The organism is Burkholderia sp. AU30198 (assembly GCF_020419825.1).
In the GTDB taxonomy this organism is placed as follows: domain Bacteria; phylum Pseudomonadota; class Gammaproteobacteria; order Burkholderiales; family Burkholderiaceae; genus Burkholderia.
Window position 1 is genome coordinate 230687 of record NZ_JAIZSA010000005.1, and the last position, 57671, is coordinate 288357.

Annotated in this window: 52 protein-coding genes and 1 pseudogene (2 of these 53 running past the window's edge); 27 read left to right on the plus strand and 26 right to left on the minus strand. The window is 64.0% G+C overall.

Annotated features, from left to right (window positions below; genetic code table 11):
* The 4 genes in view from LGN19_RS14155 to LGN19_RS14170 are tightly spaced (at most 24 nt apart) and all read left to right on the plus strand, a layout consistent with a single transcriptional unit that may run on beyond the window.
* A protein-coding gene (locus tag LGN19_RS14155; protein WP_174962597.1) for a glycosyltransferase family 87 protein crosses the window boundary here: on the plus strand, window positions 1–95 show its 3' portion. 1147 nt of this gene lie to the left of the window's left edge; 95 of the gene's 1242 nt are visible here — the last part of the coding sequence; its start codon lies off the left edge, out of view; it ends in the stop codon at window positions 93–95.
* Window positions 92–1471, plus strand: a complete 1380-nt coding sequence (locus LGN19_RS14160) for a glycosyltransferase family 87 protein (RefSeq protein WP_226215338.1) — start codon at window positions 92–94, stop codon at window positions 1469–1471. Before LGN19_RS14155 ends, LGN19_RS14160 begins: the two co-directional genes overlap by 4 nt.
* A 24-nt stretch (window positions 1472–1495) precedes the next feature.
* Window positions 1496–2539, plus strand: a complete 1044-nt coding sequence (locus tag LGN19_RS14165; protein ID WP_226215339.1) for a glycosyltransferase family 2 protein — start codon at window positions 1496–1498, stop codon at window positions 2537–2539.
* A gap of 15 nt (window positions 2540–2554) precedes the next feature.
* A complete protein-coding gene (locus tag LGN19_RS14170) occupies window positions 2555–2938 on the plus strand; it encodes a GtrA family protein (RefSeq protein WP_226215341.1) in 384 nt (127 codons plus the stop codon).
* 263 nt (window positions 2939–3201) lie between these two features.
* Here LGN19_RS14170 and LGN19_RS14175 read toward each other — a convergent pair whose 3' ends face one another.
* Window positions 3202–4962 (minus strand): DKNYY domain-containing protein, encoded by a 1761-nt coding sequence (locus LGN19_RS14175; RefSeq protein ID WP_226215343.1) that lies wholly within the window; start codon window positions 4960–4962, stop codon window positions 3202–3204.
* A 198-nt stretch (window positions 4963–5160) separates the two neighbouring features.
* On the minus strand, window positions 5161–6036 hold the full coding sequence (locus LGN19_RS14180) for a LysR family transcriptional regulator (protein WP_226215344.1): 876 nt from the start codon (window positions 6034–6036) through the stop codon (window positions 5161–5163).
* A 164-nt stretch (window positions 6037–6200) separates the two neighbouring features.
* Here LGN19_RS14180 and LGN19_RS14185 point away from each other — a divergent pair, with 164 nt between their 5' ends.
* Both LGN19_RS14185 and LGN19_RS14190 read left to right on the plus strand, forming a co-directional pair.
* Window positions 6201–7145: a hypothetical protein gene (locus LGN19_RS14185; protein WP_226215346.1), complete on the plus strand. Its 945-nt coding sequence runs from the start codon at window positions 6201–6203 to the stop codon at window positions 7143–7145.
* Window positions 7146–7193: 48 nt separating this feature from the next.
* Window positions 7194–8897, plus strand: coding sequence for a hypothetical protein (locus LGN19_RS14190; RefSeq protein ID WP_226215347.1), 1704 nt, complete (start codon window positions 7194–7196; stop codon window positions 8895–8897).
* A 207-nt stretch (window positions 8898–9104) separates the two neighbouring features.
* Here LGN19_RS14190 and LGN19_RS14195 read toward each other — a convergent pair whose 3' ends face one another.
* Window positions 9105–9629, minus strand: a complete 525-nt coding sequence (locus LGN19_RS14195) for an N-acetyltransferase family protein (RefSeq protein WP_413227207.1) — start codon at window positions 9627–9629, stop codon at window positions 9105–9107.
* Window positions 9630–10130: 501 nt separating this feature from the next.
* Between LGN19_RS14195 and LGN19_RS14200 the strand changes: the two genes are divergently transcribed.
* The 3 genes from LGN19_RS14200 to LGN19_RS14210 all read left to right on the plus strand — a co-directional run bounded on the left by LGN19_RS14200 (window position 10131) and on the right by LGN19_RS14210 (window position 14404).
* Window positions 10131–11333 (plus strand): ATP-binding protein, encoded by a 1203-nt coding sequence (locus LGN19_RS14200; RefSeq protein WP_226215354.1) that lies wholly within the window; start codon window positions 10131–10133, stop codon window positions 11331–11333.
* 4 nt (window positions 11334–11337) lie between these two features.
* On the plus strand, window positions 11338–13041 hold the full coding sequence (locus LGN19_RS14205; RefSeq protein ID WP_226215356.1) for a cobaltochelatase CobT-related protein: 1704 nt from the start codon (window positions 11338–11340) through the stop codon (window positions 13039–13041).
* Window positions 13042–13300: 259 nt separating this feature from the next.
* Window positions 13301–14404 carry an alpha/beta fold hydrolase gene (locus LGN19_RS14210; protein WP_226215588.1) on the plus strand — a complete coding sequence of 368 codons (1104 nt, stop codon included), beginning with the start codon at window positions 13301–13303 and terminating at the stop codon, window positions 14402–14404.
* Between the two features lie 48 nt (window positions 14405–14452).
* On the opposite strand, the gene LGN19_RS14215 is transcribed toward LGN19_RS14210, so the two are convergent.
* From LGN19_RS14215 to LGN19_RS14230, 4 genes are all read right to left on the minus strand, one after another.
* The gene (locus LGN19_RS14215; RefSeq protein WP_226215358.1) at window positions 14453–16222 is read right to left on the minus strand and encodes a histidine kinase; all 1770 of its coding nucleotides are present in this window, start codon (window positions 16220–16222) and stop codon (window positions 14453–14455) included.
* A gap of 79 nt (window positions 16223–16301) precedes the next feature.
* Window positions 16302–17723: an HD domain-containing phosphohydrolase gene (locus LGN19_RS14220; RefSeq protein ID WP_226215359.1), complete on the minus strand. Its 1422-nt coding sequence runs from the start codon at window positions 17721–17723 to the stop codon at window positions 16302–16304.
* Between the two features lie 137 nt (window positions 17724–17860).
* The gene (locus tag LGN19_RS14225; RefSeq protein WP_226215361.1) at window positions 17861–18310 is read right to left on the minus strand and encodes a GNAT family N-acetyltransferase; all 450 of its coding nucleotides are present in this window, start codon (window positions 18308–18310) and stop codon (window positions 17861–17863) included.
* Window positions 18311–18419: 109 nt separating this feature from the next.
* On the minus strand, window positions 18420–18971 hold the full coding sequence (locus tag LGN19_RS14230; RefSeq protein ID WP_226215363.1) for a tetratricopeptide repeat protein: 552 nt from the start codon (window positions 18969–18971) through the stop codon (window positions 18420–18422).
* A gap of 317 nt (window positions 18972–19288) precedes the next feature.
* Between LGN19_RS14230 and LGN19_RS14235 the strand changes: the two genes are divergently transcribed.
* A complete protein-coding gene (locus tag LGN19_RS14235; RefSeq protein ID WP_226215365.1) occupies window positions 19289–20488 on the plus strand; it encodes a DUF6136 family protein in 1200 nt (399 codons plus the stop codon).
* An 11-nt stretch (window positions 20489–20499) separates the two neighbouring features.
* On the plus strand, window positions 20500–21123 hold the full coding sequence (locus LGN19_RS14240; RefSeq protein WP_226215367.1) for an ABC transporter ATP-binding protein: 624 nt from the start codon (window positions 20500–20502) through the stop codon (window positions 21121–21123).
* A 261-nt stretch (window positions 21124–21384) separates the two neighbouring features.
* Here the strand turns inward: LGN19_RS14240 and pntB are convergent, their stop codons facing one another.
* The 5 genes from pntB to LGN19_RS14265 form a co-directional block, all read right to left on the minus strand.
* Window positions 21385–22797, minus strand: coding sequence for a Re/Si-specific NAD(P)(+) transhydrogenase subunit beta (gene pntB, locus LGN19_RS14245; RefSeq protein ID WP_226215369.1), 1413 nt, complete (start codon window positions 22795–22797; stop codon window positions 21385–21387).
* 13 nt (window positions 22798–22810) lie between these two features.
* A complete protein-coding gene (locus LGN19_RS14250) occupies window positions 22811–24403 on the minus strand; it encodes a Re/Si-specific NAD(P)(+) transhydrogenase subunit alpha (RefSeq protein ID WP_175221127.1) in 1593 nt (530 codons plus the stop codon).
* Between the two features lie 366 nt (window positions 24404–24769).
* Window positions 24770–25246, minus strand: coding sequence for a GNAT family N-acetyltransferase (locus LGN19_RS14255; RefSeq protein ID WP_174962631.1), 477 nt, complete (start codon window positions 25244–25246; stop codon window positions 24770–24772).
* Between the two features lie 404 nt (window positions 25247–25650).
* Entirely contained in the window at window positions 25651–26454 is an 804-nt protein-coding gene (locus tag LGN19_RS14260; RefSeq protein ID WP_122949921.1) for a lipid II flippase Amj family protein, read from the minus strand.
* Window positions 26455–26571: 117 nt separating this feature from the next.
* A complete protein-coding gene (locus tag LGN19_RS14265; RefSeq protein ID WP_226215371.1) occupies window positions 26572–27471 on the minus strand; it encodes a LysR substrate-binding domain-containing protein in 900 nt (299 codons plus the stop codon).
* 166 nt (window positions 27472–27637) lie between these two features.
* On the opposite strand from LGN19_RS14265, the gene LGN19_RS14270 reads away from it, so the two are divergent.
* From LGN19_RS14270 to LGN19_RS14280, 3 genes are read left to right on the plus strand one after another with little or no spacing between them, the layout of a single operon-like run.
* A complete protein-coding gene (locus LGN19_RS14270) occupies window positions 27638–28180 on the plus strand; it encodes a sugar ABC transporter (RefSeq protein ID WP_226215372.1) in 543 nt (180 codons plus the stop codon).
* Window positions 28181–28187: 7 nt separating this feature from the next.
* Window positions 28188–28514 (plus strand): hypothetical protein, encoded by a 327-nt coding sequence (locus tag LGN19_RS14275; protein WP_226215374.1) that lies wholly within the window; start codon window positions 28188–28190, stop codon window positions 28512–28514.
* A gap of 18 nt (window positions 28515–28532) precedes the next feature.
* Complete coding sequence (locus tag LGN19_RS14280) at window positions 28533–29417, plus strand: MBL fold metallo-hydrolase (RefSeq protein WP_226215376.1); 885 nt, start codon at window positions 28533–28535, stop codon at window positions 29415–29417.
* 14 nt (window positions 29418–29431) lie between these two features.
* Here the strand turns inward: LGN19_RS14280 and LGN19_RS14285 are convergent, their stop codons facing one another.
* The 4 genes and pseudogenes from LGN19_RS14285 to LGN19_RS14300 all read right to left on the minus strand — a co-directional run bounded on the left by LGN19_RS14285 (window position 29432) and on the right by LGN19_RS14300 (window position 33473).
* Window positions 29432–30886 (minus strand): DUF2252 domain-containing protein, encoded by a 1455-nt coding sequence (locus LGN19_RS14285; RefSeq protein ID WP_226215377.1) that lies wholly within the window; start codon window positions 30884–30886, stop codon window positions 29432–29434.
* Between the two features lie 56 nt (window positions 30887–30942).
* Window positions 30943–31527, minus strand: coding sequence for an STAS domain-containing protein (locus LGN19_RS14290; RefSeq protein WP_319000649.1), 585 nt, complete (start codon window positions 31525–31527; stop codon window positions 30943–30945).
* Window positions 31504–32676: pseudogene (locus LGN19_RS14295) on the minus strand (SulP family inorganic anion transporter); the annotation flags it as partial. The gene LGN19_RS14290 and the pseudogene LGN19_RS14295, both read right to left, overlap by 24 nt.
* Window positions 32673–33473 (minus strand): potassium channel family protein, encoded by an 801-nt coding sequence (locus LGN19_RS14300; protein ID WP_122949928.1) that lies wholly within the window; start codon window positions 33471–33473, stop codon window positions 32673–32675. The gene LGN19_RS14300 and the pseudogene LGN19_RS14295, both read right to left, overlap by 4 nt.
* A gap of 562 nt (window positions 33474–34035) precedes the next feature.
* Between LGN19_RS14300 and LGN19_RS14305 the strand changes: the two genes are divergently transcribed.
* The 3 genes from LGN19_RS14305 to LGN19_RS14315 all read left to right on the plus strand — a co-directional run bounded on the left by LGN19_RS14305 (window position 34036) and on the right by LGN19_RS14315 (window position 36403).
* Window positions 34036–34782 (plus strand): SDR family oxidoreductase, encoded by a 747-nt coding sequence (locus tag LGN19_RS14305; protein ID WP_226215379.1) that lies wholly within the window; start codon window positions 34036–34038, stop codon window positions 34780–34782.
* Between the two features lie 153 nt (window positions 34783–34935).
* A complete protein-coding gene (locus LGN19_RS14310; protein WP_226215381.1) occupies window positions 34936–35790 on the plus strand; it encodes a DJ-1/PfpI family protein in 855 nt (284 codons plus the stop codon).
* A gap of 130 nt (window positions 35791–35920) precedes the next feature.
* Complete coding sequence (locus LGN19_RS14315) at window positions 35921–36403, plus strand: YybH family protein (protein WP_226215383.1); 483 nt, start codon at window positions 35921–35923, stop codon at window positions 36401–36403.
* Window positions 36404–36496: 93 nt separating this feature from the next.
* Here LGN19_RS14315 and LGN19_RS14320 read toward each other — a convergent pair whose 3' ends face one another.
* Window positions 36497–37444 (minus strand): GlxA family transcriptional regulator, encoded by a 948-nt coding sequence (locus LGN19_RS14320; RefSeq protein WP_122949931.1) that lies wholly within the window; start codon window positions 37442–37444, stop codon window positions 36497–36499.
* 259 nt (window positions 37445–37703) lie between these two features.
* On the opposite strand from LGN19_RS14320, the gene LGN19_RS14325 reads away from it, so the two are divergent.
* A complete protein-coding gene (locus LGN19_RS14325; RefSeq protein ID WP_226215385.1) occupies window positions 37704–38315 on the plus strand; it encodes a GNAT family N-acetyltransferase in 612 nt (203 codons plus the stop codon).
* A 41-nt stretch (window positions 38316–38356) separates the two neighbouring features.
* Here LGN19_RS14325 and LGN19_RS14330 read toward each other — a convergent pair whose 3' ends face one another.
* Window positions 38357–39340, minus strand: a complete 984-nt coding sequence (locus tag LGN19_RS14330; RefSeq protein WP_226215387.1) for an AraC family transcriptional regulator — start codon at window positions 39338–39340, stop codon at window positions 38357–38359.
* Window positions 39341–39549: 209 nt separating this feature from the next.
* Between LGN19_RS14330 and LGN19_RS14335 the strand changes: the two genes are divergently transcribed.
* Both LGN19_RS14335 and LGN19_RS14340 read left to right on the plus strand, forming a co-directional pair.
* Entirely contained in the window at window positions 39550–40386 is an 837-nt protein-coding gene (locus LGN19_RS14335; RefSeq protein ID WP_226215388.1) for an alpha/beta hydrolase, read from the plus strand.
* A gap of 351 nt (window positions 40387–40737) precedes the next feature.
* Window positions 40738–41223, plus strand: a complete 486-nt coding sequence (locus LGN19_RS14340) for a hypothetical protein (RefSeq protein WP_226215390.1) — start codon at window positions 40738–40740, stop codon at window positions 41221–41223.
* A 277-nt stretch (window positions 41224–41500) separates the two neighbouring features.
* Here LGN19_RS14340 and LGN19_RS14345 read toward each other — a convergent pair whose 3' ends face one another.
* The 3 genes from LGN19_RS14345 to LGN19_RS14355 form a co-directional block, all read right to left on the minus strand.
* Window positions 41501–42397: an alpha/beta hydrolase family protein gene (locus tag LGN19_RS14345; RefSeq protein WP_226215392.1), complete on the minus strand. Its 897-nt coding sequence runs from the start codon at window positions 42395–42397 to the stop codon at window positions 41501–41503.
* A gap of 419 nt (window positions 42398–42816) precedes the next feature.
* Window positions 42817–43257: a bleomycin resistance protein gene (locus LGN19_RS14350; RefSeq protein WP_226215393.1), complete on the minus strand. Its 441-nt coding sequence runs from the start codon at window positions 43255–43257 to the stop codon at window positions 42817–42819.
* 379 nt (window positions 43258–43636) lie between these two features.
* Complete coding sequence (locus LGN19_RS14355) at window positions 43637–43951, minus strand: hypothetical protein (RefSeq protein ID WP_226215395.1); 315 nt, start codon at window positions 43949–43951, stop codon at window positions 43637–43639.
* A 200-nt stretch (window positions 43952–44151) separates the two neighbouring features.
* Between LGN19_RS14355 and LGN19_RS14360 the strand changes: the two genes are divergently transcribed.
* A complete protein-coding gene (locus LGN19_RS14360) occupies window positions 44152–44367 on the plus strand; it encodes a hypothetical protein (RefSeq protein ID WP_226215397.1) in 216 nt (71 codons plus the stop codon).
* A 431-nt stretch (window positions 44368–44798) separates the two neighbouring features.
* Window positions 44799–45824 (plus strand): phosphate ABC transporter substrate-binding protein PstS, encoded by a 1026-nt coding sequence (gene pstS / locus LGN19_RS14365; RefSeq protein WP_175221105.1) that lies wholly within the window; start codon window positions 44799–44801, stop codon window positions 45822–45824.
* Between the two features lie 597 nt (window positions 45825–46421).
* Here the strand turns inward: pstS and LGN19_RS14370 are convergent.
* Window positions 46422–47021: a DJ-1/PfpI family protein gene (locus LGN19_RS14370; RefSeq protein ID WP_175221211.1), complete on the minus strand. Its 600-nt coding sequence runs from the start codon at window positions 47019–47021 to the stop codon at window positions 46422–46424.
* 676 nt (window positions 47022–47697) lie between these two features.
* Between LGN19_RS14370 and thrS the strand changes: the two genes are divergently transcribed.
* The 3 genes from thrS to LGN19_RS39940 all read left to right on the plus strand — a co-directional run bounded on the left by thrS (window position 47698) and on the right by LGN19_RS39940 (window position 49644).
* Window positions 47698–48933, plus strand: coding sequence for a threonine--tRNA ligase (gene thrS, locus LGN19_RS14375; protein WP_226215399.1), 1236 nt, complete (start codon window positions 47698–47700; stop codon window positions 48931–48933).
* Window positions 48934–49069: 136 nt separating this feature from the next.
* Window positions 49070–49366, plus strand: a complete 297-nt coding sequence (locus tag LGN19_RS39935) for an N-formylglutamate amidohydrolase (protein WP_226215406.1) — start codon at window positions 49070–49072, stop codon at window positions 49364–49366.
* An 8-nt stretch (window positions 49367–49374) separates the two neighbouring features.
* Window positions 49375–49644, plus strand: a complete 270-nt coding sequence (locus LGN19_RS39940) for a DapH/DapD/GlmU-related protein (RefSeq protein ID WP_413227208.1) — start codon at window positions 49375–49377, stop codon at window positions 49642–49644.
* 28 nt (window positions 49645–49672) lie between these two features.
* Here the strand turns inward: LGN19_RS39940 and LGN19_RS14390 are convergent, their stop codons facing one another.
* Window positions 49673–50704 (minus strand): AraC family transcriptional regulator, encoded by a 1032-nt coding sequence (locus LGN19_RS14390; protein ID WP_226215408.1) that lies wholly within the window; start codon window positions 50702–50704, stop codon window positions 49673–49675.
* 179 nt (window positions 50705–50883) lie between these two features.
* On the opposite strand from LGN19_RS14390, the gene fabF reads away from it, so the two are divergent.
* Entirely contained in the window at window positions 50884–52152 is a 1269-nt protein-coding gene (gene fabF / locus LGN19_RS14395; protein ID WP_174963600.1) for a beta-ketoacyl-ACP synthase II, read from the plus strand.
* Between the two features lie 155 nt (window positions 52153–52307).
* On the opposite strand, the gene LGN19_RS14400 is transcribed toward fabF, so the two are convergent.
* Window positions 52308–53777 carry a DEAD/DEAH box helicase gene (locus LGN19_RS14400; RefSeq protein ID WP_226215410.1) on the minus strand — a complete coding sequence of 490 codons (1470 nt, stop codon included), beginning with the start codon at window positions 53775–53777 and terminating at the stop codon, window positions 52308–52310.
* 390 nt (window positions 53778–54167) lie between these two features.
* Here LGN19_RS14400 and LGN19_RS14405 point away from each other — a divergent pair, with 390 nt between their 5' ends.
* Entirely contained in the window at window positions 54168–54902 is a 735-nt protein-coding gene (locus tag LGN19_RS14405) for an ABC transporter substrate-binding protein (RefSeq protein WP_226215412.1), read from the plus strand.
* Window positions 54903–55045: 143 nt separating this feature from the next.
* Here LGN19_RS14405 and LGN19_RS14410 read toward each other — a convergent pair whose 3' ends face one another.
* Window positions 55046–56551: a cytochrome c gene (locus LGN19_RS14410; RefSeq protein WP_226215414.1), complete on the minus strand. Its 1506-nt coding sequence runs from the start codon at window positions 56549–56551 to the stop codon at window positions 55046–55048.
* Between the two features lie 4 nt (window positions 56552–56555).
* Window positions 56556–57671: the 3' portion of a GMC family oxidoreductase gene (locus tag LGN19_RS14415; RefSeq protein WP_226215416.1), read on the minus strand. It continues 537 nt past the right edge of the window; 1116 of the gene's 1653 nt are visible here — the last part of the coding sequence; its start codon lies beyond the right edge, outside the window; the stop codon is at window positions 56556–56558.

Here is a 57671-nt window from a genome sequence, read left to right on the forward strand (position 1 = left end):
TGAAGCTGCCGCAGATCGGTCCGATCGTCCTGCTTGCCGTGCTGTTCGTCGTCGTTCGCCGCACGGCACAGCGCTCGCCGCGGAATGCACGATGAAAACGCCCCTTTCCGTTCGCCATGCCCATCCTGCGATGGATGTGCATCCGGAACTCCCGATCGCCGGCCCGCGCCGCTATCCGCACTGGCTCAATCGCGATCGCGTGCGCGCCTATGCCGCCGGCGTGTTGCTGACCGAACTGCTGTTCATCGGCATCTACATTGCCCGGGTGGCCTTCCAGCATGCCGCCGTGCTGGTCCCGCTGTCGCAGGATTTCTCCGCCATCTGGAGCGCGGCATGGCTCGCCGCGCACGGGCGTGCCGCCGACGTCTGGCATTTCGACGCGTTGTTTGCGATCCAGCAGATCGCCGTTCCGGGAATGACTCTCGAGGATGGCGTACTCCTGTGGCTCTATCCGCCCAGCATGCTGTTGCTGGTCTTGCCGTTGGGCTGGCTGCCCTACATGGCGGCGGTCGTGCTCTGGCTCGGGATCACGTACGTGCTGTTCGCCGCCGTCATTCATGCGACCGTGCAGCGCGGTACCGCGTGGCTGTGCGCGCTGGCCTTCCCTGCCGCCTTCGTGACCGTCATCGTCGGGCAAACCAGCCTGTTTACCGCCACGCTCGGCGGCCTCGGCCTGCTGCTTCTGAATCGCCGCCCCGTCTGGGCCGGGATCTGCTTCGGCATGCTGATGATGAAGCCGCAGATGGCCATCCTGCTCCCGCTCGCGCTGCTGTGCGCCGGCCAGTGGCGTGCGCTGGCCGCGTGGGCAGCAACGATTGCCGCCTGTGTCGCGCTCGCCACGCTCGCGTTCGGCACCGACTCGTGGATTGCATTCGCCCACGGGATGCACGAGGTCTACCAGGTCATCGGCGCCGGCCACGCGAAGCTCGCGCGGATGCCCACCGTGTTCGCACTCGCCGAGATGGCGGGCTGGCCCACCTACGTCGCCAGCGGGCTTCAGCTGCTGTCGGCATCGATCGCGGCCATCGCCGTCGTCTATGCCTGGCGCGGCGCGTGCTCGTATGCGCTGCGCGCCGCGACCCTCGCCTGCGCCTGCCTGCTCGTCAGCCCCTATCTGTACGACTACGACCTGACCTGGTACGGCATCGTGATCGCGTGGTATGCGCGCTATGCGTGGACGCACGGCTGGCGTCGCTTCGATCGCGAATGGCTGGTGCTGCTGTGGCTGATGCCGCTCGCGGGCCTCGCCGTCGTGCCGCATCTGTCGTTCCAGTTCATGCCGCTCGTCACGCTGGCGTCGCTCGGGCTGCTCGTCAGCCGGATCGCCCGCGAACGACACGACGTGCCGTCGATGCCGGACGCACACGACAACTCGACCGAAACCGCGTTCACGCATCCGGCCAGAACGCACCACCGCACGGCGTACGAACTGCGCCGCACCGGCAGACCGACCATCGGCGCCCATCGGTGAAGCGACATCACAAGGGGAATCATCATGCGGGAACCACTCTTCACACCGCTCGTATCGCTGGTCGTGCCGTTCTATAACGAAGGCGAAGCCGTCGAGCACTTTTTCGACGTCGTGATTCCGCTGATGACGTCGATCGACGCGATCCGTTTCGAGATCGTCTGCGTGAACGACGGCAGCCGCGACGACACGCTCGAGCGGCTGATCCGGATCAGCACCGGCGAGCGGCGCGTACGCGTGATCGATCTCACCCGCAACTTCGGCAAGGAAGCCGCGCTGACGGCCGGCCTCGACGAAGCCCTCGGCGACGCGGTGATCCCGCTCGACGCCGACCTGCAGGATCCGCCGAGCCTGATTCCCGTGATGATCGAACACTGGCGCGACGGCGCAGAAGTCGTCGCCGCGAAGCGCAGCAACCGCGCGTGCGATTCGTTCGCGAAGCGCACGGCGGCCGCGATCTACTATCGCGTGCACAACATGCTGTCGGACGTGAAACTGCCGGAGAACGTCGGCGATTTCAGGCTGATGGATCGCAAGGTCGTGAACGCGCTGCGCAACCTGCCCGAGCGGCATCGCTTCATGAAGGGGCTGTTCGCGTGGGTCGGCTACCGGACCGTGATCGTCGAGTACCAGCGCGACGCGCGCAGTGCCGGGCACTCGAAATTCTCCGGCTGGAAGCTGTGGAATTTCGCGCTGGAAGGCATCACCAGCTTCAGCACCGTGCCGCTGCGCAGCTGGACCTACATCGGTGTCGGCATCGCCGCGCTCGCATTCCTGTACGGCTCGTTCATCATCTTCCGCACGCTGCTGTTCGGCAATCCGGTGCTCGGCTACGCATCGCTGATCTCGGTCACGCTGTTCATCGGCGGTATCGAGCTCATCGGGATCGGTGTCGTCGGCGAATACATCGGGCGGATCTACGACGAGTCGAAGCAACGGCCCGTCTACCTGATCCGCCGCCGCTACCAGGCGCACAGCAAGGTGATCGAGCTCCCGGTCGCGCGCGATGCGCGCCGCCAGAACGCACGCCGGCGCGTGCAGCCGACCCGTGCGCGGCTCGGCGCACGCTGACGCGCACCCACGGCCATGATCGCCCTGCTTTATGCCGAGCGCACGCGGCTCGTGCGCTTCGGCGTGTCCGGGTTCTGCTCGACCGCGATCCACACGCTGGTCGCGGCGGCAATGTTCGCATGGTTCGACGCGACGCTGGTGACGGCGAACGCAATCGCATTCCTCTGCGCGACGGCGTTCTCGTATCTCGCGAATACGCTGTGGAGCTTTTCGTCGACGGTGCGCACGCGCAATATGGTGCGCTTTCTCGCGGTCACACTGGTCGGCTTTGCCGAAACGATGCTGCTCGCGCGGGCGGCCGAAGCGCTCGACGTGTCCCGCGGGATGAGCATCGTCGCGATCGCGCTGCTGATTCCGCCGAGCACGTTCGTGTTGCACCGGCTCTGGACCTACCGGTAAGCGGCTTCGCTCCTCCGCGCCGTTTCCGAAACCGAGCTGGCAGCGTCGGGCGAACCACTCGGCATCGCGTGGGATGGTGAGCAACTGGACGCGCTTCTATCGGCTCTACGGCTGATCAGGAGCAAAGGCGTCTGGATCGACATCGGGGCAGCAAGCGCGATCCTGCCGGCGGCCCGTGTGTCGGGCCGTGCGATTCGCGCTGTCGCCGGCAAGTCACGCGGCGAATCAGCTCAACCGCCCGCCAGTCACTCGACTACCTCTTTTCAGGACTCGGAATCCCGAGGTTCAACGGGCCTCTCGAATTCATAGCGCCGGTGCCGGTCGTGAGCGGCAGTCCCACCGTCCGCGACAAAACTGGCCGCATCGGCGCCGAGAATCTGTTCGGCGCGGAAATAGACGACCTTTCCCTGGCGCGCGTAATCGGAGTCAGCCAGCACGTCGAATTGCTTCGGATCGGCATCCTGAATCAGCTTTTCGCAGTTGTAAACGCGATTTCCGTCCGTCCAGAAGAACGAACCCATGAATTTGACCGCTTCGGGAGTCGAGCCCGGGATGACCTCGCCGTTTAGCCAGACATGCCGCGTATCCGCGCTGATCGTCGCGTTCGGCAGCGCACACATGATCCGGAAATCTGCCGGCTCCGCATCCCGCAAGATATGCAGGTCGGGGCTGAACTCGTGGCCATCCGAAACATCGCGAAGCTGGTAAACGTGGCGATTGTCTGCGTATAAATCGTAGTCGAGATATCGCAGCGTAGCGGCATCGAGTTGGCGCTTGATTGCGCATCCTTTTCGGAAAAACCGACCGTTGTTGCAGCACAGTCCGCCCAGATATGTCGTCATTCCCGGAACGGCGCCCTCCATGCGGATCAGGCCTCGATCCGTCTGAACGTAGACCGACTTGCCATCTTCAAACAAACCGTCTTTTACATGGACGAACGAAGCGCCCTCCACCTGGGTCGGGCGAAGATATTCGAAGTTGTATATCTTCTCCCATACGGGAACGCCGCCCTGCGCTTGAATGTTGCGCAAGACGCTCCTGACGTTGCCTTTGGTATTCCCGCCATTGGGGTAGTCCGCGTGACCGAAAACACTCCCCCCGTCGGGATAATCCATGTTCGCGACAGTCCACGCGGTGTCACCACAACGCAATAGCGGCTCTCCATCCGAACTGAAGGGCCGCCAACCCTGCATGGGGGCGCCCGATTCAAGCGATTGCACCGGCACGACGTCCACCATCGGCTGGTGATACCAGATCTGGCACGCATCTGCATAAAAGGCCGAGTCCATGGCGTTGGCTGGCGTGACCCGGCGAAAGGTTTTCGGGTCTGCGTTTTTTACCACTGGGTCATCAGAAGAGCGGCCGTAAACGTGCTCGCCATCGGTCCAGAAGAACCGATCATAATCGTAGGGCGCTTGCGGGCTGGCTCGTAGCGCACCCAGTGCAACCTGCTTCTTCAGGGCCCGTGCCAATGGTGGGAACAGCGCGGCCAGGAGTTTGTCCGGATCGCCGAAGTTTTCTTGACTGATCCACTCATCGAACCATTCGGGGGATAACTGCGCATTGACAGGATCGGGCACGATCCGCGAGGCCTTTTGACTGATCTCGATGCACAGAATATCGGTGCCCGTGTCAAACAGGCGGATGAATGACGGCATTTTTGCCGTGTATGTTTCCGCAATACCGCGCAGCAACGCGCAGAAAGAAAGCGCGGACTCCATGACGCCCGCTTCATCGCCATACTGAAAGTACACCGCAAAACGAAGCGCTTTTGCTTGTTTGTCGTAGTTGCAATGAAGGTGACTATCACCCAGCCCGAAGCTGCCCACACAATAGGCAACCAATCCGTCAGCGACGCTGAGATCCGCCGACGTTGCCGCTTTGGAAATCCCCGAATCGCCGCGATACACTGAACCTGGCCAATCGTCGAATGCCGTGGCAGAAAGTGGCGCGGATTTCAGCCATCGACGCAACGCCGCCTCACTGATTTCGACATCGGCCAGTACGAAAAGTGGTTCAGCCATTGATTGCATTCCTTTAATAATTACGTGCTGTCGTGGACATGGCACTCGCTATTCGTGCGCGTCCATCTCCACGGTCCGGCAACCGACTGCCGCTTCGCCGATCATCGCGTCCCTGTGCAATAGCCCGGTTTCGCCGGGCATTCGACGCGGCTTGAACACCCGATCCGAAACCTCGATAGCGCGTCACGCCGCGCTGCACTAGCGCGTGAGCAGTGCCCCCGCCTGCTGGCCGAGCACCGCGCGCAATGCGTCGAGCTCGGCCAGCCCGAGCGCTTCTTCCGGCGTGACGAGATAGGTCGTCACGCTGTCGAGATCGTCGAACGCGTGCGCCCGCAGTTCCTTGCGCGCCACATGCTCGGTCGTGATCCGCTTCGGCAGGATCGCGACACCCATGCCGGCGGCCGCGCAGCCGAGGATCGCACCGAATGTGCCGAACGACGCCACCGACTCGATCGCGATGCCGCGCGCCTTCAGCCAGTTCTCCGCCACCGCGCGATACGGGCAGCCGTCGTGAAACGCGAGCAGCCGCACCGTGTTGTCGGCCAGCACCTGCCGGCGCGTGACCGTGGCCGCGCTCACCAGCACCATCTCTTCGGCGAATGCCGGCTCGTAGCGCAACCCGGGCCGGACGACCGCGCGCGCGGTGAGCGCGGCGTCGATCCGACCGCGCAGCAGCGCGTCGGCCAGATCCGGCTCGCTGCCGATCTGCACCGCGAGGCCGAGCGCCGGATCACGCGCCTTCAACGCGGCGGCGAGCGCCGGCAGCCGCGTGGCCGCCGTGCTTTCCATCGCGCCGAGCCGGAAGCTGCGCGCGACCGGCGTCTCGCGCACCACCTGCGTCGCTTCGTCGACGAGGCGCAGGATACGGTCGCAATACGGGATCAGCCGGCGCCCGGCGTCGTTCAGCACCAGCCGCTTGCCGTACCGGTCGAACAGCGGCGCGTCGAGCGACGCTTCGAGCTGGCGCAGCCGCGCGGTGACGTTCGATTGCGTACAGCCAAGCCGTTCGGCCGCGCGCAGCGCGCTGCCCTCCTGAACGACGGCCCGGAAGGTTTCGAGCAGAGGGATGTTCATATCACTTTCTCTTGTTACGGATTCAGCTTATATCATTTTACTTCGCTCATGATCCAGATTAGTCTGCGGATATCCCGTGCCGGCCGGCCCTTTCGAGGAAACCGCATGCCATCCGACGTCTGCCCCGGTTTCACCCCCGTTCACCACCGTCCCGAGGCACCGCCGTGCGCGCGCTGATCGCCGCGCTGGTGCGGCGCGGCCCGACCGTGCTCGCATGCGGCGTCGGCCTCGGGCTGCTGGTGCCGCCGCTCGCGGATCTCGCGCGGCCGCTGATGCCCGTCACGGTGTTCCTGTTCGTGCTCGGCACGCTGCTGCGCGTCGAGCCCAGCGCGGTGCGCGCGGTCGCGCGGCGGCCGGCCGTGTCGCTACTGCTGCCCGCCGCGACGATGATCGCGTGCCCGGTCGCGCTCGGCATCGCCGCGCGGCTCGCCGGCCTGCCGTACGACTGGGTCGTCGCGCTGGTGATCGCGTACTGCGCGCCGCCGTCGAGCGGCACGTCGACGATCGCGCGGATGCTGTCGCTCGACGCCAGCGTCGCGCTCGTCGCGACCCTCGCCTCGATGGTGTTCGTTCCGCTCACCGCGCCGCTGCTGACGGCCTGGTTCAGCCACGAGGCAGCCGTGTCGATCTCGCCGCTGAATCTCGCGTTGCGCCTTGCGCTGCTGATCGGCAGCGCCGAGGGTGTCGCGCTGCTCGTGCGGCGGTTCGCGGGGTCCCGGCTCGACCGCTATGCGACGCCGATCGATGCGACCGTCGTCGTCGCGCTGCTGGTGTTCGCACTCGGCACGATGGCCGGCATGCAGCAATCGATCATCGACGCGCCGCACCGCGCGTTGAGCGCGATCGCACTCGCGTTCGCCGTCAACGCCGGCTTCCAGATCATCGCGTACGGGCTCACGCCCGGCGACGTGCGCACGCGGCTCAATGTCGCGCTGATCGTCGCCAATCGCAACGTCGGCCTGATGTGGGCCGCGCTCGGGCTCGCCGCGACACCCACCATGGCGCTCGTGTTCACGTGCGCGCAGTTGCCGATCTATACGCTGCCGCGCGTCATCCAGCATCTGCTGCCGCGCCTCGAAGCACAACGCCTGCGCCGGCGTGTACGCTAGTCGGCCTGCGCCGTGAGATGTCCCGATCCCTACCCGCCTCCGTTCATCATGACGACCCTGTTCTCCGCCGACTATCCGCGCACGCTGCGCACGTTGACCGACCGTTTCACGCCCGGCACCGCCACCCGTGTCGAGGCCTGGCTCTTCGAAGACGAAGCCGTGCGCCGCGACGCCGAGCGCACGCTGGCCGCCCGCGGCATCGACGCGGTGTTGCGCAGCGCGTACAAGCCGCTGGTGCATTTCTTCATCGAGGAATTCGAGCCGCCACGCACCGGCCGGATCGTGATCCGCACACCGGCGGGCGCACACCATCGGTTCCGGCTCGAAGCGTATCCGCTCGCGGGCTGGCTCGCGCCGCTCGAATTCGCGTTCGAGCCCGGCGACGACCCGGCGCACTATGTCGTCGAGGCCGACGGAGCGACGCATCGCATCTTCGCGCCGAATGACGCGACCGCGTCGCCGTGTGGCTGGCTGCGCGTGTGGAACGGCAGCACGTTGATCGAGGACGCCCCGCTCATCACCGAATTCGAGGCGGCCGCCGCCGCGACGCTGGACGCGCTACGCGCGCATCCGTGGCCCGACCATGCGCCGTTCTTCGACATCCTGCGGATCGCGGTCGCCACGTCGGGCATCGAACGGACGCTGCCGTATGGCGAGGAACTCGTCAGCACGCTCGACGCGTGGCACGAGGACGCGTACTACGGCGCGGCCGAATTCTTCCATGCGCTCGCGGGCCGCGACGCGTCCGACCGGACGCTGCAATCCGGGCAGATCGTGCCCGACATCACGCGCACGCAAGGCGATACGACGCTTCGGATCACACTGGAAACGCACGTTCGCGCGGCGACGGCAGAAGCCGCGGCCACCCCGAGTGAAGCGCTTGCGTCGCCGGACGCGCTCGCGGCGGTTGGCCAGCCGCTGTCGCCGCCCGACGTCGATCGCGCGCTCGACGCGCTGCCGGGAGAACGGTTCGCGGCCACGTCGCATCAGGGACGCGGCGTGAACGCCATTCATGTCCGCGGCGCATTGCCCGGGCTCGTCATCACCGCCGGCCAGCATGCCAACGAGACGTCGGGGGTCGTCGGCGCGCTGCGGGCGGCCCATGCGCTGAACCTGCGCCCGGATGCGCATTACGCGCTCGTGCCGCTCGAGAATCCGGACGGCGCCGCGCTGCATCACCACCTGCGTGCCACCCACCCGACGCACCTGTCCCATGCCGCGCGCTTTACCGCGCTCGGCGACGACCTCGAAGCCCGCACGCAACCGCCGTTCGGCGAAAAAGCCGCCCGGCTCGACGCGATCGAGCGCACCGGCGCGCGGCTGCACCTGAGCCTGCACGGCTACCCGGCGCACGACTGGACGCGGCCGCGCAGCGGCTACATCCCGCGCGGCAGCGAACTCTGGTCGATTCCGAAGGGCTTCTTCCTGATCCTGCGTCACCATGCGGGCCTCGACGGGCGGCCGTTCCTCGACGCATTGACCCGCGCGTTGGCGCAATCGGATGAACTCGTGGCATTCAACGAACGGCAAATCCACGCGTGGCACGCGCACGCAGGCGATCTGCCGTTTCCACGCATCAACGGTATTCCGTGTCTCGTGGTCGAGGATCATCGGTCGACCGTGCCGTTCACGCTCGTCACCGAGTTTCCGGACGAAACGATTCAGGGCGACGCGTTCCGGCTGGCGCACACGACGCAGACGCGTGCGGTCGAACGGGCAGCCGAGTTGTACTGGGCCGGCCTGCTCGGCTGACCGGCACTTTCGGATCTTCGTCACACCGGCGACCCGGGGGAAAAAGCGGAATCGGCCCCCCAGTCCGCAGAACGCCACACCGGAATGGGCGGAAACCAGGGGCCGTACTCGGCAGCGCTGCACTGCCGCCCGGTACGGCGGCCTTTTCGTGGGCGGCGAGTTGCCCGTCAGCTTATGCGCCGCACGCAAAGTTGCGGACAGGCACCGTCACAAATCACGCCCCAACAACTGCCCCGGCCAACCGTCCACATCGAAGGTTGAAATCCGCTCATACCCGCAGGACTCGTAGAAACGCACCAGCGCGCCAGTCCCGCCGCCATAGCAGTCCACCCGCAAGCGCTCCACCCCGGCCGCCCGGGCACGCTCATCCGCGAAGGCCATCAGACGCCGGCCGACACCCCGCGCCCGCGCATCGCGCGCCGCCACCAGCACGCGCACATAAATTTCTGGTTCGGTAGCGGGCGGCACGTAGGGCATGGACTCGCCGAGGATCAACGCGCCCAGGACGCGGCCTTCCCGATCCTCCGCCACCCACGCGTCGGGCATCGCACAGGCTTCGGTCACGAGCGCAATCCGCTTGGGTTGCGTCGACCACGGCTCGCGCCCCCATTGCCCGTCGTTACCGATGGAAACGAACCACGCAATCACGTCATCGAAGATCCCCAGCACGGCCGGGGCATCGAGCGCACTGGCACGACGGATCACCCGTTCGTCCATTCCTGTCTCCGTCACGTTCAACACTCCTTCGCCGGATTCGACGACCGGCGCACCATTGGATGTAGCGCCGGGCCGTCCACGGACTTGTAATGGAAGCCCGGCGATCAAGCCTGCTACGGTACTGAAATTCCCCCCTGTTGATCAAGGCGTGACGTGACGGCTGCCATTCGACATGACGGATTGTCTTCGTGAGAGGCCGGGGAGACCAGCGCCAGGCCAGGTGTCAATCGACATCCAAAGGGATGCACGTTGCCGACCGACGCCCGGGAGACGCGACCTTGCCGGACGATCGGCGCGATCAATGCGGTGCGGTGCCATCGCGTGGGCGCCGCAACGCATCCCCCATGGCACTCGCATGATCCGGCAGGCCAATGCACCGCCTGCCGCGCACCGAATCGCACCGAATCGCAGCGAATCGATTCCCGCGCGAATACCCTCCGTCACGACAAAAAAATCTACAATCGACGCGATGCATCGCAGGCACGAAGCGCCAGCCGCCCACTCTCGCTCGCCACCATGAACGCACCCGCTGATTCCCCCTCCTCCGTCCCGTCGGTACTCGGCGTCTATCGTCAACTGGCGGACCCGTCCGCCGGGCAATGGATCGTCAGCCGCTCCGAACGCGCGCACATGTACCGGATCCAGCATCACCGGCCCGATGGCAGCACATCGGTCGATACGGTCGTCGATGCGGACAATCTCGACGCGAAGCTGCACAAGTGGATCCAGGAAGGCTTCGTCCGGCGCGAAGCCGGCGACCGTGCGGCGCCCGCTCATCGCGGCGCGTTCATGCAGGACCTGCGCCGCGCGCAGTCGTCGCGCCCCGTGGCGGCCGGCGACGCGACGCACGTCGCGCACGTGGGCGGCGTGTCGATGCCGCGCGGGCCCGGTGGGCCGCTCGTGCCGCCGCAGAACCCGGCCTACCTGTTCACCGCGCGTGCGACGAACGTGCTGGAAGACATCGTCGAGAACCGGCGCATCCTGTTGATCGGTCACACCGGCACCGGCAAGACGAGCCTCATCGAGCAGGCCGCCGCGCTGGCCGGCCACGGCGTGCTGCGCTCGAACATGAACGGGCAGACGACGGTCGGCGACTTCGTCGGGTTCTGGACCGTCAAGGGCGGCGAAACGATCTGGGTCGACGGCGTGCTGCCGACCGCGATGCGCGAAGGGCTGTGGCTCATCGTCGACGAGATCGACTTCGCGGAACCGGCGATCCTCGCGGTGCTGACCGCCGTGCTCGAACCGGCCGGACGCCTGTTGCTGAAGGAGAAAGGCAACGAGATCGTCGTCCCGCATCCGTCGTTCCGGCTGTTCGCGACCGCCAATGCGGTGGGCGCGATGGGACAGTTCCGCCATCTGTACCAGGGCGCCAACGTGATGAACGAGGCGTTTCTCGACCGCTGGCGCGTGTATCGCCTCGACTATCTGCCGCCGCCCGACGAGGCGCGCGTGCTGCAGCGCACGTTCGGCGCGGCCATGACCGCGGCGATGGCCGACACGCTCGCGGCGATCGCGGCCGACTGCCGCGCCGCGTTCGTCCGCGAGGATCTGGCCAGCGCATTCTCGACACGGCGCCTGATCGACTGGGCCGAGCTGATGCTGCGCACCGGCGACCCCGAATCGGCCGCCGGCCCGACGATCTATGCGAAGGTCGGCGCGGAAGACGCCGACCTGATCCGCAGCATCATTCGCCACTACATCGACGTCGAGGCCTGACGCGATGGACCGGGACGACGACGCGCGGTCGCTCCACCTGACCCGGCTGGCCCGCACGCTCGCGCAACGGCACGGCATCGAGGTGCGGTTCGCGCGCCACGGGCCGGTCGTGCAGCGCGACCTGCTGGTGCTGCCCGACACGCTGCTCGCCGGCGACATCGACGACGACGCGATCGTCGGCCTCGTCGACCTCTACGCGGCGCGCACCCGCTTCGGCGCGATCGATGACCTTGCCGCGCTGGCGTCGCCCGGCGTGCGCGCCATTGCGCAGGCGATCGACGACCGGCGCGCGGCGGGCCGCCTCGCTGCGATCTATCCCGGCGCGATGACGTTCCTGCGGCGGATGCGAGCGGCATCAGCCGCCGACACGCTCCGCCGGTGGCCACGGATCGCGTGGCGCGACAGGCTGGTGTGGCGCATCGAGCGTGCGCTATGGGACGAACCGCCATCCTCCCTCGAGCGCGTGCCGTCGCTCGACGCGACGATGGCCGCATCGGACGATCTCGTCGACGAAGCACGCGCCGCGACCTCGACGGCTGACAGCATCCGCGCCGCGCACCGGATCGTCGAACGTGTGCGCGCGCTGGCGTCGGCCGGTGCGAACAACATGATGTTCACGGCCGATCCGGGCAGCACGATCGACAGCGACAGCGTCGCCGCCGAATTCGACTCCGACGGACCGGGCGCGCCGGACGACGCACGTGCGCCGGTTTCGGCCGAATCGAGTGCCGGTGCGATCGCCGACACGGAATCGTCGGCGCAAGCGCCGACGCCAGGCGATGCGACGCCCGGCACGATCCGCCTGTCCGCGGACAACCGGCCGCTGCTGTCGGTCCCGCTGACCACCGCGTTCGACACGGTGACGGACTTCACCGGCCAGGGCGAACCGGCTCGCTGGCACCGCCTGCGAAGCGCCGCCCGCGCGCAAACCGAGCCGCTCAAGCTGCGACTCGAACGCGCGTTGAAAGTGGACGAGCAGACGCGCTGGAAGCGCGAACAGGAACGCGGCGAGCTCGACCGGACGTCGCTCGCGCGCCTCGTCACCTCTCCCGGCTATCGCACGCCGTTCCGCGTCCGGCGCGCGGCGCCCGGGCGAGATGCGGCCGTCAGCCTGCTGATCGATTGCAGCGGGTCGATGGCCGGCAAGAAGATCGAGCTCGCCAGGCTGTGCGCGGCGGCGCTGTGCGATGCGCTGACGCAACTCGGCTTCGCGTGCGAAGTGCTCGGCTACAGCTCCGTCGAAGATGCCGCGATGCGCGCGCACTACCAGCGCTGGATCGACGCCGGCCGCGACACGTTCGGCTATAACCGGTTCGTCGAACGGCTCGACCTGCGCATCTACAAGCGGTTCGATTCCGACCACACGAGCGGCCTCGCCTGCATCGAATGCGGCCATGAGAATCCCGACGGCGAGGCGTTGAGCTGGGCCGCCGAGCGGCTGCTGGCGAAGCGGGCGCGGCGGCGAATCCTGATGGTGCTGTCGGACGGCTATCCGGCCACCGGCGACGGCCACCCCGCAATCCTGCGCACCGACCTGCGCGCACGTGTCGATGCGCTGCGCGCGCGGCGCGTCGAACTGATCGGCGTCGGGATCCTCGACGATTCGGTCGAAGCGTTCTATCCGGTCAGCAGCGTGGTCGAGCATCTGCACGAGCTGCCGGGCGCGGCGTTCAGTGTGCTGAGCGATACGCTGCTCGATCGGCGTTAGCCCTGCGCGCGACAGGATAGAAGCAGACGCCCATTCGCAGCGGCGTCACATCGGACGATTAGCATCGCCGATGGCAGACTCGAATCGCCACGGTGAGGCGGCAGGATCGCGCTTTCCGTTGCATTCGACCGCTCAACCGGTTCAATGCGCACGCGGCCGGCAGCACGAATCTTGCTCCGCGTCCCATTTCGATTTTCAACTCGACAGCGGATTCGGCCGCATCTTCCTGCCACGTTCGGCCGCCGGCGCGAAACTGCACATGCCCAGGAAAAAAGCCAGCCTCTGGTTACGGCATCTCGAACTGCTTGCCATCGCCACCGGCACGCGCCCGGCGAAGCGCACGCGCAAGCCGCGCCCCACCACCAAGCGGGCGATCAAGCCTGCCGCCGGGCCAGCCGTCACCGTTCGTAGCGCCAGACACGCGGGCACCGCGCATCCCGCCCGCGCAGCGACGAACAAGGCGCCCGGCACGTGGCTCCGCTCGTTTCATTCCGCCGGCCCGAGTGCCGGCCGCTACGTGAACCACCTTTCCTACGCGCTGTATCTCCCCGCCGCGACGGCGACGACAGCCGGCATGCCGGCCGTCGTCATGCTGCACGGCTGCAAGCAAAGTGCCGAATCGTTTGCCGCGGGCACGCGCGTGTGCCGTCTCGCCGAGCGGTCGGGGTTCGCCGTGCTGTTTCCAGAGCAAGCCAAGACGGCCCATGCGCACCGCTGCTGGCACTGGCATGGCGACGCGATACAGTCCGAAGCCGCAGCCGTCGCGTCGCTGGTCGACGCAATCGTGCAACAGCACGGCTTCGACCGCGACCGGATCTACGTGGCCGGCATGTCCGCCGGTGCAGGGCTCGCCGCGGCACTGGCAATACGGTATCCCGATCGATTCGCGGCAGTTGGCCTGCACTCCGGCCCCGCCATCGCACCGCCGTCGTCGACGATGATGGCGATGAACCTGATGCGTCGAGGCCTCCGCGACGACCCAATACGCATGGTCGAATCCTGCGCCGACGTCGCGTCCTATCCCGGCATGCCGGTCCTCGTCATGCATGGCGCACTCGATACGGTCGTGACCGACCGGAACGCGACGCAGCTCGGCATCGCGTTCGCACGGCTCAACCGGCTCGTCGACGAACATGGCGCGATGCGCGTTGCCGAACAACGCATCCATGCGCGCGACGACGCCGACTACATCGACTATCTCAAGGCCGGAAGGCTCGTCGTCAGGGTCTGCATCGTCCGCCGGCTGCCGCATGCGTGGAGCGGCGGCGATCCGCACGAGCCGTTTCACTCCGCCACGGGACCGGACGCCACCGCGATGTTCTGGCAATTCTTTCGTCGCCAACGCCGCAAGCAACTGCGATGACCGCGCGACAACCCGCGCCGGCCGGTGGCGCACGGGGCGGTCAAACGATCACGCCCGTTGCTCCAGCGCTGCCGCGTTCGCACGATCGCCGGCGCGCCGGATCGGAATCCGGACGCAGAACGTCGTGCCGCGCCCGGGCTCGCTCGTCACGTCGATGGTGCCGCGATGGCGCTCGACGATGCCGTGCGATACCGACAAGCCCAGCCCGGTGCCCTGCCCGACCGGCTTCGTCGTGAAGAACGGATCGAAGATCCGCCGGACGACGTCGGGCGTCATGCCCGTTCCGGTGTCGCTGATCGCGATCGACACCTGCTCGCCGTCGCTCGACGTGCGGATCGTGATCACGCCGCGCTCGGGAATCGCATGCGCCGCGTTCACCAGCAGGTTCATGAAGACCTGGTTCAACTGCGACGGCAGGCATTCGACCTGCGGCACGTCGCCGTAATCGCGCACGATCTCGGCCTTGTACTTGAGTGCGTTGTGGACGACGTTGAGCGTGCTTTCCAGGCCCGCGCGAAGATCGACCACGCTCCACTCGCCGCTGGCCGGACGCGAGAAATCGCGCAGGTCCTGCACGATGCGCCGCACGCGCAGCGCGCCGTCGATCGATTCGTCGATCAGCGTCACGATCTCGTCGCGCACATAGTCCAGATCCGCCGCGCGGCCCATCGCCGCCAGCGCGTCGCGCGTGGCCGGGTCGAGCTGCGGCAGCGCGGCTTCATGCGCCGCGATCACATCGAGCAGACTGCGTACCCAGGTCTTCAGCGTATTGAGGTTCGCGCTGACGAAGCCGATCGGATTGTTGATCTCGTGCGCGACACCGGCCGCGAGCTGGCCGATCGACGCGAGCTTTTCCGACTGCAGCAACTGCACGTGGGTTTCCTCGAGCGCCTGCAACAGGCGCCGCTGCTCCTCCTTCTCCTGTTCGAGCCGCGCCTGCGCGGCCTTGCGTTCGTCGATCTCGGTCGCCATGTTCTCGCGCGTCCGCTGCAGCATCGCCGTCGTCTGTTCGTAGCGGTGCAGCGCGCGCTCCAGTTCGACGGTGCGCAAGCGCACGAGTCGCTCGAGCGTATCGGTCATCCCGCGCAGGAAGGTTGTGCGCGCATCGAATCGGCTCAACAACAAAGTGACGACCAGTGTCCCCGTCGTGAACAGCGCGACGGTCGTCGCGAGCCACGGCGTGTCGACCCCGTTCGCGGCTCCGCACCGCGCGTCCGGCGCGAAATGCGCGGCCGCCATTGCCGTGTAGTGCATGCCGGTAATGGCGATGCCCATCACGAAGGCCGCGCCGACCCGTTGGGCGGTCGCATGGCGCGCCTGCTGCACGCGCAGCGCCTGTGCGATCCACAACGCGGCCGTCGACGCGATCACCGCGATCCCGATCGACGCGGCGAACAACGCCGCATCGTAGCGAATGCCGGGCTGCATGCGCAGCGCGGCCATCCCCGCGTAATGCATGCCGGCGATCCCGCCGCCCATCAGCGTGCCGCCCGCGAGCAGCCGCCACCAGCCCAGCCGCGCGCGCGTGACGACCGTCAGCGCGAAGTACGACACGAGCACGGCAATCGCCAGCGACGCGCCGGTATCCGACAATGCGTAGCCGAGCGGAATCGGCAGCGAGAACGCGAGCATGCCGACGAAATGCATCGACCAGATGCCGGTACCCATCGCCGCCGCGCCGCCGCCCAGCCACGCACGCTTGAGCTTCGGATTGTCGAGCAGCGAAATGAAGGCGGCCAGGTCGAGTGTCGTATAGGAAGCCAGCGTCGCGATCGCGAGCGACAGCAGGACCAGCGGGAGATTGTAGGTGCCGTACATGATGAGCGCCCGAATCGAGGTGAGTGCGTCGCCGCGGCGCGCGATCGCGCACCGCGGCCATCAGGCCGCGCGTCCGCGCTCAGGCAGGGGCCGTGCCCGCATTCGGCACGTTCGGCACCGGTTTCGCCGCGGCCTGGCCGGCCAGCACGAGGATGTCGAACGGCGTCCCCTCGCGCGTCTCGAAGCGGCGCACGAGCTCGATCTGGTGCGCCGACATCACGCTGCCCTTGGTCATCAGCAGCACGCCGCGATGCGTGCGCAGATCGTCGGCGAGCTGCATCCCTTCGCGCAGCTGCGCGGACTTGATCTCCGCGACCGACGCCGCGATACCGAGACTCGCCGGGTCCCGCAGCAACTCGCTCAGGCGATCGACGATCCGCGGGTCGTAACGCACGCCGGCCTGCGAGCGCAACGCGTCGATCGCCTGCTCGACCGAATGCGGCGCACCGATGTCGCCGTTGCGCAGCCCTTCGAAGTCGCGCACGATCGCCACGATCCGCGAACCGAGCGGGATCGAGTCGCCCGCCAGCCCCTCCGGCGTGCCGCGTCCGTTGAAGCGTTCGTACTGGTGCAGCACGATCGACGCGACCTTGTGCAGTTGCGCGACCGGCGTCAGCACCATCTGCGCGCGCAGCGGATGCTGCTGGAACAGGCTGTGCTCTTCGGCCGTCATTTTCGCGAGCGGCTTGCGCAGCAATTCGTCCGGCAGCGACAACTTGCCGATCCCGTGCAGCAGCCCCGCGAAATAGACGTCCTGCGCATGCAGCTCGCTCATCCCGGATGCCAGCGCGAGCCGCCGCGCAATCTCGCCGACCCGCATCGCGTGACCGCTGGCGGACCCGCAGCGCATCTCGATCATGCTCGCGCAGACCTGGACCATCGCGGTGAAACTGCTTTTCAGGTCACGCTGCGCGGCTTCGAGGAACATCACCGTCTGGCCGAGCTCCTCCGTGCGCGCACGAACCTGCGTCTCGAGTTCCGTGTTGAAACGGCGCAGCGCTTCGTTCTGTGCTTCCGTCAGCGCGGCCAGCCGGGCCGCTTCGCGCCGCAGGTGCCGCTGCTCCAGCGCGTGTTCGATGGTCAGCAGCAGGTCGTGATCGTCCCACGGCTTGTTCAGGTAGCGATACACGCCGCCATCGTTGACGGCCTGCACGACCGACGCGATCTCCGCATAGCCCGTCAGCAGGATGCGCATGGTATCCGGGTAGCGCGCCCGTGCACGGGCCAGGAACTCCGCGCCGCTCATGCCCGGCATCCGCATGTCGGACACGATCAGGTCGACTTCGGTCGACGCCAGTATCTCGAGGGCGGCCTCGCCGCTTTCCGCGGTCAGGATCGCGTAACCCGCGGGCCGGAACACGCGCCTGAGCGCCGACAGCACGCTCGGCTCATCGTCGACCAGCAGGATCGACGGTACGCCACCCGCATCGTCGGAGGTCGCTGCCGCCCCGGTCGTTTCAGGCGATACCGCATTCGGTCCGTTTGTTGCAGATGTCGTCATGATGGGCCTCGGATCACGTATTTATAGTCTCTCTGCATCAACGGCCGGCGCCGCGCATTCCGTATCCGGGAAAACGCTGATGCGCTCGCCCGGACCGCACCGCGAATGCGTCGCCGCAGTGCGTGGCCGTATGCGATCTACACGGTCGCCGAACCAGGTTCGCGCACGTAGTAGATGTCCCACTCCGCTTCGTCGGTCTGCACGAAGCCGTGCCGCGCATAGAAGCGGTTCGAAGCGCTGCCGCGCAGCGCGCCGACGCGGACGGGCATGCGCTTCTCATCCGCCTCGGCAAAGATCCTGCGCAGCACGGCCGCGCCGATGCCCTTTCCCTGATGCCCGGGTGCGATGTACAGATGGTCGAGCAGCCAGTGGTCTTCCTGCGGGCGAACCACGAAAAAGCCCGCGTTCACCCCCTCGGCTTCGATGAAGCGGCATAGCGCCGGGTCGAACGACGCGAGAAAGCGTTCGCGCGCACGCTGGGGATCGAAGCGGCCGATACGCTCGAGGCTGTCGCGCATCGCGGCGATGCGGATCGCGACCAGCGTTTCGGCGTCGGACGGGGTGGCGAGGGGAAAGGTCAGGTTCATTGGCAGGTTGTGCTCATGCGAAGAAAACGCCCAGGATCGCGATGCGGGCGTCGAAGCCTTCTCGCGACGCGGGCCGGCGGGCCGGCGGGGGGGGGCATGCGGGCATGCGTCAGGGCGTCTCGATACCTTCCGCCCGCGTCGCCAGGAATCGCAGGTACTTGCCGTCCTCGTCCTCGAACAGCTCCGGCCCGCCGCCCATGTAGGCGCGCATCAGCTCGTCGGCCGCGCGATCGAGATTGCCGAGTTCGAACTGGCATTGGCCGAGCCGCAGGTGCAGGAACGGGTTGCCGATCGCGTTGGGGAAATGCATCGCTTCGCCGAGATTGTCGCGTCCGGCCGCGTAGTCCTCTTGATAGAAATTCGCGTCGCCGATGGCGGCCATCAACCAGGTTCCGGCTTCCCAATTGGTCTTGGGTTCGGGAAGCAGGTCGAAACCCGCCCAGAATTTCTCCAGCGCGCCTGCGTAGTCGCCATCTTCCATCAATGCATCGCCCGCGTCGCTCAGCGCGCCGATCCGTTCGTACAGCGCGTTGTCCAGTTCTGCCATGTCGAGTCCCTGTTCCGGAGTTGAAATCGGCCCGGTACGGCCGGTGGTTGCGATACGATCGCGGCGATTGTGTGCAGTTTTGCCGTCCTGCGCGTTCACCCGGCCGGCATTCATCCAGCATACCCGAGCCGTATGACGCGCGCGCCTCGACTTTCGGCGTACCTGTCCGGCGTTTGCCGAATGATCGGCGCCGGAGTCTTGCTCACGGGCCCGACAAGACTCGGATCCGGATGCTACGCTGACGGATGTCTTGAGCCGCCGCGGCCCGCCCGTTTGCACGGCCGTTGCGGCCATGTGCGGCGAGGTTTTTCATACGGCCCGACGATCTCATGCCTGTCGCCGCACCCATCGAAGACGGGTGAGGTTGTGGCGCGGCGACCGCCGTGGCAGGATGCCGGGTTCGTTTGCTCGGTCAAAGGGAGCTGGAAGCGATGTTGTCTTGCCGACTGAGGTGGTACGCGCTCGCGACGTCCAGCCTGCTGCGCAGGCATTGGCAGGCACTGCTCCTGCTGGCCATGTTGTTGCTGCCGGCGATGCCGGTGTTTTCGCAGACACGCATCCTGGGCGCGCCCGTACTCGCAGCACTGGCGCCGTCGCATGGCATCGAATGGCGGTTCGCGTGGGTGCACCTGCTCGAAGCCGTGGGCATCGTGTGGGTATTGGCGCAGCGTACCGCGATCACCGGGGGGCCGTTCGTCACCTTCCTGGCGTCTTTGCCAGTCCCCGACAGCCGCCGTCGCGTCGTCGACACCCTCGTCGTGATCATCGCGAGCACGCCACTGTTGCTGCCCGTACTTGCGGCCGCCATCGCACTCGCCTTTGTGCCGCAGAAGGCAGTCAACTACCTGTTCGTTTTCGACCTGTTCCTGATTACGCTGGGATGGCAACTGACCGCGCTGTCGCGCAATATCCGCAACGCAATCGCGTTGACCGTCGCCAATGCCTTCCTCGTCGGCGGCTTTCACGCCGAGGGCGCGTTACGTCCGGTGTTGCTGATCGTGGCATTGTTGCTCGCAGCGTTCACGATTGCGCATACCGCCGGCGCGTCGTCCGCCCGGTCGAGAACACCGGGCGCATGCACGCGTCGCGTCACGCATGCCATCCGCGCCCGTGCACGGAATGGGCTTTCGCCCATCGCCGGGCTGCAAATCGGCATCCTGCGGGACCGTGCCGCGAGCACCGTCGGACGCTGCGTGATGATGGGTGCGGTCGCCGTCGCTACATGCTTCCTGCTCGCACTCTGGGGTTTCGACAAGCGCGCGGTTCCGCTGACGCTGATGGCGCAGGCCGTCATCGCACTGATTGCGGCGACGACCTATCGCGATGTGCGGGCGGCTCACCTGCGTGCGGCTCACTTCATGCGGTCGCTGCCGCTGTCGGCCTTTGCGAAGCGCCGAGCCGACTGGCTGACCGTTGCCGCACTGGCGCTGCCGTTCGCCGCGATCGCACCGCTATTGCTGGCGCTGCACGGCGTGCTGTCATGGCAGATGGCGGCCGCGCTGGTGTGCTCGGGCGCACCGCTCCTCACATTACACTATCTGCCGCAACGCTACGCGCCCCGACAATCCGTGTTGCTGGGCGTCCTGCTGACCGTGATCTGGGTCACGCTCACCTGGCCAATTTTCGTTTGATCGACCGATCCATGCTCCGCTTCGACAATCTCGGCAAGCGCTACGACAAGCGCGTCATCTTCCAAGGACTCCACTACGCATCCGGTGCCGGATGCGTCGCGCTATGCGACGAAAACGGCAGTGGCAAATCAACGTTGCTCGCCATTCTCGCCGGCACCCTTGACCCGGACGAAGGCGAGGTGTGGCTCGGCGGCCATTCGCTGCGCACCGCGCCGCTCGATGCGAAATCCGCACTGGCGTACGTGCCCGACGATTGCCTGGCGTATCCGTTTCAGACCGGTCGTGAATTTCTCAACCTGGTGGCGGCGGCCAAGAAGACGGCTGTCGATACCCGCACGCTCGAACTGGCGGATCGATTCGGGCTGGCACCGCATATGGAGAAGCGTTTCGAGCAGATGTCGCTCGGCACGCGCAAGAAGCTGTTCCTGACGGCGACGACGCTCGGCGCGCCCACCGTCGTGATCGCCGATGAACCGGGCAACGGGCTCGATGCTGCGTCGCGTGCGGTGCTGATCGATCTGTTCAAGACGTTGGCTAAAGACCGGGCCGTCTTTTTTTCGAGTCACGATCCGGCGCTGGCACGCGCGTGCGACGCAAGGATCACGAGTTTTGCCGAGCTTGGATTCGCTGGATAGACGGTATCGTCGCCGACGCCGTCACGGGGATGGATCGGGTGTGGCGGCTGTACGGACGAGGATCTGCGCGCCGACAATCGATCGCCGTCAATTTCCGGCAGGAAGGAAGGAAGGAAGGAAGTGCAAAACGGACCATCCCGCCCCGCACTTCCGTGATCGCCTCGATGCGCATGTCCGGGGTGCCGGGCCCCGATCAACCGACTGCCCGACACCACAGCCGGTTATCGTGCGACCCGCGCACGTGCCCGACCATGCGCCCCGTCAGGCCTTCAACGCCCCGAAGACTTCGTCCAGCATCTTCTTCGCGTCGCCGAACAGCATCCGGTTGTTGTCCTTGTAGAACAGCGGATTGTCGACGCCCGCATAGCCGGACGCCATGCTGCGCTTCATCACGATCGAGGTCTTCGCCTTCCACACCTCCAGCACCGGCATGCCGGCGATCGGGCTGCCCGGATCTTCCTGCGCCGCCGGGTTCACGATGTCGTTCGCGCCGATCACCATCGACACGTCGGCTTCCGGGAAGTCGCCGTTGATCTCGTCCATCTCCATCACGATGTCGTAAGGCACCTTCGCCTCGGCGAGCAGCACGTTCATGTGCCCCGGCATGCGCCCGGCCACCGGATGGATCGCGAAGCGCACGTCGACGCCCTTCTCGCGCAGCACCTTCGTGAGTTCGTGCACGGTGTGCTGGGCTTGCGCCACGGCCATCCCGTACCCGGGCACGATGATCACGCTTTTGGCATCGCGCAGCAGTTCGGCCGTCTCGAGCGCGCTCACCGCCACCACTTCGCCGGCCGGCTGCGCACCCGCACCCGACGCTGCAGGCGCACCGCTGCCCGTACCGAAGCCGCCCGCAATCACGCTGATGAAGTTGCGGTTCATCGCGCGGCACATGATGTACGACAGGATCGCACCCGACGAGCCCACCAGTGCGCCGATCACGATCAGCAGGTCGTTGCCGAGCATGAAGCCGGTAGCCGCCGCCGCCCAGCCCGAGTAGCTGTTGAGCATCGACACCACGACGGGCATGTCCGCGCCGCCGATCGCCATCACCATGTGCACGCCGAACAGCAGCGACACCACCGTCATCACGATGAGCGGCGTCATGCCGTCCTGGATCGTCTCCGGATGCAGGAACGCGCGGCCGTACACGATCACCACCACGAGCCCGGCCAGGTTGAGCCAGTGACGTGCCGGCAGCAGCAGCGGCTTGCCGCCGATCTTGCCGGAGAGCTTGCCGAACGCAATGACCGAGCCCGCGAAGGTCACCGCACCGATCAGGATACCGACATAGATTTCCACTTCGTGGATCGCGTGCTCGGCGCCCGTGAACTGCACCGACGTATCGATATAGCTCGCGAAACCCACCAGGCATGCCGCCAGACCGACCAGGCTGTGCATCAGCGCAACCAGCTCGGGCATCTGTGTCATCTGCACCTTCTTCGCGGCGTAGAGGCCAACCGCACCGCCGACGACCAGTGCCGCCACGATATACGGAATGCCCTCGGCCGACACACGCGGGCCGAGTACCGTGGCGAGCACGGCGATCAGCATGCCGATCATGCCGAGCAGGTTGCCGCGGCGCGCGGTCTCGGGATTGGCCAGCCCACCAAGGCTGAGGATGAAGAGGATGGCCGCGCCGATATAGGAGACGGTAGTCAGATTGGAAGTCATTGTGGTCGTCTCCTTACTTGCGGAACATCGCCAGCATGCGTCGCGTCACCGCGAAGCCGCCGAACATGTTGACGGCCGTGAGCGTCAGCGCGCCCACCGCCAGGCCCAGGATCAGCCCCGACGGACGGCCCTCCGCTGCCGCGTCGCCCAACGGCGGCGCGACCTGCACCAGCGCGCCGATCGCGATGATCGACGAGATCGCGTTGGTCACGCTCATCAGCGGCGTATGCAGCGACGGCGTGACGTTCCAGATCACCATGTAGCCGACGAAGCAGGCCAGCACGAACACCGTGAAGTGCGACAGGAACGTGGCCGGTGCAAACTGGCCGACCAGCAGAAACGCCAGTGCGCCGACAGCGAACGTGATCGCGAGCGACTTCGCCGACATCGGCGCGCCGCTGCCGTGGCCGTGGCCCTTGGATGCGGCTGCCGCGACCGGCGCCGCCGCGGGCTTCGCCGCGGCGACCGGCTGCTGGATCGGCGGCGGCGGCCACGTGACGTTGCCTTCCTTGATGACCGTGAGGCCGCGGATCGCGTCGTCGTTGAAGTCGACGTTGATCGTGCCGTCCTTGGCCTTGCACAGCTCCTCGGCCACGCGCAGCAGGTTGGTCGCATACAGCGTCGACGACTGCCTTGCCAGGCGCGACGCGAGATCCGTGTAGCCGACGATGGTCACGCCGTGACGCACCACCGCCTCGCCCGGCACCGTCAGCTCACAGTTGCCGCCTTGCTCGCCGGCCATGTCGACGATCACGCTGCCCGGCTTCATCGATTGCACCATCTCGGCCGTGATCAGCTTCGGCGCAGGCTTGCCGGGAATCAGCGCGGTGGTGATGATGATGTCCACTTCCTTGGCCTGCTGCGCGTACATCGCGCGCTGCGCCTGCTGGAAGCCTTCGCTCATCACCTTCGCATAGCCGCCGCCGCCCGAGCCTTCTTCCTCGTAGTCGACCTTGACGAATTCGCCGCCCAGCGACTTGACCTGGTCGGCGACTTCCGCGCGCGTGTCGTTGGCGCGCACGATCGCGCCGAGGCCCGCGGCCGTGCCGATCGCCGCGAGACCGGCGACGCCCGCGCCGGCGATGAACACCTTGGCCGGCGGCACCTTGCCCGCGGCCGTGATCTGCCCGTTGAAGTAACGGCCGAATGCATGGGCCGCCTCGATGACGGCACGGTAGCCGCTCACGCCGGCCATCGACGTGAGGGCATCCATCTTCTGCGCGCGCGACAGCGTGCGCGGCAGCGAATCGATCGCCAGCACCGTGGCCCGCTTCGCGGCCAGCTGCTGCATCAGTTCAGGGTTCTGGGCCGGCCAGACGAAGCCGATCAGCGTGCCGCCCTCGCGCATCAGCGCAACTTCTTCGCTGCTCGGCGGGCGCACCTTGAAAACGATATCGCTGCGGCCCCATAGATCGGCGGCCGTCGGCACGACTTCGGCCCCGGCCGTACGGTAGTCGTCGTCGCTGAAGTTCGCGCCGGTGCCGGCACCGCTTTGCACGGCCACCGAGAACCCGAGCTTGATCAGCTTTTCGACCACGTCGGGAACGGTCGCTACGCGCCGCTCCTCGTGGGCCGTCTCCAGAGGGACCCCAATCTGTAATGTCATATCCTGAACTGTCAGTAGTGGCCGTCGCAAGGAATTACGGCCTGCGTTTCACGTCACCCAACTCAATCCATCCGTGTACGACTTTGCTTCGCGCGCAGCTTGGCACTGCCGCGCGGATTGCACAAACGATCCATCCTCTAGATGTTCGTCTTGTCAGATCAGCCCGGTTCATGCTCCTGGTCCGATTTTCCTGACGAATACCTGGCTGGTGTTCCGATCGGATAAGAACTGCGAAGCATATCCCGTGCCAGAGTCTTCCCGAAATTTATATTTTGAATCGACGCGCATTCAATCCATGAATCCCCTGTCTGGACACGACGAGCCGGCCACCTCCCGTTCATTCGCCGGAGCCGCCCCGCTCGCCGTCTAGACCTGCGCCAAGCGTCGCTCCATCTTCACGATCTCGAGTTCGACCTGGCTTCGCCCGTGCGAAAAACGCCCCTGCCCGACGACCTCGAACCCGTGTCGCTCATAGAAAGCCCGGGCGTTCGTGGTGGCTTCGAGATACGCACGCGCATGGCCGCCGTTCGCGATCTCCGAGACCGCATGCGCGAGCAGCATGGCGCCAACGCCGCCGCCCGCAGAACCGCCACGGACGAACAGCTTGGTGACCTCGTCGCCGGCCGTCTCGACGAAGCCGCAGAGCCCGCCGTCGTCGGCAACCCAGATCGAGCCATCGGCGATGGCGGCCAGGTACATCGAAGGATCACGCCCGTCCAGCCAGCCTTCGATCTGTTGCTGCGTGTAATGGCCGGCACAAAGATTGACGACCGAGTCGCGGTGTACCGCGTAGATGTCTCCCACGTCTTTTGCGACGGCGGCCCGAATCACCGGGGAATTCATTCGATTGGCTCCTGAGGCACGTAGTTCGAGTTGTGCAAGACTGCTGATTTTTTGACGCCACGACAGCGAGACCTCGCGGCAGGAATCGGTTTCATCGCGCGTCCCCCGCTCGCGGGCACGATGCGATGTGTCGCGCCACGACGACGCATGCTGCGTCGCCGGGGATCTTCCGAGCGACCGAGTTTAAACGAGGATGTGGCGTATTCCGGTAAAACCCCGCAACACTCACCCACGCTCGGCGTCGACATGGGCATGTATGCGGCGCGCCCCCTCCTCCGGCGTGCATGTCGACGTATCGATGCGCATCGCGCAAGGCCGCGAACAAGCCGCTATCCGAACCGGGATCGCGCCATTCCGTAGCGTCGATCCGATCTCGCCCGTTCGCGCCGTTCAAGCCTGCCGCGCTAGATCAGCTCGGCGACGCGCACGATGACGAGCGCGGCCGGAACGAGCAGCGCCTGCGCGCACAACGTGCCGAGCACGCGCGCGCCCGCGAGTGTCGTGATGGCCCGCCTGAAGCTGTTTTCCGAGATCCGCCCTTCGATGACGTCGTCGGTCATGACGGACACCTGCGGATCGATGACGACCGCCAGCACGACGGTCGCGAAACCGTTGATGACGGACGACAGGTTCGCGCATGTCACTCTCAGCTCGGGCTTCAGGTAGCCCGCATACAGCGAGGCGAACACGCCGACCGTCCAGATCGCCATCGCGGCAACGTTCAACGCGATGACGCGCCACGACACGCCCGTGTTCGCGGTCAATTGCGTGACGTTCTGGCTCGAAGGCAGTCGTGCGCCGACGCGGAGATAGTTGATGCCGGCGCGACTGCACGCGTGCAGCAGCAGGCGGGGAATCGAGCGGTTCGCCTGGAAGTGTTCGACGGCGCGACTGAAATAACGCTGGAACGTCGGGATCAGGAATGACCCGGCGATGGTTGCCAGGGTTGCGGACAGCAGGAACCACCGGAAGTCGGTCAGCAACCCGCTGCCCATCCGATGCGCGATGTCCATTTCAACCCGTTTCGCGATGAACGGCCCCTGAAAGGAATTGGCCGTTCGGGACACCAGCGCGATGATCCCGAACAACGAGAACGACAACGCGATGCGACGCGTGCGAACGCCGGCGATCCGCACCGCATACGCCAGTGTCGCGATCACATGGATGACGAAGGTAAGCCCGCAGATGATCCAAAGCTGACTGTCCATGCTGGTACCGCGTGCGTGACGGGATCACGAGTGTACCCGAGCCCTGCCCGCACCCGGCGCATCGGCGTGGTGAGGCCGCCTGCGCAGGGGTGACGGTTTCGCGGCGCGTGTCAGGCGCTACCGCGCGGTGCGAATCCCCGGGGCCTCGTTCAGCATCCATGTCGCGAATGCCTGCAACGGCCCCTCGGCCAGTTCGATCGGCTCGGGCAGGACGAGACAGAAGTTTTTCGTAATCGACTTGCCCGCCGGCCAGGGCGCGACCAGCCGGCCCTGCTCGAGCTCCGCGTCGATGTAAAGGCGCGGCACCAGCGCGACACCCAAGCCGGCCAGCGCCGCTTCGATCAGCATCGAATGGAGATCGTAACGCGCGCCAACCGCCGAATTGGTCAGCACGATGCCGGACTCCTGCGCATAAGCCTGCCACGCGTCCGGGTTTTGTCGCCGATGCAGACGTGGCAGTGCATCCAGCGACGGGTTCGCGCCGGCACCGGCGAGCAGCGCCGGACTGCAGACGGGCACCAGCACTTCCTCCAGCAGCGGATGCAGATGCATCCCCGCCCACGCCGGATGCTCGAAATGAATGGCGGCGTCGAAACCGCTCCCGGCCAGCAGGAACGGTTCCATCCGCTCGGCGATATGCACGGTGATGGCCGGATGCCGGTCTTGAAAGTGCTTCAGCCGGGGGATCAGCCAGCGGGTAGCAAAGGTGGGAATGGCGGCGATATCGATGCTCGCGCCTTCGATGGGCTGCCCCATCAGGTACAGGCTGTCCCGTTCCAGCCGATCCAGAATCTCGCGAACCTGCACCGCGTATCGCGCGCCGTTCGGCGCCAGCCGCACCCGATTGCCGATCCGTTCGAACAGGGTGACGCCCAGGAACGCCTCCAGCCGGCCGATCTGACGGCTAACGGCGCCCTCCGTCCGTGCCAGCTCTTCGGCGGCGCGGGCGAAGCTGCCGTGGCGGGCCGCGGCTTCGAACGCCTGGAGCGCGGAATTGCTTGGGATCTTGCGGGGCATGGGTGTCTCGCCGGTCGGGGGGTGTTTGCCGTCAGCTTGAGTAAATGTCACTGAAGGCTGACTTTATTTCGTTTTATCGGGTGGAAACGCGAGCTTAGCATTACGTTACCGCACTGAACATCGACGGTTCGCAGATGGATGTGCATCCTGTTCAAAGGACAACGTGATGATCTACACCGTGGAATGCAGCTTCGCCGACCTCGGCAGCGAGGCCGAATGGAACGACTTCTACAGCCTCGAAAAGCTGCCGGCCCTGATCTCGGTGACGGGGTTTCACACGTCGCAGCGGTTCAAGGCGATCAGCGGCGATTGCCCCGTCTATCTGGCGATCCACACGATCGACGGGCTCGATGTCCTGACCGGCGATGAATATCGCCGGAAAGGCGGCGGCAATTTCGCGAAGTGGCAGCAGCACATCACCGACTGGCATCGCAATCTCTACAGCGATATCGGCTGCGCCCCGGCGGTGAAGGACGGCGAATACCTCGCGCTGTGTGCCGGCGGCCCGGATCCGCTGATCCGGTTGGGCCTCGAACCGCTGGCCATGCAAGCCGTTGCGCTGGAGAAGTTTCCGGAGCGCCGGTGGCTCGCGGTACTGCCACGGGACAGCGCCCGGCTTGTCGAGCCTCTTCCTGCAGGCATTCACCTTTACGCGCCGATGACGTCGCAACTGACAAGCGCCCGCGCCCTTGCAACTGTGCAGGAGTAAGCCCGCGATGCCGAACGTCACTTTCTCGATCGATGCGAGCCGGATGCCGGCTGACGAAAGTCTTGCCGAGCTGTCGCGCGACTGCGTCGAGCTCTGTACGCAAGTGCTCGAGGCGGAGCTCAAGAACGTCCACGTCATTTTTCTGGAAGCCCGGCATGGGCATGGACATCCCGTCTTCGCAGACATCCGGTATCGCGACGGAACGTCTCGCACGCCAGCAGTCATGAACCGGTTCATGGAAGCGCTGGACCACGCGATCGTTCGCCGCACCGGTCTCACCACGCGCATTCGGTGTTTTGGTTACACCGCGTCGAACCTTCACGCCCGCAACTAGCCGATCCGGAGAAACACGATGTCCACCCTTACCTTTCCCGGTCAGCAAGTCGGGGATTTCACGATCACGGCCATCAGCGATGGATATCTCACCGCCAGCCTCGACTTTCTGTCGAATATCGATTCGGCCGACGCGTCAAGAATCCAGCATGAAGCCGGACAGAAAGCGCCCGCCGCCGTGCATATCAATTGCTATGTCGTACGCGGCGCGGGCCGTACCGTTCTCATCGACGGGGGCGCGGGCGGGTTCAAGCAATGGGGCGGCCAACTCAACGCGAACCTGGTGCTTGCCGGTATCGAACCCGCTGCGATCGACACCATCCTGCTGACCCACGCGCATCCCGATCACGTCGGGGGGCTGGTGAATGGCGTGGGACAGGCCGCGTTTCCGAATGCGGAGCTGGTGGTGCATCGGCGCGAGGTCGGGTTCTGGCAGGACGACGCCAATCTGAGCCGCGCCAGCGAGCGGGCGCGCGGTAACTTCTTCAAAGCGCGCCAGGTGTTCGATGCCTATGGCGACACGCTCCGTCTGTTCGACGCAGGTCAAGTGCTCCCCGGCATCAGCGCGCTGCCGCTGCCGGGACACACCGACGGGCACACCGGATATGTGCTCGAATCCCGCGATCAGGGTCTACTTGTATGGGGGGATGTAGTTCATTTCCCGCATATCCAGATTCAGCGGCCGGACGTATCGATTGCGTTCGATCACGATGCGTCGCTGGCAGTGGCTACGCGGTCACGGCTTCTCGACCAGGTCAGCTCGGAGGGGCTTCTGATCGCCGGCATGCATCTGGGGGAACTCGGATTCGCACGCATCAAGCGGACTGAGGGGGGATATGGGTTGCTTTACGAGAATGCGCAGGGAGACGCGCGCTCGTTCACCGATTTCCATGCCGGTCGGTGAACAGCGCTCGAGTCTCATTGACGAATGACCTGGATACGTCCGGCTTTGACCGCCGCGTTCAAAACCGTCCAGTCCGCCTCATTCTGATCCGCGTAGGCGAGCGCGAATTGCACGATCGCTTCGTCGAATACGTCCGACTTGCCGAGATATCCGCTGAGCAACGCGGGATCGCTTGCTTTCGCCATCGAATGAGCCAGCGCATGCGCGCAAGAAACCGCATATTCGCCGAGATCTTCAACATCGAAGGTAGTGAAGTCGAATGCGCCCTTCATGTCGCGCAACTGTCGAACATAGAAGTTGTTGTCGGTGTGGTACATCTTCGACCACCCGAGAAAGATGTCGCTGGCCGACTGCAACAGACGCTGCCCGTTCACGACACGCTGGCCATGATTGGGATAGCGGCTCGGCGGCAGATAACCTTCGAGCACGGAAGCCCGCGCCTCCTTGAGCTGCAGGAACAGCGGGCACGCTCCGTCGGCCATGAAAAGCGCCTCGTAACAACGCGTTCCCACCGACCCGATACCCACGACGCGAATGGCGACGTCCACCAGTTCGTAGCGATCGAACAGTGCGCGCCTGTCATCGGGAAGCGTCAGCCGGTAGTCGGCGAAGAAGCGCCGTACCAGCGCGTCGTACTGTCTATGATCGTGCGGGCTCTCCAGCGGGACGTGGTACACGAGTGGCGGCGCATCCTTGATGCGCAGCTTGCCGTTTACCAGTTCGGTCGCATGCGTCAACTCGGAACGCGATGACTGTTGCCTCGCCTTGTCGATCACGGTCAGTTCTTTCCGCCTTTCCTCCACCGAATCGGCAATGGCCAGCATGCTCGCCGCCTTGAACTGGCAGTACCAGACGTCCAGCGTGTCCATGCGGCTGAAATCGGCGATCCGTTGCCGGAAGGTCTCGCATAGCCGACGAACCACGCTGCGCTGGTCCCGCACGGCGAATCCGCGTTCGCGTGCCGCTATCACAAATGACGTGGCCAGCCGGCGCACATCCCAGTCGAATGGGCCGGGCAGCGTTTCGTCGAAATCGTTGGGGCCGAAGAGAATCCGCCGCTCCGGGCTTGCGAAGAGTCCGAAATTGGCGAGATGTGCATCGCCCCCGAGTTGCACGATCACGTCCGAATGCGGCAGCTTCGACAGATCGTGCGCCATCAACGGCGCGGCACCGCGATAGAACGCGAACGGGCCCGCGACCATCCGCCCATAGCGGATCGGTATCAGTTCCGTCACCCGGCCCACATTGGAAGCGTCGAGCAATGCAATGGGATCGCGATCTGCAATCTTGCAGTCCGCCAGCTTCTTGCGCGGCACTTGTCTGCGCGCAGCCTTCCCCTGCTCGACTCGCGCAGCCAACGAGCCGCGCCCGGCAAACAGCGCGGACGGATCTTCTTGCTCCGCCAGCGTCTTTGGATCCGCGCGATCCGTGGTGGTTTCGGCGCGCTTTGGGGCAGTCGATTCAGGCACGCATCACTCCTTTTTCGCTACAAGGTCGAAGCGGACTTCCGTCATTTCGCTTTGCTTCAGTCCGGTCTGGCACCCGGCGAAGGTACGGGCGCGGGTGGCGAACTATCGCGTAGTGCGTCAATGGCGGCATCGACCGTCGCAAATATCTCGCGATGCGCGCCATCCGAACGCAGAACCTTATACCGCTCGATTTCATGTCGTACACCCGTTGGTAGCGCAACCGCGGCGACGCCCACGCCCCGCTTGTCCAGCTCCGCCCCCAACTCGACCAGTTTCTTTCCTGCCGTGTAGTCGATGTTGTTGATCTCCGAAGCATCGATCACCACCCAGCGCAACGGCACACTAGCCTCGTTGACGAGTTTCAGCACATCCTCCGTGAAGCGCCCCGTGTTCGCATAGAACAGGTCCGCCTCGAACCTGTAGACAACGATACCGGGCGCCGCGAGCAGATTGGGCTCGACGCGATGCGGGAACCAGTGGCCGGCGGGGCTGCGCGTCAACACACGCGTGCGCAGGCGGTAGCTATGCCGCGCATGCGCGATCAGCGACAACACGACCGCCGCGAGAATGCCGTGCATCACATCGACGAACACGACCACGCACGCCGTCAGCAACGCGACGACGAACTCGTCCCTCTGCATGCGAAACAGTTCCATCATGCCCTTCACGTCGATCAGTTTCGCGCCGATCATGAGGACGATCGCCGACAAGACGGCGGCAGGCAGAAGACTCAACGGTCTCGTGAGAAACAGCAGCACCACCAGCACGATGACGGCCGTCGTCAGATGCGCGACCTGGGTTCGCCCGCCCGCATCGTCGACCATCTCGGTCTTGGTCGGACTGCCGTTCACGACGAAGGTGCCGGTGAACGCCGCCGCTGCGTTTGCGGCTGCAAGCCCGATGATGTCGGCATTGTCGTCGCCCTGCTCGTTGTAGCGGTTCGCGTACGCACGTGCCGTCGCGGCGCTCTGAGCGATGATGACGATGAAGCACGAGGCCGCCGTCGCCAGCACCTGGTTGATCTCGCCCATATGCAACGGCGGCAGGAACAGCGACGGGAGCCCGCCAGGCACTTCACCCGTTACCGAGATGCCGTGTCCGGCGAAGTTGAACACGCCGCTTGCAACGATGGAGCCGATTACCGCGATGAGCGCGCCCGGCGCGCGCGGCGCGATTCGCTTGCAACCGATGATCACGACGAGGACGGCAATCGACAGCGCGGTGGTCGGCGGGTTCGCCGCGGCGATACGTTGCACCACGGATGCAATCTGCATCAACGGGCCATGTCCCTGCTTCTCGAGCCCGAGCAGCCCGGCAAGCTCGCCCGCCGCGACCTAGACGCCCACGCCCGTCAGGAACCCGATCAACGCGCTGCGGGAAAGAAAGTCGGCGAGAAAACCCAGACGAAAGATGCGCGCAATCACCAGCATCACGGCAACCGTCAAGGCAACGGTGCTCGTCAGGCCGATATATTCGCGGCTGCCCAATGCGGCGACGGCCGTCAGCGTTCCCGCCAGAATAGCGGCTGTCGCGGAGTCCGCAGCGACGACCAGTTGACGCGACGCACCAAAGAGCGCGAACGCCACGAGCGGCAGCAGTATCGTATAAAGGCCCGTGACCGTGGGCGTGCCTGCAATCTTCGTGTACCCCATCACCTCGGGAATGCCGAGTGCCGCCAGCGTGATCCCGGCGATGATGTCGTGCGGCAACTGGGCGGAATTGACGGGCAGTAGCCCCTGCAGGAAGGGCAAGTGATGCAGATGGGACGGTGTCGGGGCGGCGGGTTTCATTTCGCTGCCTCCACGGCTGTCGAGAGCGTGCCGATCAGTGCATTGGCAATGATCTCATCTGCTATCACCACGTTGGATGCGCCGGCGCTCCTGAGCAGTTCCTTTCTCAAGGGATTTTCGCCGGGCACCGCAATCGCGAGCGAATCGTTCAACGTATGGGCCAGAAGGGTGATCGCCAGATTGTTGTTGCTGTCGGGCGTCGTCACGACCATTGCCTTGGCACTGTCCAGCCGCGCATGCTTGAGTACGTCGTCGAACGCCCCCGGCGAGCCGAGCACGACCATGTGGCCGCAGTCCGCCGCCCGGTCGGCCTGATCCTGATCGCCCACGAGGACGAGCACGGTTTCTCCCGCCCTGTGCAGGCGATTCGCGACCCATTCCCCGAGCGAATGGAATCCGACTACCACGACGTGATTGGTGAGTTTTTCGAGCTTGCCTTCCATGAGCCTGTTCTCCCGAAACACCATCACATCGTCGCCCGACAGCATGCCGGTGAGCCTGGAAACCGCGAATCCGCCGATCACGAGCGTGGCGACCATGGCCAGCAGCATGAAGACCTTTTGAGGCTGATTGAACTCGCTGAATGAACCGATTGTCGTGACGAGGTTGACCCCGTCCCACACGGCCGTAAACAGTTTCTTCGGGAACAAGTCATTCGACTGATCGAGGACGGTCAACCCGGTGGCGGCGCTGGCCAGCAGCAAGCCGAGAAGGCCGATCGTGTGGCGCGCGCGGCGGCGCCATTCTCGAATACGGATGGCCCCAAGCCGAGGCTCATCGACACGGAAGATCCACATAGTTACCTCGGATAGTTGGTCTGATCGAGACAACAGCGAACCCAATGCGAACTCGATACGCTCCCCCTTTTCGCACCCCGAGTCAATAGTCAGGATCCCGACTGATAAACGGGTGATCGGGGACACGCACAGGCACCCCTCCGATACATCACACAAATCGTTTTCGATCGGGTGGCGCCCGCAGTGATCGCCACGCACCAGACAAGTAGTTAGCGGCTTAAGTACCAGGGAAGACACGACAGGTGCCGTTAAAACCGCTCCGGCGTTCTTCCTTGCCATTCAACGTCGCTTTTCCGATCGCCGCGTAAGCCTGCTCCATGCATTGCTCCCGATAGTGAGCGCTGCACCTGAACTGTCCGGACGTGCCATGCCACCACTAAACACCAAGGTGCGCGAGTCACACGTTCAGATCGAGTGGCGCTTTTTGAGGGTTATAAGACCTTTGCGCCATACACTTCGCGTTCCATACTTCGCGTGGCAGATCGAGCCGAGAAAGGCGCACAAACGCGATCGGGTTTTGAACTGACGGCCCGATCAATCACGACGTAGAAAGGAGCAGAAGATGAGGCTTAAAAACAAGTCGGCGTTAATCACGGGCGGCACCAGTGGCATCGGTCTCGCAACCGCAAAGCTGTTCATTGCGGAAGGCGCCCGTGTCGCGGTGACGGGTCGCGACGATGCGGCATTCGAACGTGTGAAGGCAGAACTCGGCGAGCATGCGCTCGTTCTCAAGGGCGACGTCCGTTCGATCGAGGACATGCGCGCGATTGCCGCTGAGGTGAACGAGAAGTTCGGTGGCCTGGATGTCGTGTTCGCGAACGCCGGCTGGGCGTTCCCGTCCGCAGTCAACGACATCGACGATGCACTTTACGACGAGATCATGGACATCAACGTCAAGGGCGTGGTGTTCACGCTTCAGGCGGTGCTGCCGGAATTGCGAGCAGGCGCGTCGGTCATTCTCAATACCTCGTTCGTCGCGCAGACCGGCAAGCACGGCATCTCGTTGACCGCGGCGGCGAAGGCCGCCGTGCGATCGCTTGCCCGCAGTTGGTCCTACGAGTTTCTCGACCGGAAAATCCGCTTCAACGCGATCGCGCCCGGCCCGATCGACACGCCGCTGCTCGGCAGGTGGGGCATGCCCGACGAATGGGTTCGCGACCGCAAGGCCGAGTTCGCCAAAGCCATTCCGGTGGGTCGGCTGGGCAACGCCGACGACATTGCCTACGCGGCACTCTATCTCGCCAGCGACGAATCCTCGTATGTCGTCGGCACCGAGCTGGTCGTCGATGGCGGCGCCTCGCAGCTTTGAGCCTGCCGCGCATGATTCCTGAGCCCGGCATGTCATCCCGGCTCATTCACCTACCTGATCTCACGTCCGCCACGCATTGCGTCGCGGCGGTTATTCCATCCGGCCCAGCCTGCATGCACTCGCAGCGGGGCCGACGTGCAAGGAGAAACGATCTTGACCGACAGTAGCGAAAACCATGCGTCCGGACAGCCGCTCACCCGAACAGGCCGCTCGCGCCGCGATATTCTCAAGTTTGGCGGCGTCGCAACCCTCGGCGCCGTCCTGGGTGGCGGAGCGTTGCTGGGGCACGCACCCCCTGCGCTTGCGCAGGAAGGCAGCGCAGGCGCACTTGCCCCGAACGACCCGCTCAATATCCTGATCGTCAATTACGATGGCGGGACGCTGCTCGACTTCGCCGGCCCCAGCGAGATTTTCCATCGGCTACCGAATACGAACGTTCGCTACGCGAGCCTCGACGGCGGCAACGTGACGCTCGAATTCGGCGTCGTGTACGGCAAGACTGAGCGGCTGGCCGATATCGACCAGACCGACTTGCTCCTGGTCCCCGGCGGGTCCGATTTGTCGGCGCCGATGCGCCCCGCGTATCAAGCGCAGATCCGGCGTCTGGCAGAAAGCGCCAAACACGTGACGTCGGTTTGCAACGGCTCGCTCGTGCTCGCCGCAACGGGCGTTCTCAAGGGCAAACGCAGCGCCTGCCATTGGGCCTTCGTCAACAAGCTGGCCGAATATGGCGCGATCCCCGTGCCCGATCGCTTCGTGGAAGACGACAACGGCCGGTTCATGAGCGGCGGCGGCGTGACGGCGGGCATCGACTTTGCACTGCGCGTGGCAGCGAAGCTGCGCGGTCAGCAGGCCGCCGAATTCACGCAACTCGCGATCGAATACGATCCCGCGCCGCCGTTCCACTCGGGCCATCCCAGAGATGCGCGGCCGGAAGTCGTCGCGATGGTCGACAAGAAACTGCCCGGTGCATCCAGGGGGCTCGCACGCGTCCCAGGCGTTCGTTGAAGCGCTTGCAGGCAATGTAAGCACGTCCATCTTCAGGTCTCGATGATTACCGCAGCCGACATTGCCTGCTCCACCCTACAATATTCGTAGTCCTCTCAAATCAATTTGATTCACGACCGGAAATCACTCGATGCAACAGATTCGTATGTGTACCGCTGCGCTTGCAGCCTGCGTCACCTTTTTCGCGTTTGCCGCGCCGGCGACTGCCGGTGGCGTGCAACGTCCGCCCGAAGCGGCGATCAAAGCCGAGAACGCGCGATGGGCGGATGCTTTTGCGCGAGGCGACTACGAGGCGATCGGCCGCCTCTACACCACCGACGGCACGCTCTTGCCGCCCGGAGGCGACAAGGTAACGGGGAGCAGCGCGATCACCGCGTACTTCACCAAGGGGTACGCCGGATCAAAACCGGCCACCGTATCGTTCAGCAACTACGAGTTCTACGGTAACGATCGGATCGTGACGGAGGTTTCGGATGCGGAGATCCACGACCACGATGGAAAGCTCAAATACCGCGGCAAGCAGATCCTCGTGTTTCTGAAGCAGGGCGGCGCGTGGAAGTTGCATCGCGACATGTGGAACGACTACGCTCCGCTCACAACGGATAACCCGTGATCATCCGGCGAAACGGACAGTGACGGACCCAAAGCGCCGCTAGTCCATTCGACGGATGTTGACCAGGCATTGCGCTGATCGGCCAGCAGTCGATCAGCGCGCGCCGTTCGAGCGACTCTCGCGTCGAATCGCTTGCGGCGGGTGCCCGTGCAGTTTGATGAAGGCCCGCCGCATCCGTTCGGGATCGGTGAATCCGACGGCCAGCGCAATCTGTTCGATCGGTTCGCTGCCTCCCTGCAGGCGCAGCCTCGCCGCTTCGACTCGCAAGCGCTCGACCGCCTTGGCAGGTGTTTCACCGGTTTCCCGGCGAAATGCGCGTCCGAACTGTCGCGGACTCAATCGTGCGGCATCGGCGAGCCGCTCGACAGGCAACGCTTCGGCCAGATGTTCCCTCGCAAAATTCAGCGCGATGCGGATACGATCCGATTCCGGCTCCATCTGCGACATCGCGGAGAATTGGGATTGACCGCCTGGCCGACGATACGGAACAACCAGGAGCCTGGAGACCGCGCGCGCAACCTCCGCGCCCATATCTCGTTCAATCATGCCGAGCGCGAGGTCGATTCCGGACGCAATGCCCGCCGACGTCCAGATGCGGCCCTCCTCGATATAGATACTGTCGCCCTCGACCTTGGTGCGCGGGAAGCGCGACTGCAATTGCGCGGCGTATCGCCAGTGCGTTGTGGCTCTCAAGCCGTCCAGCAAGCCGGTTTCCGCAAGCAGAAACGCCCCCGTACACACGCTTGCCACCCGCGAGGCCCTCGCGCCCAGTTTCCTCGCGGCGGCGATATTCTCGGGTGTCTGCATCGGATCGACATCGCCGCCCACGAAAACGACGGTGTCGAACGTGCGCCTTCCCATAGGCCTGGTTTCGATCGAAAGGCCCGTATTGCCCGGAACCGGGCCGCCGGACTGTGAGATGACATGGAGATCATAGGGCGTGTGGCCCGCCGCTGTGGCGACCTGGTTGAAGGCCGACAGTGGCCCACCCAGATCAAGCACATCGTAGCCGCGGCAAACGAAGAATCCGATTCGATGCATGACGAAGTCGCTAACTGAAAACCCCGGAAAGTCGCATTTTATCGAGAACCCTCAAATAGCGCCATTGGGCCGGAAATGAGGGAAAAACGTCGTTTACGCGCTGATCGATTGTCCGTATGGCCGCTGAAAACCGAAGCACGCAGCGCAATTTTTTCAGCTGCGCCTGCACCTTTCCTGCAGAGGAATCGCGTCATGCGTTACGCTGCAAATCACGCCAACGCGTTCCCCCCCGCAACTTTCCATCCGAGTTGCCTCAAACATGCACGGTACAGAATTGAAGGTGGCCTCGCTGCCATCGCAGTTTCTCGAAGCAGCGCTGGCGTTGCTCGATTCGGCATTCGAGCAAGACCCGACGCTTGGCTGGTGCCTGTTCGCCGAAACGCCGGGATTCCACGAGCGCCGCGCCAACTATCTCGGGCGCTATCTGAAGTATCACTACGATGCATGCCTGCCGGCTTTGGGCGCCTGGCGCGATGACGATCTCGTTGCGGTCAGCTACTTTGCGCCCGCCTCCTGCAGCGAATCGCCCCGCATGCTCGCAGCGCTTGGTCGCGACATCGCGATCGGTTGCGGCGCGTCATCGTTGAGCCGGATCGATTTGCTTCGCGAGACGCCTGCCGTGAATGCTCCGGGCGCGGCGTGCAGCCGGATTGAATTCATCGGCGTATCCCCGGTTCGGCAAGGCGAAGGCATCGGATCGGTGCTTCTCCGTGCGACGTTGTCACATCTTGGAGACATCGATCCGTCGGCAAAAATAGCCCTGGAAACCGGAGAACCGCGCAATCTCCCGTTCTATGAACGCCATGGGTTGTCGGTCAAAGCGCGCATGGAATATCCCGGACTGACGCAATACACGTTGCAGACCGCCTAGCCGCCGACATCAACCGGGCCGGGATCGGCACCCGGCTCGCCCTACTCCGCATTCACCTTTCGCCATTGCATCGGCGACATCTCATAGCGTCCGCGAAACGCCCGACTGAACGCCGCTTCAGACGTATACCCGACACGCCCGGCGATATCCGAAATCGGCGCGCGGCTGTACCGCAACAACTCCGCCGCCCGATCCAGGCGCCAGGTCGTGAGATAACTCAGCGGCGCCTGCCCCACGACGCGCTGGAACCGGTCCGCAAACGCCGATCGCGACAGATTCGACAACGCGGCCAGATCGCTGACGCTCCAGGCACGCCCGGGATCCGCATGAATCGCGGACATCGCCGGGTTGATCCGGCTGTCGATCGCACCGGACAACCACCCGTGCCCTGCCGAGCCCTCCGTCGCCCAGGTGCGCAGCAACTGGACGAAGATGACATCGAGCAACCGGGAGATCATCGCGGCGGCGCCCGCGCGCGGACTCAATGCCTCGTCGAGAATGAAATGGCAGCTCAGCTCCAGCCACTCGAACGGCCGCTCCCGCAATCCTTTCAGCACCAGCACCGGCGGCAGCACGGACAGCAACCGTTGCGACAGCACGCCGTCGAATCCGAAGTCGCCGCAAAGCCAGGTGGTGTCGCCACGCCCGATCGTCAGGCGCTCGCGGTCGTAGTACTTTGGCGCGAGATCCGTGACGAGCCTGGCGGAGCGGCCCGGCCGGTCGGAGATGACGTGGCCGTGACCGTGCATCAGCATGACCAGGTCGCCTTGCGAAGCGTGGTAGCGCGCGTCGAGCCCCTCCACTTCGATCGCCACACTGCCGCTCCGGATGATATGCAAACGATACTTTCCGGCAGGAAAACGCAATCCGAAAGGTGCCGATGCCGCGCACGTGAAGACCGTGTTGCCGCGGATGCGGATCAGCTCCAGCACGTCGGAAAAGGCATCCCGCTTGAAGGAGAACGGATCTGCGTCATCGTCCAGCGCCGTCGGCGTTTGAGCAAAGAATTCCGGCTTTTGGGCCATGTCGCGTACTCGGATGGTCTTTATGATGGACACATCATTCACGCCGAACGACGCCCGTGTCAAAGACTATTCTCAAGGTACGTGGCGCACGGCAACCGCGTAGTCCCCCCTCGTTTCGAGGCTGGCACGGCAGGGGGTAGGCGGACCCGGACATACCGGGGTCCCACGGGCGTGATTTTCATCTTCCAGCGATCTACAGGAGCACGGATATGAATCCGGAAACGCGTACCGACACGGTTGTACTGATTCACGGCCTGTGGATGACGCCGTTGTCATGGGAACATTGGGTCAACCGCTACGAGCAGCGCGGCATGCGCGTCATTGCGCCGGGGTATCCGGGCGTGCAGCCGGGTACGGCCGGCGTCGAGGCACTCCGCCGCGATCCGTCGCCGCTGGTGAATCTGGGCGTGCGCGAGATCTTCGATCACCTGGCCCGCACCATCGCGGCGCTCGACACGAAGCCGATCATCATGGGGCATTCGTTCGGCGGCGCGTTCGCCCAGCTTCTGCTCGATGCGGGCTATGGCTCGGCCGGTGTATCGATCGACGGCGCCGCGGTGAAGGGCGTGTGGGCGCTGCCGTTCAGCGAGATCAAGGCGACGTTCCCGGTCCTGCGCAATCCGGCCAACCTGCATCGTGCGGTGCCCATTACCGAGAAAGAATTTCACTACGCATTCACGAACAACCTGAGCCTCGAGGAATCGAAGCCGGTCTATGACCGCTACGCGGTTCCCGTGTCGGGGCGCATCCTGTTTCAAGGCGGGTTCGCGAACGTCAACCCGAATGCCCCGACGCGCTACAACTTCGCGAACGACAATCGGGCACCGCTCCTCTTTATCGCTGGCGGCAACGACAACATCCTGCCGCCGGCCGTGCAGCGCGAGAACTTCGAGAAGAACGCGAAGCGTTCGCGGGCCATATCCGCCTACAGGCTGTTTGCCGGCCGCAGCCATTACACCTGCGGCGAGAAAGGCTGGGAGGACGTCGCCGACTTCGCGCTCGACTGGGCGCTGGCGCCTGCGGCGGGTGATCTCGGTAAGGGCTGAGTGGCCGGCAGGCATCGGAGAGGCGAAGGCGGTCCAACTGTAGCCCGGCCGGTAGGCGTCAGCCGACTCACTCAAAATGACACGACATCGAACCGATCGATGCGAGTTATTTGAAAGCTGGTGCTGCTAGCATCGAAGGCTGCTGGCTGTCGACGTTGCCCGTTTCGCCGATCGCGGGATTCGACTGATTCGGAGAATCACGTTCGAACCTTGCAGCGCCCTTCTCCGCCATGTGCCTGAGATGGCTGTCGCGCTGCACTGCCTTTCGATAGCTGGTCGTACACAGCCATTAGCGCGCCTACTCTGGCTCGATAGCCTGGCTCGAAGTGAATCGATATTGCTTTCGAATACATGATTGGCAGGAATGCCGCGCCGTTCAACGTCCACGCCAACAGCCCTGAAGCCATCATCAGCCTCGACAATCTTGCGATGCTTTCCCTTATGCTTTCACTTTCGAGTCGATGTGTCGCACCCGTGCGTCGTCGTGGAAATCAACCGGGCAATTTCTTGAAGTCGTTACTCATTCTGGCTACGTTTTCAGGCTTGTTGGTCGTTTCGGTAGTACAAGCACAGACCACAGCGGCGCTCATCGGACTTTCAAATGACCTATCGAGGCATGTGGGTAGCTCGAACAGCGAGCAGGGATTAATTCGTGTCGAACTGCCGCACTGCCGTCAGTTTGGCTTGGGATCCTCCGATGATCTTCCGCCTCCGAATCAATATCACTTCGTAGCGGCTCGTGATACGCAGCATGCGGCGGTCAGTACGCCCGATGTGGCGTTGACGATGCCGTCGATACCTTTGCCCTGGTGCAAGTCGGGCGAAGGCAGGTCCTGATGATACGTCTCCGATATTTACGAATCTTTGCGCGCCTTATGTCGTCGCGAGAGTTTGGGAGCGCATAGCTTCCACGCGTTGTCACCGGCAACTGGCCGATCGACGAACTTCGCACCGGCAGGTTCGGCACACTGGCCAACTTGAACTGCCAAAGCAACTTTCCCGTTCACATGAGTACGCACCCCGCCGCCGTACCTGCAACCGTCCTCCCGATACTGCGGCAGGTCCCGCGCTTTATCCGATAACGTTCAGCGCCCAGCCCTGCGCCCCACCTCCATCATGGTTGCCTTCGAGCGGGGAATCCCTGACGTTCGAGAAACTCGGAGACCACGGGCTCCCAGACGTCGACACCGTGCGCAAACAGCATGTGCCCGTTTTTCTCGAACGGCGGAAGCAGCCGATAGTCGGCGTTGCCGCCGGCGTGAACGAATGCATCGTGCCACGCACGGCTATAGGTTGGGCCAAAGTACTGGTCATTCTCCGTATAGATCCACAGCATCGGGACGCGCGCTGTTTTGCCAAATCGCGAATACATCGCCTCCATCAGTTCATCCTGGCATGGCGATCCCGGATGTCGAACCGGATCGCCGCCCGCACCGCCCGCAAAGTTGATCGCTGCAACCACGCCTTCCGGATTGTCGGCGGCCATCGCCGTCGTGACAAAGCCGCCGACAGATTGACCAACGATGACGATGCGATTCGACGCGACGTGCGGTTGGCGTTTTGCATAGTCGAGCACCGCGAGCTCCTCGGCTCGCGCGGCATCGATCATCGGGTGGTAGTCTTTGCGGCGGCACGCTCCGCTATATTCGGGATCGAACTGTATGCCGTACGCGCCATAGCCGATCCGGGCGGGCGCGAATACGGCAAATCCGAGTTTCAGGAACACGGCGACTTGTCGCGTGTAGCGGAATCGAGCGGGCGCGGCTCGATTGTCTGAATTGCGTCCGTGATTGAGGATCAGGATGGGGAATGGCCCATCGCCATCTGGAAAGAACTGCGTGATCGCGACCTTACCGGTCTGTTCCGCGCCATAGAAATCCTTGACCGCCACGTCGATCGTCGACACGGCTTCGTGGAGATCCGTTCTGAGCTGTTCGGCGCGGGCGTCGGAGATCATGAGCGCAACGCAGATCCACAGCAGGCGCCTGGCAATAGGCATCGTGACCGTCATGTCAGGAATTGATACTTTTCTGATTCATCGGAGGTGCTGGGCGGGCGTCGCGAATGAACGTCACAAAACAAACGAATCGTCACGCGTCGATGCTACGGAACGTAACATGCGCGCCGACGATTAGCGATCGAGCAGTTGGGCAATCAGATGAAGTGTGTCGCCCTTGCACCACCGTTCCCACATCAGTGCCTTTTGAGGCTCGGTGTAGCAGATCATGCGCCGCTTTTTCATTTGCAACACCCCACTGCTGACGCGGCGTCTAGTGTGTTGCATCGACCGGTTGAATTCCCCGTTACGGACAGTCGGAGAACATGGCATGGAAGCGGGCATTCCCGTGCCGTACTGCACAGGAATACTATCGAATCTTCAATCGAGAATCGTACCGACAACCCCGAGAAGCCGGATAGGAAGCGGAAACGTCAACGATTGATCCCACCGAAGCCAAGAGGTCTTGTACCGAGGTCACTCGTCAGTCTGAGCAGGTACCCGTCTGGATCTTGAACGAGGAATTGCATCAGTCCAATTTCTCGATCGCCGGATCGGTACCATTTTTCTTCTTCATCCATGAATAACGCCCAACCTGCATCAAGTAACCGCTGACGCGCGGGCTGAATGGAAGGCAATGTAATTGAGAAATTGATGCCTCTTCCCAACGGGGGCTCGACGTCACCCGTGAGCCAGCGAGCTTCGTCGTCGAGCTCTTCAAGCATAACCTGGGCTCCGTGAAGATCGAGATACGCAAACTTGTCCTCGGGACGATCGTACAAGATGACGAAGCCAATGAGTCCGGTCCAGAAGGACAAGCTCCTGGCCAAATCCAGAACAACCAGTTCAGGTACTAATGGCTGTCGGTGCAACATAACGACCTCTCTTGACAAGGTGGTATCCGTTTGCAGATGGACAAGTGCATTCACCGCCTAGACCGTGATTGTCGTCGATCTGACTCACGATGGTGACTGACCGTTCATGGCCGGCAGCAATCGCCTTCCATCGGCAACAACGGGCTGGAGGGAGAATTTCGATTGGTCCCGCTCTGGATACAGGCAGATTCGGACTACAAATGAAATTTTTCAAAGCCCCGTGAACACCCACCCCACCACATCACCCGCAAACGTCACCCCGACGATGCTGCGCGACCTGCATCGTCCCTGACAACACCCAACACGAGAAGTTACGCAAAGTCCTGCACCCGCCCTTTCCGAAACCGGGCACGCCGCGCGCTCATCCTCCCTGCGGTGCTCATCGCATCACTGCCCAAGAACCCTGCTCGGCCCGCGCGTTGCCCGCTCGAACAAAATCGGAAACATTCAGCGAAACCGTATCGGCCTTCGCATTGGAACGCGTCTTCCGTGCGACTGCCAGGATCGGCGCCAAGTGCTCGTAAAAGCATTCGAGTTGTCGCGCGTCAGATGCCAGTCGCTCGAGGTCGCACGCCTTCTCGAGAATCAACCGGGCAATATGAAAACGCTGAAGCCCGCGGCCGACCCGAACCTGAAACACGACGCCATCGCTGCTATGCGGCACCCCCGCCCATACGAGCGAACTGCGATCCATGAAGCCTCCGAGAAATCATAATCGTCACATCAATATGCCAGTCATCTCCGACCTTGCATATTTGTATTTCAAAATTGTGGCGTTCAACACATCGGCGTTTTCGCGGGATCCGCATATTGCGCCGCAGCAAAAGTGCCCGTAGACTGGGTTCGCATTCAATGTAGTTGCCCCGCAGTCGCCCCATGACGGGAGAGCACGCCATGACGACTTCTTCACCCGCACTGAGCCCAGCGCCTCCCGCCCTCCACGTGTTCCAGCAAGATGGCGGCTGGCACTGGGGCATCACGGTTCCTCGCGCCGCGGGATCCGGCTTCAAACTGATCGCATTCAGTCACCACATCTTTTGCACTGAAGATACGGCCCAACGCGACGGCGATCGGGCGTTGGCCTCCATCGTCGCAAGTGACGTGCATTGAAACGCGAATCGAGCCATTGCACTGTCCTTGAGTTTTCACAGGCAGATGCAATACTCGTAGCACCCTTCGATGCGAGACCGCGTACCGCGCACGATGACGGACTCCGCCACTTGTCTGACTGACCCGATCGTCGGTGACGATCCAGACCGGCCGTTCTCTGCCTGCGGCCCCGGCTGGGGTACGTTGCAATCAAGCTTCCGTCAGACGTCATTCGAGAAAAGCGCGGCGCGCAGACTGTCACACCGACGCAATTCCTCACCGTGTTTGAAAGCAATCGAGAGTAGATCACGGCCACGGTCAACCGACCGACGTCGACGAAAGACGGCCGGCGAATCCCACTCGACACGTCAGACTTCTCAACCGAGGCCAGCTTGCAGGCCAGCATGCCGACAGCAGACAGCAGACAGCAGACAGCAGACAGGAGGTGTTACATGAACATCCGGATCTTGGTTCCCTGCACCGTATTTCTTGTTGCGCTCAGTGCTCAAGCGGCAGATATCACCGGCGCAGGCAGCACGTTTGCCGCACCGATTTACGCAAAGTGGGCCGATGCGTACAAGAAGGCGGGCGGTGGCAAGGTCAACTATCAAGGCATCGGGTCGTCCGGCGGCCTGAAGCAGATCAACGCGAAGACGGTGGATTTTGCCGGTTCGGACGCTCCGTTGAAGGATGACGAACTCGCGAAGACAGGACTGTTCCAGTTCCCGACGGTGGTCGGCGGCGTGGTGCCGGTGGTCAACGTGCCGGGCGTGAAGGCTGGCGAGCTGACGCTGTCGGGCCCGGTGCTCGGCGACATCTACCTCGGCAAGATCAAGAAGTGGAACGACCCGGCAATCGCCGCACTGAACCCGAAGGTCAAGCTATCGGACACCGACATCGCCGTGGTTCGCCGGGCGGACGGCTCGGGCACGAGCTTCATCTGGACGAACTACCTGTCGAAGGTCAACGGCGAATGGAAGTCGAAGGTCGGCGAAGGCACGACGGTCAACTGGCCGACGGGCACGGGCGGCAAGGGTAACGACGGCGTCGCAGCCTTCGTACAACGCCTGCCGGGTGCGATCGGCTACGTCGAATGGGCGTACGCGAAAAAGAACAACATGGTCTACACCGCGCTGAAGAACTCGACGGGCACGGTGGTCGAGCCGAAGACGGAAACGTTCAAGGCCGCTGCCGCAGGCGCGAACTGGTCGAAGTCGTTCTACCAGATCCTGACGGACGAGCCGGGCAAGGACGCATGGCCGGTGGTCGGCGCAACGTTCGTGCTGCTGTATGCGAAGCAGGACAAGCCCGCACAAGGGGCGGAAGCGCTCAAGTTCTTCGACTGGGCATTCCACAACGGCAACCAGGCCGCCACGGAGCTGGACTACATCACGCTTCCCGATTCGGTGGTGGCTGAAATCCGCAAGCAATGGAAAGAGAAAATCAAGGATGCCTCCGGTAAGGCGATTGCAAACTGAGTGCGTCAGGTGGGACGCACCCTTGCCCGCCTTCGCACTGCGGCGGAGAAGATCGTCCCTCCGATGAGCTTCCAGCATGTTCGTTATGGCCGACAGTCGACGCCCGCCGCGATCATGAGCATGCTTGAATTGCACTTGGGCCGGATGCGCCGATCACGTTACAATCCGCGGACCATTCGAGTCATGAGCGCAGAGGCGCTTCCTCGCGCCGACGCATTCCTGAAAGGCTGACGCACATGCCTTGTGAAGCCTGCACGACCATGCGCACGATGTCCGATCCTGTCGCCCATGGCGAACTGGTGGAATTGCACAAGCCAACGAAGTTGCGGCCGCTGGGACGCCCGGCAATAGTCGTGCGGCAGTATCGCTGCCGTCTTTGCAAGACGAACTGGCTGCTGGAGTGCGACCCCGTGCAAGCCGGGGGCACCGAATGGCTCTGCCTGGACGGAGCATCGAACATTCTCGCCCCCTCTTCCACACGGCAGCCCACCGCCGTGGCGACCGGGCGCGCCGGAGAAGCCGCTATCGGGAACACGGCGATACTGCCGAACCAGGCTCACTGCAATGGCGGTGGCGCCCTCTTCTAGTGCACGACGGCTACGGCAGGTAAGGCGCGATATTTGCGAGCGCACGGGAAACGTACTCGTCCTTCTCCCCGACCGGCGCAACGTAGTGGAGTGCGCTCCGCGCGGCTTCCTCACCTTCGGTGCGCGCAATGATCCATGCGGCCAGATACTGCGAAGCGAAGCAGCCACCTGCCGTTGCGACGTTACCTTGCGCGAAGAATGGCTGATTGAGCACTTCGACGCCCGCCTCGACGACCCAGGGTTTGGTCGTGAGATCCGTGCAGGCCGGGATGTTGCCGAGGAAGCCGAGCTTTGCGAGAACCAGCGTGCCCGAACATTGGGCACCAATCAGTTGCCGGGCAGGATCGAGATTCAACTGCTCCATCAGCGTTGCGTCGTTGACGACCTCCCGGGTTTGAATCCCGCTCCCGACGATGACGGCATCCGCCGTGCAGGCATCCGCCAAGGTCGACTGCGCCTGCACGGTCACACCATTCATCGACGTGACGAAATGCTCCGGACATGCAAGCGTTACCCGCCAGTCGGGCTTCTTGATCCGATTGAGCACGCCAAGCGCGATGAGGGAATCGAGTTCGTTGAAGCCCTGGAAGGTCAGAATCGCGATGTGCATGGGGCGCCCTGTCTGAAGTCTGTCGATGCATATTGCCAGATCGCCGTGATGAACGCCTTTACCATGCCGAAGACATATTGTTTCGACCACGGCAACCTGGTCAGAAGGCGCAATTCGCGCGCTCACGTCAGAGCGACTGTCGACTTCGGCGGACAACGCAACTTGTCCCGGTCGCATGAGCACGCAACTGACTGCAGCACCCGCGAACGCGGCATCCAATGATGCAACAGTAGCTTTATCTGATAAGGCCCCACCGGAAAAGCTACGTCTGGATCTACTCGCGCGCTTTGGGGAAGTGACCCCGAAGAAGTATTCGACACATCCGGACTCGGTCATTCCCGCACATCCAGAAGCAGCGAAATCGCCGGCACAGCCAGTTGCGGCGACCACTCGCATGCATTTGAAGAAGTCATCGTCGGCAGATGTACCGAGTCAATGATCTCCATACAATTGACGCGACCTGCTCACTTGATTTATTGTGGATTCATGCAACGCCAATTGATTTCCCTCGCGAGCATCACCACCACGACGACCACCGGCAACGGCGGGTCGTCTGGAGGGTGCACGCGGTAGTTTCAGCAATTGCATACCTTCAAGGGCCCCGCCGGCAACGGACGGGGCCCTTCGTGTTTATGGCGCTCCGTGTGTTACCGGCACATACCTGCACGGAGTCATCATGAACGACAGCGATCATCGCATTCTCGGCAGCAATCTCGACCTGTTCCATCAGCAGCACGAAGGTCCGGGTATGGTTTTCTGGCACCCACGTGGCTGGGCGCTGTACCGCGTGCTGGAAGATTACGTGCGAATGCGCATGCGTCGCGCAGGCTTTCGCGAGATCCGGACACCGCAACTACTGGCGCGCGCGTTGTGGGAACGCAGTGGACATTGGGACAAGTTCGGCTCGCAAATGTATGCGCTACCCGAGCGATCGATGATCGATCCATCGGCAGGTGTCGATCACGACGATGCGCTGGCGCTTTGCCTGAAACCGATGAGTTGTCCATGCCATGTGCAGGTGTTCAATCAGGGGCTTCGTTCATACCGCGAGTTGCCCATTCGTTACAGCGAATTCGGCGCGTGTCACCGCGACGAACCCTCTGGCTCGCTGGAAGGACTCAAGCGCACACGTGCGTTTGTGCAAGACGATGCGCATGTGTTCTGCACGAAATCGCAAATCGAAAATGAAGTCGTGCGCTTTTGCGAGTTACTGAGAGCAGTCTACGCAGACCTTGGATTTTCGTCCGTCACGGTGGCGCTGGCGACGCGGCCAATTCAACGGGCCGGCGACGAGGCAGTCTGGGATCAAGCCGAAGCATCGCTCGCGGCCGCGGCTCGTGCGGCCGGTCTGGAATTCGAACTGTCGGAGGGCGAAGGTGCCTTTTATGGACCCAAGCTCGAATTCAAGCTGTCTGACAGTCGTGGCCGGGAATGGCAATGCGGCACGATTCAGCTGGACTTCGTGCTCCCCGAGCGGCTGTCCGCGCATTTCATCAACGCGGAAAACGTACGAGAGACACCGGTCATGGTGCATCACGCCGTGCTTGGCAGCATGGAGCGTTTCATCGCGATACTGCTTGAGCACTACGACGGTTGGTTGCCTGTATGGCTCGCGCCCGAACAGATTGTCGTGGCGAGCATCAGTGATACGCACGCGCCCTACGCCATGCGGGTGGTGCAGATGCTGGATAGCGCGGGACTACGCGTCGTTGCGGATTGCCGTGCCGAGCGACTGGAGCGAAAAATCATGGACGCCCGGAGATTGCAGATTCCGTTATTGATTGCCGTAGGGGCACGCGACGAACGGAATGGAACAGTCAGTATCCGCAGCCGCAATGGCGATCAGGTTACGCTGCCGCTCGAGGAGGCAATCACGGCTTTATTGTGCGAGGCCAAAGTACCGGCACCATGATCGCACCAAGCGCCTTCACGACCTACGCTCGCCCTGTTTCAGAATCGGCCGTGAGCGAACGATCTTGGTGTTGATGTCGACGTCGAGCGGCCGAAATGGGCCGATGTCTTCACGAATGCGAGTGGAGGATCGCAGCATGTCGTCTAGCTACGTGCCTGCCTTCGAGGTTCGCAATGCCCGCAGGAATACGATTCCCGTGTTGGCGACGATCCCGCATAGGGGAACCCACGTTCCTCCCGATATTGCCGCTCGCATGGTACCGAAGCATGCTCGGTGGCTGCGTAACACGGACTGGTTCTTGGCCGAGCTGTACGCCTTTTTACCGGAAATGGGGATCACCACCATCATGGCGACGCATAGCCGATATGTCGAGGACGTCAATCGTGATCCCGGGCAGGCACCCTGGGCGAATCGACGATCGAAGGACGGGTGACACCGGGTATGACGGTCGGCAAAAATTCGGACGTCGGCGCTGGCGTGTCGATCATGGGAACGCTGTCGTGCGGAGGCAAGAGCAAGAACGCCATCGGGGAGCGCAGCCTGCCCGGAGCGAACGCAGGCATCGGCATTTCGCTTGGCGACGAGTGCATTGTCGAAGCCGGTCTTGACGTGTACAAGGCTGAACTGGACCAAACAGACAACGTCAGATCGTCTGACTCGGTTCGGCGGCGGATTCAACCGGCCGTTCGAAACGGCGTTCAAAGTCGCTGAAAATAGCGTCCCGCTTAACTTCTTCTCGTCACTCACCCTGACGGGTGTCCTTGCGATAGTCGGAAGGACTACTACCCGTCCAGTGCTTGAACGCGCGGCAAAAAACGGTGGCATCGGAAAAGCCAAGATCAAACGCCAGCGCTGCCACGCTCGTGTTCGAGTTCGTCAGCCGATCGACCGCGATATCCCGTCGCAGCCCGTCTTTCACCTGTTGGAAATGTGTGCCTTCTTCCGCAAATCGGCGATTCAGCGTGCGAACGGAGGTATGCAGCGCCTGCGCAAGGCCCTGAATCGTCAGCGGCTGCGCTATGTTCCGCTCAAGATACTCGCGCGTTTTGGCCACAATGGAACCATGATGAAATGCGCTGAATGTCCAGTCCCCCGGCGCGCCTTTCAGGAACGCCCATAGCTCGTGTTTCTCGCGTTTGAACAGCTCGGCACAATCCTGGTACGAGAAATAAATGCTCGTCATCCCGGCATCGAAGTGCACCGCTCCGGGGAACAGGAATGCATAGTCTTCGACGTGCCTCGGCCTGGCGAAACTGAACTCGGCCCGGTGCAGGATGATCTCTCGGCCTAGCAGCCATGATGCGATGCCGTGCGCCAGCTTTATCATCAACTCGTGCCCAAGCGGAATGACCTGCGTATCAGGCGCCCTTTCCACCAGAGCCAGTCGCACCAGATCGTTCTTCGTCGAAATCTGCAACCGGTAGTCATCCAGCAGCAAATTCCAGAAACGAACAAACCGATTGAACGCGACCAGCACGGTAGGCGCATCCAGCAGGCTGAGCATCAGATACTTCAACGTGCCGCCCCGGATCGGCCTGGACCAGAGTCCCAGCATCTCGTCGTCGAGCGTCGCCGCGACTGTCTTGTACAGCACGACGTATTGCTGGCGCGTGATTCGCGCATCCGGCTGATGCAGAAGCGACTGCGGAATGGCGGCGCTTGCGAGTAGCTGTGCAGCCACGTCTTCTCCGTGACGGGTGCGAACGGTGCGCAGCATCCCGTGCAGGAAGTGAGCCGAAACGGTGAGAGAACTTTGCCGGGACAGGTTCATGATTCGCTCATTATGGCGCATTTTGCATATCGATTGGCACGATGCGCCAGTTCTTCACCCGCCCCATGCCTATACTGGCAGGCAATTTCCGCGATTCTTGAAATTCGAGAGCATCGCCAGATGGCGCATTGCGCCAATCGCTGGCGGCATTTCTACGTCAGTCAAAAGGGGAGCATGGCTTGAATACGAGACGTATCGTCGTGACCGGGATGGGTATCGTTTCGCCGTTGGGATGCGGCGTTGAATCGGTATGGAACCGTCTCCTGAAGGGGCATTCAGGCCTGGCCGGTTTGCCCGGCGACGTCACGGAAGGGATTGCATCGAAGGTCGGCGGCGTGGTGCCCGTGTTGACGTCAGATTGTCCATGGGGATTCGATCCGGACCTCGCGGTAGAGCCCAAGGACCAGAAGAAGATGGACCGGTTCAGCCTGTTTGCGCTCGCCGCGGCGCAAGAGGCCCTGACGCAAGCCGGATGGCAGCCTGAATCCGAAAACGCACGCGAAAGGACGGCGACCATCGTCGCGTCTGGCGTGGGCGGGTTCGGCGCGATCGTGGACGCCGTCAGAATCACGGATAACCGCGGACCAAGGCGGCTTTCTCCTTTTACCGTTCCCAGTTTCCTTGCCAATATGGCCGCGGGCCATATCTCCATCCGTCACGGCCTTCGTGGCCCGCTCGGCGCACCGGTGACTGCCTGCGCTGCCAGCGCACAGGCCATCGGCGACGCAGCGCGCCTGATCCGGGCCGGCGAAGCCGATATTGCCGTGTGTGGTGGCGCCGAGGCCTGCATCGATCGAGTCAGTCTGGGGTCGTTCGCCGCGGCAAGAACCATGTCCACCGGCTTCAATGATCATCCCGCGCAGGCATCCCGCCCATTCGATTCCGGACGAGACGGTTTTGTCATGGGAGAAGGCGCCGGCATGCTCGTCATCGAAGACCTGGAGCACGCATTGCAGCGAGGCGCCACGCCGATCGCGGAAGTGCTCGGTTATGGCACAAGCGCCGACGCATACCACATGACGTCTCCACCCGATGACGGCGCCGGCGGGCGACGTGCGATGGCGCTGGCAATCCGGCAAGCGAATCTTGAACCCGGGATGATCGGGCATTTGAACGCACACGCGACGTCCACGCCGGTGGGCGACATCAGCGAGCTCGCGGCCATCAAGGCGATATTCGGAACAGGTCGAGGCCCCGCCGTATCCGCCACCAAGTCGTCGACAGGGCATTTGCTCGGGGCAGCCGGCGGCGTGGAAGCCATTTTCACTGTGCTCGCGCTGCGCGATCAGCTCGCGCCGCCTACGCTCAATTTGACGCAGCCGGATTCGGCGGCGGAAGGCATCGACATCGTCGGCGGATCGCCCCGCCAGATATCGACGGAATATGCGATCTCCAATGGCTTTGGTTTTGGGGGCGTCAATGCCAGCCTGGTGTTCCGTCGACTTTGATCCTGAATTCGAGCCGAATGAAGATCCCGAACGCAGGCCCTGGCGCCATCGACCGAGTCAATGGCGGGTACCACGGCCTGCACGTTTCGCGCGCATCCATCCACGTTTGCAAAATGGCCAGCCACGTTCCATCGCTGGCCTGACACCCCCACGAATCAGGGCTGGCGCTTGCCGCGGCCGCCGGCGGGTTTGCCAGCCGGCTTGCGCGAACCCGCGGCTGGCTTGCCGGCTGGCTTGCCGGCGGGTTTGCCGGCGGGTTTGCTGCGCGGCGTCTGCGCGCTGAATGGGCTGCCACTGGACAAGCTCGCGCCCTTACCCGCAGCCCCAGCCCGCTTTGCCGCAGGCTTGCGCTTGTTCTCGCCACTTTGCGGGCGCGGCTTGTTGGCGGGCGCCGGCATGGCACCCGACCCAGCTTGCGGCACTTTGGGCTTCTTGGGCTTTTTGGGTTTCTTGATGATCTGGCCCGTCGCGCTGGTTTCCGGCACGCGGTGCTCCGCCTCGAAACCCGGCTCTTCTTCACGACGCAGCGTCTGCCGGATCAGCGCCTCGATCGCGGCCAGTTGCGGCGCTTCGTCGGCACACACCAGCGACACCGCCACGCCGCTGGCGCCGGCGCGGCCGGTACGGCCGATACGATGCACATAGTCTTGCGCCACGATCGGCAGATCCACGTTGATCACCAGCGGCAGGTCGTCGATATCCAGCCCGCGCGCTGCCACGTCGGTGGCGACCAGCATCTGTACTTCGCGCGCCTTGAAGCGTTCCAGCGCACGCAGGCGCGCGGGCTGCGGTTTGTCGCCGTGGATGGTGTCGACCGCATAGCCCGCTTCGTCGAGCATGGCCGCCAGGTAGTCCACGCCATTGCGGGTCTTGACGAACACCAGCGCATGCTCCCACTTGTTCTCGGCCACGAGGTGCATGAACAGGTCGGGCTTGTTCCGCTTGTCGACCGGTACGACCCACTGCTTGATCTTGCTGGCCGTCGCATTGGGCGGACTGACGCTGATATTGACCGGACCGCGCAGAATGCTCGCCGCCATCGCGCGGATATCGTCGGTAAACGTGGCCGAGAACAGCAGGGTCTGGCGCTGCGCCGGCAACGCGGCAAAGACGGCGTTGAGTTCGCGCGCAAAGCCGAGATCCAGCATGCGGTCGGCTTCGTCCAGCACCAGCGCCTGGACTTGATCGAACTGCACCGCGTTCTGGCGGTTGAGATCCAGCAAACGGCCCGGCGTGGCCACGAGCACATCGACGCCCTTGCGCAACTTCATCATCTGCGGATTGATGCTCACGCCGCCGTAGGCCGCCAGATATCGCAAGTCGAGGCCTTGGCCGTAAGCGACGAAGCTTTGCAGCACTTGTTCGGCCAGCTCACGCGTGGGCACCAGCACCAGCACGCGCGCGCGGTTGCTGGACACCGCCGGGCCGTGTTGCACCAGCCGTTGCAACAGCGGCAGCGCAAAACCCGCCGTCTTGCCGGTGCCGGTCTGGGCCGCCGCCATCACGTCCTTGCCATCGAGCACGGCAGGAATCGCCTTGGCCTGCACCGGTGTCGGGGCCTGGTAATTGAGGTCCTGCAGATTACGCAGCAAGGGATCGATCAGGCCGAGCGAGGCAAAAGACATGGACGTATTCCGGGCTAAAACCGCAATTCTAGCGGTTGCCGGGCGGATCAAGGACCGCCGCGCCTGGCTGGAGGCCGCCGGTGGGGGGCAGATACGGCCAACCGGAAGCAGACGCTGACGCAAAGCAGCCCGATCCAGCCCATTTTCCGGCACCCGGTCGCCTCTCGTCGCCACTCGGCTCTTTACCTGGCTATCACCTCATCGTTTATGGTTCGGGCAACAAGGTCAGGTGAAGGTCGATGCATCGCAACGCCGATCCGGCGACGGAGGCGGGCTTGAGCCGCTCGACGCTGTTCCGTGACGAAAGCCAGGTGATAAGCTCGATGCCGGCGCACTGTCGCGTATCGACGCGCGTCGAACCCTGCCCTTTACGACTGCAACGAGCCTCCCATGTCCCTCGCCCCTTCCGTCCTCTCCGCGTTCACGCCGACCGGCAAGCTGCGCGCGTCGATCAATCTCGGCAATCCGATCCTCGCGAATCGCGACCCGGCGACGGGCGAGCCGTTCGGCGTATCGATCGACCTCGCGCGCGCGTTCGCCGAACGACTGTCAGCCGAGCTGGAGCTCGTGGTGTTCGACGCCGCCGGAAAGTCGGTGCAGGCACTATCCGACGAGCGGGCCGATTTCGGCTTCTTCGCGGTCGATCCGCTGCGCGGCGAAACGGTCGCGTTCACGGCACCATACGTGCTGATCGAGGGGTTCTATCTCGTGCGCGAAGCTTCGCCGATCCGCACGAATGCGGACGTCGACCAGCCCGACAACCGCGTGACCGTCGGCAAGGGCAGCGCCTACGACCTGTTCCTCACGCGCGAACTGAAGGCCGCGCAGATCGTGCGCGCGCCGACGTCGCAGGCCGTCGTGCAGACCTTCGTCGAGCAGCAGCTGGAAGTCGCGGCGGGCGTGAAGCAGCAACTCGAGGCCGACGCGGCGAAGACGCCCGGTTTGCGCCTGCTCGACGAGCGGTTCATGGTGATCCGGCAGGCCATGGGCGTGCCGAAGAGTCGCGGCGAAGCGGCCGCGGCGGCACTGAATGCGTTCGTCGAGGAAATGAAGGCGTCGGGCTTCGTTGCGGATTCACTGCGGCGGCATGGCATTACCGGCGCATCCGTCGCGCCCCAAGCGTGATGACATACGGCGCGACGCAGCGGCCCGGGATTGCGCGCGCCCCGCTGATGACCTGAAAGGCGAAAGCAGGCTCGATACCCGTCGGCTTGCGACACGGGATCGATGCCTGCTTCCGCGCCGCACTGACGCGGCGGTTCGCCGAATCAGCCGGCCTTGCCGTGCGGCGGATTGGCCAGCGGCGTGCGTTGGCGGCGGCGCCACCAGAATGCGACGCCCAACAGCGCGATCAGCACGACAACCACCGCGCCAAGCAGCATCAGCGGCCGGACGCGCACGAGCAATGGAACAGGGCCGCCGCTGCGCACGACCGCAACGTCATCGGCCGTGACGGTCACGTCCGGATTGCCGTACTGCGCGAGCACGTAGTTCGAGATCGCAGCGATCTGATCGTCTTTGAGCGGCTGGACATAGGAATCCTCACCGAAAGACGGCATCAGCACGTGTTCGCCCCCCACCTCGCGATCGACGCCGTACAGGATCGCCGCAATCAGGTTCGACGGATTGCGCGAGCCCGTGGCGGTATTGTTCGACAGCGACGGATACGCCTGGCTCGGGCTGCCTTTGCCGTTGGCTTGGTGGCAACTCGCGCAGTATCCGCTGAACAGCGCCGCCCCCGTCGTCAGCGTGCCGTTCGAATTCAGCACGGATGCGCCGCGCAACGTCGCCTCGCTGCTGACCGCCTGCCCGTGCGCGAATGCCGGCACCGACTCGCGGTCGTCGCGGATCGGCTTCGTGCTGCGCAGATACGAGACGATCGATTGCAGGTCCGCGTCCGACAGATACTGCAGGCTGTTCTGCACGGCTTCCGCCATCGGCCCGGCCGCCTGGTTCTTGCCCGGGGCGCGGCCGGTCTTCAGGTACGACACCAGCTCGGCGTCGGTCCACGCGCCGATGCCGCTCACCGGATCCGACGTGATGTTCGGCGCATACCACGCGCCGAGCTGCGCACCGCCCAGGTTGCGGCCGAAGTCTTCGGCCATCAGCACGTTGCGCGGCGTGTGGCACGCGCTGCAGTGCGCAAGCACGTTGGTCAGGTACGCGCCGCGATTCCACTGCGCGTCGTGGGCCGGATCGGCTTCGAAACGCTTGTTCGACAGGAACAGCATGTTCCATCCCGCCATCGCCATGCGCATGCCGAACGGGAACGGCAGGTTCGTCGCGGGCGCGGGTTCGTCGACCGGTTTCACCGCATGCATGAAGTAGCTGTAAAGCGCATGCACGTCGTCGTCGCTGAGGCCGCTGTACGACGTATAGGGCATCGCCGGGTACAGGTGCGCGCCGTCCGCGCGCACGCCTTCGCGCAGCGCGCGTGCGAACTGCACTTCGGTGTAGTTGCCGATCCCGGCCGTTTTCGACGGCGTGATGTTGCTCGAATAGATCTGCCCCATCGGCGACGCGATGCCGTACCCGCCCGCGAACGGCTTGCCGCCATCGAGCGCCGTGTGACATGCCATGCAGTCCGCCGCGATCGCGAGCTGATGGCCCTTTTCGATCAGCGCGGCGTCTGCCGATGTCGAAGCCGTGCCGGCCGGCGCATCCTGCGCGAGGGCGGATGCGCTGCCGACGAGCGCGAACAGGCCGGCTGCGATGGCCGCGCGATACCCGGTGCCGCGTCGCGCGCGACGGTGTCGTTGAATCGTGTGTGTCATCGCATCAACCCTTCGCGAGGCTCGCGGAAATCGAATCCGCGGCCTTCAGGCCAAGGGCCGCCATCGACAGCGTCGTGTTGACGACGGACGCCGACGGCATCGCGCCGCCGCCCGGCAGCCACAGGTTCGCATGGTCGTGCGCGCGGCAGTCGCCGTCGACGACCGAGTTCTTCGGATCCGAGCCCATGATGGTGCCGCCCATGATGTGATTGTTCGCGTTCAGCGTCGTCGTGATGTTGAATTCGACCGCGTCGAACAGGCTGCCGATGTGTGACAGCTGCTTGCATGCCGCGTCGTAGCCGTGCCGCACGTAGTCGCCGACGTCGTAGTGGATGTCCGGGCATGCGAGGCCGAGCGGATCGACGCGCGTCTTGCTGAGCGTCAGGCGGTTGTTCGGATCCGGCAGCGGTTCGAGGCTGATCGACAGGTCGACGCCGTAGATCGCGCGCCGCCGGATTTCCTCGTCGAGCGCCTTGCCGACCAGGCCGAGCTTCAGCGCCTGTTGCGTCGCCGGCCCGACGCGCGAGATGTTGTTCAGGATCATCTTGTTCGCCGAATACTGCCCGCGGAAATCGCCGTCGCGCGGACCGACGATACAGCTGCTCTGCGCCGGGCCGCGGCCGAGCCACATCGGCTCGTTCGCGAGGAACGTGCAGTGGAAGCCCGAGTGATCCATCATGTTGCGGCCGACCTGGTCCGAGCCGTTCGCGATGCCGTGCGGATTGCGCTCGTTCGCGGCCAGCAGCAGCAGGCGCGGGGTCTCGATGCCGTTGCAGGCGAGCACGAACCGCTTGCCGCTCGCCTTGTGCGACTTGTGCGACGCGTCGTACCAGTGCACGGCCGTTACACGATTGTTCGCGTCGGTGTCGATCTTGTAGACGACCGATTCGGCGAGCACCTTCGCACCCTTGCGCTCCGCGCGCTCGATGTGGTGGATGCCGTTGTACATCGCACCGATCGGGCAGATCGGCTGGCAGTTGTTGTTGCCGCAACAGGTCGGGCGGCCATGCCACGGCCGCGTGCTGCGCGCCTGCGGAATCGGGATCGACCGATAGCCGTGCGCGTTGACGATTTCGGCGAAGCGCCGGTCGCCATGCCCCCACGGCACCATGTCCATCGG

Coding starts and splice junctions, on each gene's coding strand:
- LGN19_RS14275 (WP_226215374.1), top strand. CDS start 28,188: ATGCCGAACGTCACTTTCTCGATCGATGCGAGCCGGATGCCGGCTGAC.
- LGN19_RS14160 (WP_226215338.1), top strand. CDS start 92: ATGAAAACGCCCCTTTCCGTTCGCCATGCCCATCCTGCGATGGATGTG.
- LGN19_RS14205 (WP_226215356.1), top strand. CDS start 11,338: ATGGACCGGGACGACGACGCGCGGTCGCTCCACCTGACCCGGCTGGCC.
- LGN19_RS14230 (WP_226215363.1), bottom strand. CDS start 18,971: ATGAATGCCGGCCGGGTGAACGCGCAGGACGGCAAAACTGCACACAAT.
- LGN19_RS14405 (WP_226215412.1), top strand. CDS start 54,168: ATGTCCCTCGCCCCTTCCGTCCTCTCCGCGTTCACGCCGACCGGCAAG.
- LGN19_RS14180 (WP_226215344.1), bottom strand. CDS start 6,036: ATGAACATCCCTCTGCTCGAAACCTTCCGGGCCGTCGTTCAGGAGGGC.
- LGN19_RS14190 (WP_226215347.1), top strand. CDS start 7,194: ATGACGACCCTGTTCTCCGCCGACTATCCGCGCACGCTGCGCACGTTG.
- LGN19_RS14240 (WP_226215367.1), top strand. CDS start 20,500: ATGCTCCGCTTCGACAATCTCGGCAAGCGCTACGACAAGCGCGTCATC.
- LGN19_RS14300 (WP_122949928.1), bottom strand. CDS start 33,473: ATGTGGATCTTCCGTGTCGATGAGCCTCGGCTTGGGGCCATCCGTATT.
- LGN19_RS14350 (WP_226215393.1), bottom strand. CDS start 43,257: ATGTTGCACCGACAGCCATTAGTACCTGAACTGGTTGTTCTGGATTTG.
- LGN19_RS14260 (WP_122949921.1), bottom strand. CDS start 26,454: ATGGACAGTCAGCTTTGGATCATCTGCGGGCTTACCTTCGTCATCCAT.
- LGN19_RS14175 (WP_226215343.1), bottom strand. CDS start 4,962: ATGGCTGAACCACTTTTCGTACTGGCCGATGTCGAAATCAGTGAGGCG.
- LGN19_RS14290 (WP_319000649.1), bottom strand. CDS start 31,527: ATGCAGAGGGACGAGTTCGTCGTCGCGTTGCTGACGGCGTGCGTGGTC.
- LGN19_RS14345 (WP_226215392.1), bottom strand. CDS start 42,397: ATGACGGTCACGATGCCTATTGCCAGGCGCCTGCTGTGGATCTGCGTT.
- LGN19_RS14255 (WP_174962631.1), bottom strand. CDS start 25,246: ATGAATTCCCCGGTGATTCGGGCCGCCGTCGCAAAAGACGTGGGAGAC.
- LGN19_RS14235 (WP_226215365.1), top strand. CDS start 19,289: ATGTTGTCTTGCCGACTGAGGTGGTACGCGCTCGCGACGTCCAGCCTG.
- LGN19_RS14335 (WP_226215388.1), top strand. CDS start 39,550: ATGAATCCGGAAACGCGTACCGACACGGTTGTACTGATTCACGGCCTG.
- pntB (WP_226215369.1), bottom strand. CDS start 22,797: ATGACTTCCAATCTGACTACCGTCTCCTATATCGGCGCGGCCATCCTC.
- pstS (WP_175221105.1), top strand. CDS start 44,799: ATGAACATCCGGATCTTGGTTCCCTGCACCGTATTTCTTGTTGCGCTC.
- LGN19_RS39935 (WP_226215406.1), top strand. CDS start 49,070: ATGTCGTCTAGCTACGTGCCTGCCTTCGAGGTTCGCAATGCCCGCAGG.
- LGN19_RS14280 (WP_226215376.1), top strand. CDS start 28,533: ATGTCCACCCTTACCTTTCCCGGTCAGCAAGTCGGGGATTTCACGATC.
- LGN19_RS14355 (WP_226215395.1), bottom strand. CDS start 43,951: ATGGATCGCAGTTCGCTCGTATGGGCGGGGGTGCCGCATAGCAGCGAT.
- LGN19_RS14325 (WP_226215385.1), top strand. CDS start 37,704: ATGCACGGTACAGAATTGAAGGTGGCCTCGCTGCCATCGCAGTTTCTC.
- LGN19_RS14305 (WP_226215379.1), top strand. CDS start 34,036: ATGAGGCTTAAAAACAAGTCGGCGTTAATCACGGGCGGCACCAGTGGC.
- LGN19_RS39940 (WP_413227208.1), top strand. CDS start 49,375: ATGACGGTCGGCAAAAATTCGGACGTCGGCGCTGGCGTGTCGATCATG.
- LGN19_RS14270 (WP_226215372.1), top strand. CDS start 27,638: ATGATCTACACCGTGGAATGCAGCTTCGCCGACCTCGGCAGCGAGGCC.
- LGN19_RS14220 (WP_226215359.1), bottom strand. CDS start 17,723: ATGACGACATCTGCAACAAACGGACCGAATGCGGTATCGCCTGAAACG.
- LGN19_RS14360 (WP_226215397.1), top strand. CDS start 44,152: ATGACGACTTCTTCACCCGCACTGAGCCCAGCGCCTCCCGCCCTCCAC.
- LGN19_RS14370 (WP_175221211.1), bottom strand. CDS start 47,021: ATGCACATCGCGATTCTGACCTTCCAGGGCTTCAACGAACTCGATTCC.
- LGN19_RS14215 (WP_226215358.1), bottom strand. CDS start 16,222: ATGTACGGCACCTACAATCTCCCGCTGGTCCTGCTGTCGCTCGCGATC.
- LGN19_RS14210 (WP_226215588.1), top strand. CDS start 13,301: ATGCCCAGGAAAAAAGCCAGCCTCTGGTTACGGCATCTCGAACTGCTT.
- LGN19_RS14225 (WP_226215361.1), bottom strand. CDS start 18,310: ATGAACCTGACCTTTCCCCTCGCCACCCCGTCCGACGCCGAAACGCTG.
- LGN19_RS14250 (WP_175221127.1), bottom strand. CDS start 24,403: ATGACATTACAGATTGGGGTCCCTCTGGAGACGGCCCACGAGGAGCGG.
- LGN19_RS14200 (WP_226215354.1), top strand. CDS start 10,131: ATGAACGCACCCGCTGATTCCCCCTCCTCCGTCCCGTCGGTACTCGGC.
- LGN19_RS14170 (WP_226215341.1), top strand. CDS start 2,555: ATGATCGCCCTGCTTTATGCCGAGCGCACGCGGCTCGTGCGCTTCGGC.
- LGN19_RS14330 (WP_226215387.1), bottom strand. CDS start 39,340: ATGGCCCAAAAGCCGGAATTCTTTGCTCAAACGCCGACGGCGCTGGAC.
- thrS (WP_226215399.1), top strand. CDS start 47,698: ATGAACGACAGCGATCATCGCATTCTCGGCAGCAATCTCGACCTGTTC.
- LGN19_RS14165 (WP_226215339.1), top strand. CDS start 1,496: ATGCGGGAACCACTCTTCACACCGCTCGTATCGCTGGTCGTGCCGTTC.
- LGN19_RS14265 (WP_226215371.1), bottom strand. CDS start 27,471: ATGCCCCGCAAGATCCCAAGCAATTCCGCGCTCCAGGCGTTCGAAGCC.
- LGN19_RS14320 (WP_122949931.1), bottom strand. CDS start 37,444: ATGCATCGAATCGGATTCTTCGTTTGCCGCGGCTACGATGTGCTTGAT.
- LGN19_RS14400 (WP_226215410.1), bottom strand. CDS start 53,777: ATGTCTTTTGCCTCGCTCGGCCTGATCGATCCCTTGCTGCGTAATCTG.
- LGN19_RS14340 (WP_226215390.1), top strand. CDS start 40,738: ATGATTGGCAGGAATGCCGCGCCGTTCAACGTCCACGCCAACAGCCCT.
- LGN19_RS14390 (WP_226215408.1), bottom strand. CDS start 50,704: ATGAACCTGTCCCGGCAAAGTTCTCTCACCGTTTCGGCTCACTTCCTG.
- LGN19_RS14315 (WP_226215383.1), top strand. CDS start 35,921: ATGCAACAGATTCGTATGTGTACCGCTGCGCTTGCAGCCTGCGTCACC.
- LGN19_RS14410 (WP_226215414.1), bottom strand. CDS start 56,551: ATGACACACACGATTCAACGACACCGTCGCGCGCGACGCGGCACCGGG.